The organism is Kocuria gwangalliensis, from assembly GCF_039544365.1.
Lineage (GTDB): Bacteria > Actinomycetota > Actinomycetes > Actinomycetales > Micrococcaceae > Kocuria > Kocuria gwangalliensis.
In genome coordinates, this window is record NZ_BAABLN010000029.1 from 1 (window position 1) to 57,671 (window position 57,671).

The window sequence follows — 57,671 nt, forward strand, 5'->3', positions numbered from 1 at the left end:
GTGGACTGGTCCGCACCGGCGCAGGCGATCGACAAGTACGACCTGCTCGACCCGAACGCCGGGACCTCCGGCAACGCCGGCGGGGATGCCTGATCCCACCCGGTTTCGCCGCGGCCCCCAAAGATCGGGGGCCGCGGCGGCGTCGTCAAAGCTGTCGTTGCCTCGGAAGGCGTCAGGAACCCGTCGGCACGAACTGACGGGACAATTCCTCGGCCGCGGTGCGCAGCAGCGGCACCGCGCGATCACCGAAGTCCCAGTCCACGCGCGTAGTGGGCCCGGAGACCGAGATCGCGGTGGGTGTGGGGGCGTTGGGCAGCGCCATGGAGAAACAGCGCACGCCGACCTCCTGCTCCTCGTCGTCAATGGCGTAACCGCGCTCGCGTATCTTCTCGAGATCGTCGAGCAGAGCGTCCACGGTCCCCAGGCTCTTGGGTGTAGGGGTGGGCATGCCCATCGAGTGCACAATGGAGACCACTTGCTCATCCGGGAGCGTGGCCAGGATGGCCTTGCCCACACCCGTGTTGTGCAGGGGCGCACGGCGGCCGACCTCGGTGAACATGCGCATCGCTTGCGAGGACTGCGCCTGGCCCACGTACACGACCATCCGGCCGTCGAGCACGGCCATGTTGGCCGATTCACCCAGCGCCTGGACCAGTTGCTGCAGCACCGGCTGAGCGTAGGTTCCCAATTGCAGGCTGGCGGTGTAGCCCAAACGGATCAGGCCAGGACCCAGCGCATAACTGCGGTTGGGCAACTGGCGCACGTACCCCAAAGGCACGAGGGTGCGCAGCAAGCGGTGGATGGTGGGCAGTGGGAGCTCGGCCTTGTGCGCCAGATCGCTCAGGGAGGACTCGCCCCCGGAAGCGGTGATGATGTTCAAGAGGTCGAACACTCGCTCGACCGACTGGACTCCTCCCCCGCTCTTGCCTTCTGCCATGGTGCCAACTCGCTTTCCGTCATGGACGGATAACCCTGTTCGGGCGGTCCATCCGATGTCACCATGTGAAATAACTCTCACACGGGTCTTGTCTTTCGTTCCAGACTACATCTACGATTCAATAAGTGGAAACTTTTTTCCACAATGCGGATACTAAAATGGAGCGAGGGTTCCGCTCGGTCTGAAAGGAACGTCATACAGATGTCTACACCCAGCCCCGGATACTCCATGGTTCTGCGCGTTGAAGCGCCCGCCACATTCACCTCGACCAGTGAAATCACCACCGCCGCCTCCGCTGCCGGCGCCCAGGTCACCGCGTTGGACATTGTCGAATCGCACCCCACCAGCGTAGTGATCGACATCAGCTGCAATGTCTCCAACGCCGAACACCGCGACGAAGTCCGGGATGCACTCAACGCCCTGGAGGGCGTGAACGTCCACAAGATCTCCGACCGCACCTTCCTGATCCACCTGGGCGGCAAGATCGAGGTCACCCCGCGGGTCTCCCTGCGTAACCGCGATGACCTCTCCCGCGCCTACACCCCCGGTGTGGCCCGCGTGTGCATGGCCATTGCCGAGAACCCGGAGGACGCTCGCCGTCTGACCATCAAGCGCAACACCGTGGCCGTGGTGACCGATGGCACCGCCGTGCTCGGCCTGGGTGACATCGGCCCCGCCGCAGCCCTTCCCGTCATGGAGGGCAAGGCCGCGCTCTTCAAGGCCTTTGCGGACGTTGACGCCTGGCCCGTGTGCCTGGACACCAAGGACACGGAAGAAATCATCAGCATCGTCAAGGCCATGGCCCCGGTGTACGGCGGTGTGAACCTCGAGGACATCGCGGCTCCGCGCTGCTTCGAGATCGAGGCCCGCCTGCGCGAAGAACTCGACATCCCCGTCTTCCACGACGACCAGCACGGCACCGCCATCGTGACCCTGGCCGCCCTCTACAACGCCCTGCGCGTGGTGGACAAGAAGATCGAGGACGTCAAGGTGGTCGTCTCCGGTGTGGGCGCCGCCGGCAACGCCATCATCCAGTTGCTGCTCGCCAACGGCGTGGCCAACGTGATCGCGTGCTCGCGCAAGGGCGCCATCCATTCCGGCGAGACCTACACCGATCCCCACCGCACATGGCTGGCCGAGAACACCAATAAGAACAACTTCTCCGGTTCGCTCAAGGAAGCCGTGGCCGGTGCGGACGTCTTCATCGGCGTGTCCGCCCCCAACGTTCTGGACGGTGCCGATATCGCCACCATGGCCGATGACGCCATTGTGTTCGCCATGGCCAACCCTGACCCCGAGGTGCACCCGGCCGAGGCGGCCGAGCACGCCGCCGTGGTCGCCACCGGCCGCAGCGACTTCCCGAACCAGATCAACAACGTGCTCGCCTTCCCCGGTCTGTTCCGCGGCCTGCTGGACGCCGGAGCCTCGGACATCACCTCCGAGATGCTCGTGGCCGCGGCCAAGGCCATTGCGGACTGTGTGGAACCGGACGAGCGCAACGCGAGCTTCATCGTCCCCAGCGTGTTCGACCCCAACGTGGCCCCGGCCGTGGCGGAAGCGGTCAAGAACACCGCGCTGGGCGAGGGCGGCCAGTAACGCGGCACCCTGACGGGCGGCGTCGTCGCCGTTCACAAGACGACGACGCCGCCCGCCCACCGTTTCGAGCAAGTCCACGCACCACCGGCACGACAGCACCACCCGCACTACCAGCACCACCCGAAATTTTCAGGAGGCAACCATGACCATCACCCACAACACCCCGCACAACGTGGCCGCGGCCAGCGAGATCCTCTCCGACGAGGCCCTGGCGTTCATCGAGGCACTGCACGAGAAGTTCAACGACCGCCGCGAAGAGCTGCTGGGCAAGCGCGAAACCGCACGCGAGCAGGCCGCTTCAACCGGCACCCTAGACTTCCCGGAGGAAACCCGCCAGGTGCGCGAGGGTGACTGGAAGGTTGCCCCGGCACCCCGGGCGCTACAGAACCGCCGCGTGGAAATGACCGGCCCCGCAACGCCGGCCAAGATGGCCATCAATGCGCTGAACTCCGGTGCCAAGGTGTGGCTGGCCGATCTCGAGGACGCCGCGAGCCCCAGCTGGGCCAACCAGATCGACGCGATCGCCAATCTGCGCGACGCCGCCCGCGGCACCCTGGCCTTCACCTCACCGGAGGGCAAGGAGTACACGCTGCGCGAGGATGTGCCGCTCGCCGTGGTCGTGACCCGCCCGCGCGGCTGGCATCTGCCCGAGCACAACATCACCGTGAACGGCACGGAAGGCTCCGGTTCGCTCACGGACTTCGGCCTGCACTTCTTCCACACCGCCAAGCAGCTGGTGGACAACGGCCACGGTCCGTACTACTACCTGCCCAAGATGGAGTCCTACCTCGAGGCGCGGCTGTGGAACGACGTGTTCACGTTCGCCGAGGAATACCTGGGCATCGAGCACGGCACCATTCGCGCCACGGTGCTCATCGAGACCATTCCCGCCGCGTTCCAAATGGACGAGATCCTCTACGAACTGCGTGACCACGCTTCCGGTCTGAACGCCGGCCGGTGGGATTACCTGTTCTCGATCATCAAGTACTTCCGTGACGCCGGTGAGAAGTTCATCCTGGCCGACCGTTCCGCGGTCACCATGACCGCGCCGCTGATGCGCGCCTACACCGAGCTGCTCGTGCAGACCTGCCACAAGCGCGGCGCATTCGCGATGGGCGGCATGGCCGCGTTCATCCCGTCCCGCAAGGACCAAGAGGTCAACCGCGCGGCCTTCGAGAAGGTCCGCAGCGACAAGACCCGCGAAGCCAACGACGGATTCGACGGCTCCTGGGTGGCCCACCCGGACCTCGTTCCCGTGTGCCTGGAAGTTTTCGACGGCGTGCTCGGCGACAACCCCAACCAGGTGGACCGCCAGCGCCCGGAGGTCTCCGTGACCCCCGAGCAGCTGCTGGACGTCCCCTCCGCCGGCGATCAGCGCACCGAGGCGGAGCTCAACGCCAATCTTTACGTGGCCATCCGCTACATCGCGGTCTGGTTGTCCGGTAACGGCGCCGTGGCCATTCACAACCTCATGGAGGACGCTGCCACCGCGGAAATCTCCCGCTCCCAGATCTGGCAGCAGATTAAGAACGGTGTGGTCTACACCGACACCGGAAACACCGCAACGCGCGAGCTGGTCGCCGACGCCCTGGAGAAGCAGTTGGACGCCCTCAAGGAAGAAATCGATGCGGAGAACTACGAGAAGTGGTTCGTCCCGGCGGGCAAGCTCATCTCCGACATGGTACTGAGCGACAACTACCCGGACTTCCTGACCCTGCCCGCGTATGACCTCATGGAAGGGGCCAAATGACACAATCCATTCTCGGGGTGCACGTCGCCTCCGCTGCCCCCGCCGACGCCGCGCTGGGCGGCTCGGCGGGGGTCCTCCCGGCCGGAGCGAGCCTGCCGACCGCGTTCTACCAGCGGGCGGATCTGGTGCTCGCCGGCACCGACGCTGACCTCGCCCGGTTCTTCCCGGGTGACTCCGGGGTCCGCCAGCCCGTACACACGTGCTACGTCCCGGCAGACCTCGTCACCGTGGACACCCCCGCCTCATGGGGTCGCGCTGCACAGGCCGCCGCCGATGAATCGGGCGGGCTCCGGATACTCGCCGAGCTGGCTGGTCTGACCGGGGACGGCGTGAGCGACGTCGTGGATCGTGTGGCCGCCAAGCTGCAGACCGAGCCGATCGAAGATCTGCGACTGGATCTCGAGGACGGTTTCGGCAATCGTTCCGACGGCGAAGAAGATGCCGCCGCGGCCCAGGCCGCGCGCACCGTGGCACAGTTCGCGATCAACCGGGCCAACGGCTCCGCGCCGGCCCCGGCCTTCGCGGGCATCCGTTTCAAATGCTTTGAAGGGGCAACCCGCGCCCGTGGCCTGCGGTCCCTGGATGTTTTCGTCAGCACCCTGGTGCGCGAGGGCGGTCTCATCGAGGCGGGCGTGAGCTCTGACGGTTTGCCGGACGGACTCGTGCTGACGCTGCCCAAGGTTTCCTCCGTGGAACAGGTGCAGGTCATGGTCGATGCGTGCCAGGCGCTGGAGGATGCGCTGGGCCTGCCCAACGACCGGCTGCGCTTCGAGATCCAAATGGAAACGGCCCCCATGATCCTGGGACTGGACGGCACGTGCCTGATCCCCGCGATGCTGCGCGCCGCCGAGGGCCGTGCAACGTCATTGCACTACGGCACCTACGACTACTCGGCGTCCCTGGGCATCTCCGCGCAGTTCCAGTCCATGGAGCACCCTGCCGCGGACTTTGCCAAGAACGTCATGCAGGTGGCGGTGGCCGGAACCGGTGTGCACCTCTCGGACGGTTCCACCAACCAGTTGCCCGTGGGCGACGCCGCCCAGCGCCGCGAGTCCTGGGCGCTGCACGCACGACTGGTCCACCGGTCCCTGGAGCGCGGGTACTACCAGGGCTGGGATCTGCACGCCCACCAGCTGCCCACGCGCTTTCTCACCAATTACGCGTTCTACCGCGATGGGTTCCGCGCCGCCGCCCACCGCCTGGAGGTCTACTCCCGTCGGTCGGTACCCGGCATCGAAGCCGCAGACGTTGCCGACGAACCCGCCACCGCTCGCGCCCTGGCCCGCTACATCCTGCGCGGCACGCTGTGCGGCGCGGTGACCGAGGACGAGCTGCGCGCCGCCGGCTTGACCCGGGAAACGGTGAGCTCGGTCGCGAAGACGGGCGTGGCGGCGTCGAACGCTGAACATTCTGAATTAGGAGGAACTCAATGAGCGAACGCACGTACTGGGCAACCCACGGCGGCCACCCGCCGCAGACCGATCTGCTGACCGACCGGGCCATGTTCAAGGAGGCCTACGCGGTGATTCCGCGGGGCACGCAGCGGGACATCGTGACCTCGTTCCTGCCGCATTGGGAAGGCACCCGGCTGTGGGTGCTCGCTCGGCCGCTGACCGGTTTCGCGGAGACATTCTCCCAGTACCTCATGGAGGTCTCTCCCGGCGGCGGCTCGGACAAGCCCGAGGACGATCCGGATGCGGAGGCGGTGCTGTTCGTCATGGAGGGCTCCCTCGAGCTGACCCTGGGTGACGAGCCCGGTGACGACGACGTTCACACCCTCGACCCCGGTGGCTACGCGTTCATTGCCCCCGGTGAGACGTGGACCGTGCACAACCGCGGCTCCGAGGAGACTCGGTTCATGTGGGTGCGTAAGCGCTATCAGAAGGTCGCGGGCATCGAGAAGCCGGAATCTTTCGTGACCAATGACCAGGATGTGGAGCCCACCCCCATGCCCGGCACCGAGGGCCGCTGGGCCACCTCGCGTTTTGTGGATCCGGCGGACGTGCGACACGACATGCACGTGACCATCGTGACGTTCCTGCCCGGCGGGATCATCCCGTTCGCGGAGACCCACGTGATGGAACACGGGCTCTACGTGCTCGAGGGTCAGGCGGTGTACCGCCTCAACGAGGACTGGGTCGAGGTGCAGGAGGGCGACTTCATGTGGCTGCGCGCCTTCTGCCCGCAGGCCTGCTACGCCGGGGGCCCCAAACCCTTCCGCTACCTGCTGTACAAGGACGTCAACCGCCACGCCCCGCTGACGCTGGGAGGCCATGCGGGGCGCTGACGCTTGAGAGCTCAGGACCTCAGAACGTCTTGGCGTCGACGACGAAGCGGTAGCGCACGTCCGAGCCCACCACGCGGTCGTAGGCGTCGTTGATGTCATCGGCCTTGATGAGTTCGATCTCCGCGCTCACGCCGTGCTCACCGCAGAAGTCGAGCATCTCCTGGGTCTCGCGGATGCCGCCGATGTTGGAACCGGTCAGGGACTTGCGGCCGCCGATGAGCGAGGGGGCGCTCACCTCGAGGGCTTCGGTGGGCAGACCCAGTAGCACCATGGCGCCGTGCGGGCGCAGGGTGGCCATGAACTCCTGCACGTCGATGTGCGCCGAGACGGTGTTGATGATGACGTCGAACGCGCCCTTGTGGTTCTTGAGCGCTTCGGGGTCCTCCTTGCGGGCGATCCAGTCGGTGGCGCCGAAGCGGCGGCCATCCTCTTCCTTGGAACGGGTCTGGCTGATCACGGTCACCTCCGCGCCCATGGCCTTCGCAAGCTTGACAGCCACGTGCCCCAGGCCGCCCATGCCCACCACGGCCACCTTGGAGCCCTCGGTGACGCCCCATGTGCGCAGCGGGGAGTACGTGGTGATGCCGGCGCACAGCAGCGGCGTGGTGGCAGCCGGATCGAGGTTCTCGGGGATGTGCAGCGCGAACGCCTCGGATACCACGATTTCCGTGGCGTAGCCGCCGTCCGTGGGCCGCCCGTCGAAGCGGTCCACACCGTTGTACGTGCCCACGGCGTTGGGGCAGTTGTTCTCCTCGCCCTTCAGGCACCACTCGCACTCGCGGCAGGAATCGACGAGGCATCCCACGCCCGCGCGCTCACCTTCGGCGAATTTCGAGACCTCGGATCCCACCTCGGTGACGCGGCCGATGATCTCGTGGCCCGGGACCATGGGGAAATCGATCGGTCCCCATTCCTCACGCACGGTGTGGATGTCCGAGTGGCAGATCCCCGCGAACTCGATCTCAATGCGGATGTCGTCCGGGCGCAGGTCCCGGCGCTCAATGGTGCCCTTCTCCAGAGGGGCCCCGGAAGCAACGGCCTGATAGGCAGCAACGTTAGTAGTCATGGGAGGTGACTGTAGACCCCCATTGAGGGGTACGTCATGCCGGGGGAAAGTGGTTCGCCGTGGGCGTCAGTGCTCCCCCGGGCTCGGGCGGCATGGGGACGGGTTACATTTCCCAGCCGGTCAGCGGGAGGCACCGCGAGAAACATCTCACACCAGAGGTTGACGTAGGTCACACTCGGATCTAGTATTTTCACTAGATAAAAGTTCGATTCCACAATCCGAAATCCAGGCACCCGCGAGGGCCGCCGCACAGGAGGAACACCGTGAGCTACACCGTCAACTCGTCGATCCTGCTGACCGATCTCCCGATCAACGACCGCCCGCAAGCCGTGGCCTCCGCCGGCTTCACCCGCGCCGAGTTCTGGTGGCCGTTCCCCACGCCCACCCCGTCGGAGGCCGAGATCCAAGAATTCGTGGCCGCGCTCAAGAACGCCGGCGTCCAATTGACCGGGTTGAACTTCTACGCCGGTGACATGCCCGGCGGCGAGCGCGGCGTGCTCTCCCAGCCGGCCCGCTCGGAAGAGTTTCGGGCCAATATCAACGCCGTGGTGAAGATTGCCCAAGCCACAGGCTGCACGGCGTTCAACGCGCTTTACGGCAACCGTTTGGATGGCGAGGACGCCGCGGAACAGGACCGGATCGGCGTCGAAAACCTGCAGCGCGCAGCGGATGCCGTGGCGCCCCTGGGCGGCGTGGTACTGCTCGAACCCGTCTCCGGAACCGAGGCCTACCCGCTCAAGACCGCCGCGGACGCCCTGGCCATCATCGAGAAGGTGGGCCGCGACAACGTCAAGCTGCTGGCCGACTTCTACCACTTGGCCGTCAACGGTGACGATGTGGAGCGCGTCATCGAGGATCACGCCGCCGACTTCGGGCACATCCAGATCGCCGACAACCCCGGCCGCAACGAACCCGGCACCGGTGAGCTACCGCTCGAGACGTGGATCGACCGCTCCCGCGAGCTCGGCTACGACGGCGTGATCGGCCTGGAGTACAAGGCTTCGCAGGAGGATCCCTTCGCGTGGCTGCCCTGCGAGAAGCGCGCCTGATCCGGCCGCGCCCGCGAACATCGCGCCACAAGCAGCGCACGGACCTAGCGCGGCGAGCAGCAGCGAGCGGCGCACCACGACCAAACACCAGCTACACCCGCGGATCACCGCAGAACGTCTAAGGAGAACATCATGGCCAAGGTTGCAGTTATCGGACTGGGCATCATGGGCCTTCCCATGGCCAAGAACCTCGTCACGGCCGGCCACCAGGTGACCGGGTACAACCGCTCCCCCGAAAAGGCTCAAGAACTTGCCCAGGCGGGCGGCACCGCTGCCGGCTCCGTGGCCGAGGCCGTCAAGGACGCCGAGGTCATCATCACCATGGTTCCGGACTCCCCGGACGTCCAGGACGTGGTGGAGGGTGCGGACGGCGTCTTCGCCAACGCCCCGAAGGGCGCCCTGTGGATCGACGCGTCCACCATTCGCCCGGACGTGGCCGTGAACCTGGCCGGCGCGGCTCGCGAGGCCGGCATCCGCCCGCTGGACGCCCCGGTCTCCGGTGGCGAACAGGGCGCGATCAACGCAGCACTGTCCATCATGGTGGGCGGCGAAGCCACCGATTTCGAAGCAGCCCAGGAAGTCCTCAATGGCGTGGGCAAGACCATCGTGCACGTGGGCCCCTCCGGCTCCGGTCAGACGGTCAAGGCCGCCAACCAGCTCATTGTGGCCGGCAACATCCAGTTGCTCGCCGAGTCGGTCGTGTTCCTCGAGGCCTACGGCGTGGACACCGATGCCGCTCTAAAGGTCCTCGGCGGTGGCCTGGCCGGCTCCAAGGTTCTTGATCAAAAGGGACAGAAGATGCTCGATCGCAACTTCGATCCCGGTTTCCGCCTGGCCCTGCACCACAAGGACATGGGCATCGTCACCGCCGCCGCACGCGAGGCCGGCGTCACCATCCCGTTGGGCGCGGTCGTCGCCCAGCTGGTCTCCGCCCTGGTCGCCCGCGGCGACGGCGGCCTGGACCACTCGGGGCTGTTCAAGCTCGCCCATGAACTCTCCGGCGGCGACGAGAAGTAAGTGCCCGGCCCACGCGGGCCCGGCGGTCCGACACAAGATTTCAAGGAGAACATCATGACCAAGATGCGTACGGTGGACGCCATTGTCGCCATCCTGAAGAAGGAAGGCGCAACCGAGGCGTTCGGTTTACCCGGTGCGGCCATCAACCCGTTCTACTCGGCCATGCGTAACGACGGGGGTATCCGGCACACGCTGGCCCGCCATGTCGAGGGCGCCTCGCACATGGCCGACGGATACACCCGCGCCGCTCCCGGCAACATCGGCATTTGCGTGGGCACCTCGGGCCCCGCCGGCACCGACATGATCACCGGCCTCTACGCCGCAATTGCGGACTCCGTGCCGATTCTGTGCATCACCGGTCAGGCACCGGTGGCCAAGTTGCACAAGGAAGATTTCCAGGCCGTGGATATCGCCTCGATCGCCAAACCGGTGACCAAGATGGCGGTGACCGTGCTGGAGCCGGGTCAGATCCCGGGCACGTTCCAGCGTGCGTTCCACGAGATGCGCACGGGCCGCCCGGGTCCGGTGCTGATCGACCTGCCCCTGGACGTGCAGTTGGCCGAGATCGAGTTCGACATCGATCTCTACGAACCCCTGCCCGTGTCCAAGCCCGCGGCCACGCGCGCCCAGGCCGAACGCGCCCTGGACATGCTGTTCGCCTCGGAGCGCCCGCTGATCGTGGCCGGTGGCGGCGTCATCAACGCCAACGCGTCCGAGAAGCTGGTCGAGCTCGCCGAGGTGCTGGATGTTCCCGTGATCCCCACCCTGATGGGCTGGGGCGCCATCCCCGACGATCACCCGTTGATGGCCGGCATGGTGGGCCTGCAGACCTCGCACCGTTACGGCAACGAGACGTTCCTGGCCTCGGACTTCGTCCTGGGCATCGGTAACCGCTGGGCCAACCGCCACACCGGGTCCATTGACAAGTACACCGAGGGCCGCACGTTCGTGCACGTGGACATCGAACCCACCCAGATCGGTCGCGTGTTCTCGCCGGACCTGGGCATCGTCTCCGACGCCGACGCCGCCCTGACCGTGCTCCTCGAGGTGGCCAAGGAACGTAAGGGCAGGTTCTCCGTTCCCGATTACGGCGTGTGGGCCAAGGAATGCATCCAGCGCAAGGGCCAGCTCCAGCGCAAGACGCACTTCACCGAGGTGCCCATCAAACCGCAGCGCGTGTACGAGGAGATGAACTCGGCCTTCGGTCAGGACGTCACCTTCGTGTCCACAATCGGTCTGTCACAGATCGCCGGTGGCCAGTTCCTGCACGTGTACGGTCCACGCCGGTGGATCAACGCGGGTCAGGCCGGGCCCCTGGGTTGGACCGGTCCGGCCGCCCTGGGTGTGGTGCGCGGTAAGCCCGGCGAGACCGTGGTGGCCCTGTCCGGTGACTACGATTTCCAGTTCATGATCGAGGAGTTGGCCGTGGGCGCGCAGTTCAATCTGCCCTACATCCACGTGGTCGTGAACAACTCCTACCTGGGCCTGATCCGTCAGTCCCAGCGCGGGTTCAAGATGGAACAGAACGTGTCGCTGGCCTTCGACAACATCAACTCCCCGGAAACCCAGGGATACGGTGTGGATCACCTCAAGGTGGTCGAGGGCCTGGGGTGCAAGGCCGTGCGCGTGACCGATCCGGACAAGCTGCAGGAAGCGTTCGCCCAGGCCGACTCGCTGGCCCAGGAGCATCAGGTTCCCGTGATGGTGGAAGTGATCCTGGAGAAGGTCACCAACATCTCCATGGGCACCGAGCTGGACAACGTGGTGGAGTTCGAGGAGCTGGCGGCACGCGGTGTGGACGCACCCACCGCCATCGCCCTGCTCGACTGACAACCTCCACTGCCAACGGAGTGTTCTACTCTGTCCGATACCTCGCGGGCCGCTCACGGAATCCGTGCGCGGCTCGCGGTTCATCTCTAGTTTTTCGGGAGGTTCTCGTGCGCATTGTGGTGGCACCAGACAAGTTCAAGGGCTCGGTCAGCGCCGAGGAGGCGGCCGCGCACATCGCAGCCGGGATCCGTGAGGCCCAGCCCCACGCCCAGGTCACGGTCCTGCCCGTGGCCGACGGCGGTGAGGGCACGTTGGACGCCGCGGTCACCGCCGGGTACACGCGCCACGACCTCACGGTCACCGGCCCGATCGGCGAACCCGTGGCGGCCGCGTGGGCCCGACTCGACGACACCGCCGTGGTCGAGATGTCCCTTGCCTCCGGCCTGGCCGCACTCCCCCACGATGAGAACGGCGATCCGATCCTCGCCGCTCGCGAGGCCACCAGCCGCGGCACCGGTGAATTGATTGCCGCAGCACTGGACACCGGCTGCACGCGGGTGATCCTGGGCGTGGGCGGCAGCGCCACCACGGACGGCGGCGCGGGCATGCTCGCGGGCCTGGGCGCCCGGCTCCTCGACGCAGCCGGCCACGAGATTCCCGACGGCGGCGCCACCCTCGCGCAGTTGGCCACCGTAGATCTCTCCGGACTGCATCCGCGCGTCCCCGAGGCCCAGTTCGTCCTCGCGGCGGACGTGGACAACCCGCTCACCGGCGAGCGCGGTGCCGCCGCGATCTTCGGCCCGCAGAAGGGCGCCTCCCAGCAGGACGTGTCCGAGCTCGACGCCGCCCTGGTCACTTTCCGCGATGTCCTTGCCGAGACCCTGGGAGACTCCGCACGCGATGCGGCTCAAGCTCCGGGCGCCGGTGCCGCCGGCGGCGTCGGCTACGCCGCGCTGGCCGTCTTGCATGCGACGCGAAGGCCGGGGATCGACGTCGTCCTCGACTTGGTGAACTTGGATCGAGCCGTGACCGGCGCTGACCTGTTGATCACCGGGGAAGGCAGCCTGGACGAGCAATCCCTGGGCGGCAAGACCCCGGTGGGTGTTTTGCGGGTCGGCCAGGCCCACGGCGTGCCCGTGATCGCCGTGTGCGGCCGCACCACGCTGGACCGCGAAACGCTGGAGGCCACCGGTTTCCGGGCAACGCATGCCCTCTCCGACCTGGCACCGGACGCCCACACCTCCATGCGTGAAGCACCCCGGCTACTGTGTGAGGTGGGACACGCGGTAGCTTCAGAACTAGCCTCGACCTCGAACGGCTGAACGGCCCGCGCCGTCACCGTTCCCGCCCCTTCCAAAAGGACCTCCCCGTCATGAACGCGACCCCTCACCAGGGCAATAAGAACACCGGCGACACCAAGAACAACCGGCCCGCTGAGGACACGAACCAGCGCACCACGGATCCGCAGGAGAACGCCAAGCGCGCCACGGAGAGCGTGCAGGCCAAGGTGGCCGAGGCGGCGTCGAACCCCGAGGTCAATGCGTCCCCGCAGGACGTGGCCCAGGAGAACTCCCAGCTGGCCGTGGCCGGGGAGCGCCGCGAGGAGGTCGAGTCCGCGCGCGCCGAGCAGATCAAGCTTGCCCACGAGGTCAACAGCGCCGAGCGCGTGCGCGAACTGATCCGCGCGTACAAGGCGGAGAACAAGCTCACGGAATCGGACGAGCCCACCGAGGCCCGCATCACCGGTCAGCAGGCCGGGACGTACGACCTGGTGGTGCGCGGCAAGCGGGTCTCGTGCGGCGATCACTTCTCCCCGCGCGAGGTGGGCGTCAAGGACGGCAAGATCGTGGCGATCGAACCGCTCGGCGCGAACCTCGAGGGCGCCCAGGTTGTGGAGCTCGCCGAGGACGAAACCCTGATTCCCGGCCTCGTGGACACCCACGTGCACGTCAATGAGCCCGGCCGCACCGAGTGGGAGGGTTTCGGCTCCGCAACCCGCGCCGCCGCGGCCGGCGGTGTGACCACCATCGTGGACATGCCCCTGAACTCCGTGCCCGCCACCGTGAACGTGGCCGCGTTGGAGTACAAGCGGCTGTTCGCGCAGCAGAACGCGTTCGTGGACGTCGGCTTCTGGGGCGGCGCGATCCCCGGTAACAAGGAGGATCTGCGACCCCTCCACGACCACGGCGTGTTCGGCTTCAAGTGCTTCCTGCTCCACTCCGGCGTGGACGAGTTCCCGCACCTGGAAGCGGATGAGATGGAGGAGGCGCTGGCCGAGGTCAAGACCTTCGACTCGCTGCTGATCGTGCACGCGGAGGATTCGCGCACCATCGACAAGGCCCCGCAGCCCAACGGTGACGTGTACGAGCACTTCCTCAAGTCCCGCCCGCGCGGTGCCGAGAACATTGCCATCGCCGAGGTCATCGAGCGCACCCGCTGGACCGAGGCGCGCTCGCACATCCTGCACCTGTCCTCCTCCGACGCGCTGCCCATGATCGCCTCCGCCAAGCGCGACGGTCTGGACATCACCGTGGAGACCTGCCCGCACTACCTGACCCTGCTCTCCGAGGAGATCCCCAACGGCGCCACCGCGTTCAAGTGCTGCCCGCCGGTGCGCGAAGTCTCCAACCGGGAGAAGCTGTGGGAGGGTCTGTTGGACGGCACCATCGACTTCATTGTCTCGGACCACTCGCCGTCGACCCTGGACCTCAAGGATCTGGGTAACGGCGACTTCGGCGTGGCATGGGGCGGCGTTTCGTCCCTGCAGCTGGGTCTGTCGCTGATCTGGACCGAAGCGCGACGCCGCGGCGTGGGCCTGGACAGGGTCCTCCAGTGGATGTCCACTCGCCCGGCCGAGCGAGTTGGCTTGCGTTCCAAGGGTCGCCTGTCCCTGGGCTACGACGCCGACATGGCCGTCTTCGCGCAGGACGAGAGCTTCGTGGTGGACGCTAAGTCCCTCAACCACAAGAACCCCATCACCCCGTACCAGGGAAAGGTGCTCTCCGGTAAGGTCCGCAAGACTTTTGTGGGCGGCAAGGAAGTCGACTACAAGAAGCCCTCGGGCCGTCTGCTCAATCGCGGACTCGTGTGATTTCCACTCCGTGGTGGCCTGCCCGGGTTTCACGGTTCATACTGTGAAGCCCGGGCAGAATCTTTGGGATTCTTCGTTGGAGAAGGACCGGTTCCACAGCTAGGAGCGCGCCATGACAGATTTGATCGATACCACCCAGATGTACCTGCGCACCGTGCTGGAGCTCGAGGAAGAGGGCATCCCCGCCCTGCGCGCCCGCATCGTGGAGCGCCTGGGCCACACCGGCCCCACAGTCTCCGAAACCGTGCAGCGGCTGTGCCGCAAGGGGCTCATGACCCTCTCCGAAGGAGACATCCGTACCCGCACGGTTTCCCTGACCGCTGAGGGCCGCGAGCAGGCCACGTCCGTGATGCGCAAGCACCGGCTGGCCGAGCGCATGTTGGCGGACGTGATCGGGTTGGAGCTGCCCTACGTGCACGAAGAAGCCTGCCGCTGGGAACACGTGATGAGCGACCGGGTAGAGGTGCTGCTCGAGAAACTGCTGGCCTCCCCCACGACCTCCCCGTACGGCACCCCGATCCACGGGGCGTTCACCCAGAACCCGGAGGGCGTCTCGCTGTTGGATGCTGTGGCGCAGACGAGTGCTGCTTCTGGTTCTGGCGAGGCGGATACTGCTGGTGCTGATTCGTTTCGGCCCGGTGGCGCTGGAACTGGCGCGGATGCTGCCGAAGCTGGTGCGCCCCACTCCGACGGCGAGCGCGAATACACGTTGGAGCTGATCTCGGAATCAGTGCAGACCCACACGGAGTTGCTCAGCTCCCTCTACGATGCCGGGCTCATGCCGGGTGCGACCGTAGTGATCAGCGGTTCCGCTCCCTCCGGCGATACGCACTCCTCCCACCCCGGCCCCGTCACACTGCGCCGGTCCGACCGCACCGAAACCGTGGAGATCCCCGGGGAACTGGCGGCGTCGATCTTGGTGTCCTAACCGACATAGGTGCAGGGACCGGCACACGCTCAAGCTTGTCCAACCGCCCGGGGTCCCGTCATGTGTCCGCGGCGCAGCCTGTTAGCGCGGCCTATCCAGTCTGATGTGAGGAACCTGCAGCACGGCAGTCTCATGTGATGAAGATGCAGAAAAGGTGTCCGCTATCTGCATTTCCCTCCCCTGAGACTTCGCTCCTGCTTTTCTGTGGCTTCGTTCGCTTGGTGGCGGGGTTATTGCAGCGCTCCGTGGCGGCCTTGTCGCCGCGCTCACGCAGGACTGGCTGCGGGTAGGTGTGGCGGTCTGAACCGAGAGGTGTGTGCCCAGTCGGGGTCGTTTGGCTCGCTGCCGCTACGTCAGAGTCCGAAGGCCCCGCCGCTGACGAGGATCACGACGCCGAGGCCGATGAGAACGATGGGGAAGAGGATGTGCTCCCAGCGTTCGAGCATCTCGGCGATCGGTGGGCGGGTGGCGACGAACTTTGCCAGGACGACCAGGACCGCGACGAGCGCGAGGAAGACGATGCAGTAAGCGACTACTGCGAGAGGTTCCACGCTGAGGAAGACGGGGGTGTAGACGCCGATGTTGTCGCCGCCGTTGGCAAGGGTAACGCCTGCGACTGTCCACACGCCGACCTTTTTGCCGGCAACCTTGGCGTCGTCATCGTCGTCATTGTCTCCGCGCCAGGCCTGCCATGCGGCCCACAGGCCGAGGCCCAGAGGGATGAGACCGAAGTACGGGATGACTGCCGATGGCAGGAATGCTCCGGCGCCGATGGTCACCAGGACCGCGGCACCGAGGATGCCGGCGAACCCGAGGTACTGGCCGGCCAGAATGCGGGCGGTGGTGCCGCGCTGGCCTGCCCCTCGAGCGAAGAAGAGGGAGAGCACGATGATGTCGTCGATGTTGGTTGCTGCGAACAGGCCCATCGCCTGTAAGACCGAGGTGAGGATCATGCGCCCTCCCCAGCTGCGTCGCATCCGGGAAGCGAGCAGGCGGGATCGATGCACGGAGCGTCTTCGTCCACTGCCAGGGTGGCATCGACCAGTGCCGTCAGTGCCTGCGCCAGGTGCGAATCGGCGATCTCATATCGTGTCCGGCGGCCCTCGGGCTCGGAGACGACGATCCCGCAATCGCGCAGGCATGCCAGGTGGTTGGACACGTTCGGGCGTGTCAGGTCCAGATCTCGGGCCAGTTCCGCCGGGTAGGCGGGATGGTCGAGCAGGGTCAGGATGATCCGGGATCGAGTGGGGTCGGCCAGTGCGCGACCCAGGCGGTTCATCACGTCGAGACGCGAAGCAATAGTCAGCATGCACTGAACTATACAGCACGCACTGAACACTCCGTCTCAGGTGTTAGGCCAGATCGCATGTCCGTAAGGGGAACCCTCACCGGACACCACCGCTACTGCTCGGGAGGAACGACGGCACGCCTGGCGGGCTGTCCCGTAAGACCCGTCCGGTGAACTGTCCGGTGAAGGGAGGCTATGTGACACACCGGGGAACATGTCCCCATTGAAGGTCGGCTATGCCCAAGTCTCCACCGACGAGCAGGACCTGACCGCGCAGCGGGAAGGGCTCGTGGCGTTCGGCGTCGATCCCAAGCGGATCTACGTCGATCACGGGCTCACGGTCCGCAATGCCGACCGTGAGGGCCTGCGGCAGGCGCTGGCTGCCTGTCGGGACGGCGATACGTTCGTGGTCACCAAGCTCGATCGGCCGGCGCGTTCGGTCCGTGATGCCCACCAGATCGCCGACGATCTCGCGGCGCGGGAAGTGAAACTGAGCATCGCCGGATCGGTGTATGACCCGACCGACCCGATGGGGAAGCTGTTGTTCAACGTGCTGGCGATGGTCGCCGAGTTCGAAGCCGACCTCATCCGTGCCCGCACCCGCGAGGGGATGAAGGTCGTCAAGGCCAAGGGTCGGCTGCGCGGGAAGTCACCAAAGCTGACTGCCCGGCAGGAGGCTCACCTCGTCCAGCTACATGCCGCCGACGAGCACACCGTGGGCGAGCTGGCCGAGCTATTCAGCGTGGGCCGCTCCACGGTCTACCGCGCCCTTCAGCACGCCGAGCGCGGGCGCGAGAACGTCGTGCAGTAGGTGCGTGATGGACGCTCGAGCGCGGTGGCGAATCCTCAGGCTCCACGTCGAGGACCAGGTGCCCCTCGCGCGCTTAGCTGGCGAGACCGATGTTGGGCTGCGGACCCTGGCGCGCTGGCACGCCCGCTACCGCGCCGACGGCTACGCCGGACTGGAGACAGCCTCACGAGCGCACGCCGGGACCCGCCGCCTCCAGCCCGACCTCGTCGACCTGATCGAGGGACTGGCACTGAGCAAGCCGCGGCCGGCCATCGCCACGATCCATCGCAAAGTCACCGGCATCTGTGCCGCCCGGAGGTGGCCGGTCCCCTCCTACTCGGTGGTCTGGGACATCGTGCGGACCCTGGATCCCGGCATGGTCACCCTCGCCCTGGAGGGCGCAGCGTCCTACCGCGACGCTGGTGCTACGCCGGCAAGCAGAGCTGCCCAACGCGATGTGGCAATCCGACCACACCATGCTCGACATCCTGGTGGTGGGCACCGACGGCAAGCCCGCACGGCCATGGCTGACAACGATCCTCGACGACTGCTCCCGGGCGGTCTGCGGCTACACAGTCTTCCTGGGCGCACCGTCGGCGATGAACACCACCCTGGCGCTGCGCCAAGCGATCTGGCACAAGACCGACCCGACCTGGCCGACGTGCGGCCTGCCCGACGTGCTCTACGTCGACCACGGCAGCGACTTCACCAGTGACCAGCTCGCCCACACCACCGTCGACCTCCATATCCGACTGATCCACTCCACCGTCGCCCGACCCCAGGGACGGGGCAAAATCGAGCGGTCCTTCGGCACCATCAACACAGAGCTACTCGCCACACTGCCCGGACACATCACCGAAGGACAGCCCTGGCCGACACCGAAACTGTCCCTGGCCGACCTTGATAGCGCTCTGGAGGCGTTCGTGGCCACCTACAACGACCGCACGCACAGCGAGCTCGGAACCTCCCCGCGCAGCGCGTGGATCGCCATTGGCTGGCTGCCCCGAATGCCCGAGAGCCTGGAAGACCTCGACGGACTGCTGTTGACCGTCGCCAAGACCCGCGTCGTGCGCCGCGATGGCATCCGCTTCCCGGGTCTGCGCTACGTCTCGCCGACTTTGGCCGGCTACGTCGGAGGCTCGGTCGTGATCCGCTACGACCCCCGCGACATCACCGAGATCCGCGTCTTCGATCACGACGAATTCGTCTGCAAGGCCGTCAACCAAGAGCACCACGATCAAAAGGTCAGCCTCAAGGAGATCCAGGCCGCGCGCAACGTCCGCCGCCGAGCGCTGCGAGCCGGCATCAACGAACGCATCGCCCTCGTGGCCGCACCTACCGAGACACCACGGATCACCGAAGTACCAACTCTGGCGCAGAGGTCGGCGTTGAAGATCTACAAGGAGGACCTCAGGTGAGCAAGCTCTTCATCGTCACCAAGGAGCACCGCCGCTTCACCGAGTTCGCCGACGCCGTGCGCCGCGGGCACACCATCGGTTTGTGCTTCGGATCAGCCTGCGTAGGAAAGACGCTCTCCGCGCGCCGCTACGCACACTACGAGAAGGCTCATGACCTGCTACCTACTGGGGGCCGCGCTCCGACAACGACGCCAAGATCTACGCCGCCTTGAACCGGAGCCGCACCGTGCTCTACACCCCCAGCGTGCTGACCACCCCGCGGACCCTGAAGGACGAGCTGACCCAAGCCATCACCCGCACCAACATGTGCATCGAGCAGCATCTCGTACCTCCCGGCACGGCCACTCCCGAGGCCTGGGGATGGCGAGACGGCAGGAACTACGTGGAGCTGATCATCGTCGACGAGGCCGAACGTCTGCGCCCCACCGCGCTGGAACTGCTGCGCGATCGCTACGACATCGTCCTGATCCTGATCGGCGTGCCCGGCCTGGAGAAGCAGTTCAGCCACTACCCCCAGTTCTACAGCCGAGTCGGTTTCGCCCACCAGTACCGGTCTCTGGGACAAGACGAACTGCTGTTCGTCCTCGAGAGACACTGGCGATCCCTCGGCAAGACCCTCGACCCCGACGACTTCACCGACGCCCAAGCCATGGCACGGATCACCCGCGGCAACTTCCGGCTCCTCGAACGCCTCTTCCCCCAGATCCAGCGGATCCTGAAGATCAACGAACTCGACACCATCACCAACGACGTCATCGAAGCCGCGCAGAGCACCCTGGTCATCGGTGTCACCTGACCCCGCCACGAAGCGACCGAAGAACCCCGCCATTCAGCAGACGAAGTCACGCTTTTCCCTCACATGAGGCTCCCCGTCCGACCATCCTGCCCCGCCTCATCCGGCCCGATGCGCCATGACCCACAACACCCCTTCTGCACGTCAATGCCGCACCCGCACTGATGATCGTGCGGCCACCCTGTCTTTCGCACGGCTCGCTTGATTGTTGACAATAGGCGGATTTCCTTCAATCATGAACCATGAGCACATGGGACGTGTCTGAGGGTTACCCCTCCCCTGATCCGGCCCCCGCAACGGAGGCCGTGCCCGACCCCGCGGATGTCCGCTCGCCGCTTTTCACGACCCTGGAATACGAGCAACGGTTGCGGTGTGTCCGCGAGAAGATGGCGCAGCAGGGGTTGTCCGCGCTGATCGTGACGGATCCGGCCAATCTCTTCTACCTGACCGGCTACGACGCCTGGTCGTTCTACGTTCCGCAGATGCTGTTCATCCCCGCCGAGGGAGACATCCTGCTGTTCCTCCGCGAAATGGATGCCCAGGGAGCGTTCCGCACTTCGTGGCTACCGCCGCACCAGATCATCGGCTACCCGGAACGCTACGTTCAGCGCCCGCACCTGCACCCCTTCGACTGGGTGGCGTTCGCCCTACGACGGCGCGGTCAGGTCGCCCCGGCTGCCCACGGGTGCGTGGGTTTGGAAATGGACGCGCACTTCTTCTCCCCCAAGGGCTATCGCTCCCTGATCAATGCCCTCCCCGAGTGGCTCCTGGTCGACTGCTTCGAGCTGGTCAACTGGGTGCGATCCGTGAAGTCGGAATCCGAGATCCACTACATGCGTCTCGCAGCGAGGGTGACCACCGCCGCGATGCAAGCGGCGATCGATGCCATCGAACCCGGTGTCCCCCAGAACAAAGTGGCCGCCCGAATCGCCGCGGCGCAGGCTGAGGGCGACGACGACGCCTGGGGTGACTTCCCGGCGATCGTCCCCATGATGCCCACCGGCGCCTCCGCAGACACACCTCACCTGACGTGGTCGGACAGGATCTTGAAATCCGGCGACGCCGTGGTGGTCGAGTTGAGCGGCGTCCATCGGCGCTACCACGTACCCCTGGCCCGCACCGTGACCCTGGGCGAACCCAGTGCTGAGATGCTGCGGCTGGAAGAGGCAGTGGCCGCAGGTTTGCAGGCCGTCTTGGACGCGATCGCCCCGGGGGCGCCCGTCCGCGAACTGGCCAGTGCCTGGAACTGGAAACTGGCCGCCTACGGGCTCGAGAAACACAGTCGTCTGGGCTACTCCGTGGGCATCGGTTACCCGCCCGACTGGGGCGAACGGACCATCAGCATTCGCTCCGAGGACGAGACCATCCTCGAGGAAAACATGACCTTCCACCTCATCTGCGGCATGTGGATGACGGGGTACGGCTACGAAGTTTCGGAGACCATCCGAGTGACCAGCACGGGGGTGGAAACGTTCACGTCCTTCCCCCGCCAGATCATCAGGAAGTGAGCTCATGACCAGCACCACGCCACACATCACCACCGTCCGTTCCTTGGACCCCAACCCCACCGCGGGCATCTCCGGCCCGGCCGACAAGGGCCTGTTCCCGCTCGCCTCCCGCGCCGACGGGTTGGTTGGCTCCGTGATCGATTCCTCCACCTCGCTGTTGGCGGCCCAGACCCACGACATCGTGCGTTTCGCGATGGGGGCGCCCGCCGCGGAAGTGATTCCCACGGAAGAGTTCCGGCAGATCGCTGGCGAGGTACTCACGGACGCGAGCTTCACCTACGGTGCCACCGAGGGAGAACCGGATCTGATCACCACGGTCACCGAGCAGTTCTCGAGTGGGTCCACCGACCCCGAACGCATCGTGATCACCTCCGGTGGCATGCAGGGACTGGACCTGGCGTTCAAACTGTTCACGGATCCCGGTGACCTGGTGGTCGTGGAGAGCCCCACTTACACCAACGGCTCCGGCACCGCGCTGAGCTACGGCGCGGACGTCCTGGAAGTCCCCGTGGATGACAACGGCATGGACATCGACGCCCTCGAGACCCTGGTCGCGGAGACCGGCCGCACGCCCCGCATGATCTACACGATCCCCAACTTCCAGAACCCGTCCGGCGCCACCCTGAGCGAAGATCGACGACGCCGCTTGCTGAACCTCGCGCACCAATGGGGCGCCATGATCCTCGACGACGATCCGTACGGCGCCCTGCGCTTCTCCGGCGATCCCGTCCCCGGTTTCCGAGAGATCAGCCCGGACGATCCCCTGATCTTCTCGGTGCGGACCTTCTCCAAGATCCTGGCCCCTGGCCTGCGCGTGGGCTGGATCAACGCGGATCCCCGCCTGCGCAGTTTGCTGATCGCCGGCAAGCAGGCCATGGACACGTGCGCCAATGTGCCGGCCCAGCACATCATCAACGCCTACATCGCGCGCGGCGGCTATGGCGAGCACCTTGCCGGCCTGCGCACGGAGTACAAGCGGCGCAAGGAAGCCATGGACGCATCCATCGCCAGGCACCTGGGCGATCGCGTGCGCACCACCGATCCCGATGGCGGCTTCTTCCTGTGGGTCACCCTCCAGGGCGACGACGCTCGGGTGTCTTCCTCACGCTTGTTCGAGATCGCGTTGGCCGAGGGCGTTGCGTTCATTCCCGGTCCCGCACTGTCGCCTTCGGGTCAGTTCGAGGACGCGTTCCGCTTGTGCTTCGCCTCGAGCACCCCAGAACGCACGGAGGAAGGCTTGCAACGACTCGCTCGAGCCCTCGAGATCGCCCGCAAAGAGGTCGACGGGTAAACCTGCCCCGATCGCTCACGGGCAAGCCGCCGCCGTGACCGGGGCCGAGCGCGCACGGAACCGGGAGTCAACGTGGCGGTCCTGAACAGGCACCACACATGAACGGAGATCCTCATGACCAGTGACGATGTTCAGTGCACCCCGGAGGAACGGGCCGTGCTCGATCTCATCGACCCCGATGAACTGGTCGAACTCACGTGCACCCTGGTGAACACCGCCGGTGAGAATCCCGGGGGCACCGAGGAACTCACCGCCCAAGCCTTGGAGCACGCAGCGAGCGAGCGGGGATTACTGGCCCGCCGCGACGTCGTCACCCCTGGGCGACCCAATGTGGACGTGGACGTGCCCGTGGGCGGCCCCGTGGCGAACGGGCCGGGGTTGTTGTTCCTGGGCCACTCCGATGTGGTGCCCGCCGGACCCGGGTGGACAAGGCAGCCTTACAACGCGGAGGTCGAGGGCGATCGGCTGTACGGCCGCGGTGCCACGGACATGAAGGGCGGGCTGGCGGCGGTACTCGTCGCGATGGATGCGCTGCGCCGTTCGGGTGCGGAGCTCTCCGGGCCCGTGCGGTTGTCGTCCACCGTGGATGAAGAGGACCTGGGCCTCGGGATCCGTCACCTGGCCGCGCGCGGGCTGGGGCATGAGTTCTGCGGCTGCATCGTGGCCGAGCCCACCGATCTGCAAACCGTGATCGCGTGCCGCGGGGATGCATACCTCGAGGTCGAGATCACCGGCGTCCCCGCACATTCCGGGCGGCCGGCGGACGGGCGCAACGCGATCGACGCCGCCGCGGCCCTCCTCACGCTCGTCAAACAGGACCACGAAAAGCACGCGCGTGAAACTGATCCATTACTGGGATCACCCACATGGAATGTGGGCAAGATCGAGGGTGGCCGGGCTACCTCCATGGTGGCGCCGTCGTGCCACGTGTGGCTGGACCGAAGACTCATGCCGGGCGAGGACCCGGAACAGATCCTTGGCGAGCTCCGCAAGGCCGTGGACGAGGCCGGGATCACCGGCGACGGGATCTCCATGGACATCGAGATCACCATGTCCATGCCGGGCTTCCGCACCGACCGCAATCATGTGCTGGTCAGCACCGTGCACACAGCAGTTGCGGACGTGGGCGGAACGGCGTCGATCGGCGGCTGGACGGCCGCGTGCGACGGCGGATTCATCGCCCGCGACCACGGAGTACCCACGGTGGTCTTGGGCCCGGGTGGCCTCAATGACCAGGCCCACCAGGTGGATGAGTCCGTGAGCGTTCGCGAGTTAACGCAAGCGGCCAGGGCGTACACCCTGGCCGCGTTGCGATTGCTGTCGCGCTGATTCTCCGCGAGAGCGCTTACCTGTTGACCACGGGCATCTTGCCCGTCTCCGGGATCTCCGTACCGCGCAGTGACGCGCCCACGGTCTCCTTCATGAACTTGGCGGCGATCAAACCGATGACACACGCACCCATCATGTAGAACGCGGGGATCAGCGGGTTGCCGGTGGACTCGATCAGCGCCTCGTTGACCAGTGGTGCCGTGCCGCCGAAGATCGCGGTGGACACGTTGTAGTTGATCGCGAAGCCGGCGTAACGGACCTGCGTGGGGAACATCGCCGGGAACGTGGCCGAGATGCAGGCCAGCTGCGGGATGTAGAGCAGACCCAGCACCGCGAAGCCCAGCAGCGCCCACCAGAACCCGTTGGCCATGAGCATGTACATGGGGATCGACATCACGATCAAGCCGATGAGCGAGAAGTACCACATGGGTTTACGCCCGAACTTGTCGGACAGCGTTCCGGCGAACGGAATGACCACCATCATGGCGAACTGCGCGATGAACATGATGGTCAGCACCGTCTGCGCGGACATCTCCGTCTGGCCCTCCAAATAGGTGGGCATGTAGCTGAGCAGGGTGTAGTTGACCACGTTCACGGAGACCACCAGGCCGGACATGATCAGCATGGGCTGCCAGTACGTGGTGATCAGTTCCTTGAGGGCCATGCCCGCGGATTCCTCCGAGTGGCCGGCCTCCTCGAGTTCCAGGAACACGGGCGAGTCGGCCAGCTTGGATCGCAGGTACAGGCCGATCAGGCCCATGGGACCGGCCAACAGGAACGGAATGCGCCAGCCCCACTCCATCATGGCCTCGTTGCCCAGGATGACCTCGCCCATCAGCACAATCAGCGAACCGAGGGCAAAGCCACCCAGGGTGCCGAACTCAAGAAAGCTGCCCAGGAAGCCTCGCTTCTTGTCCGGGGCGTACTCGGCCATGAACGTGGCCGCACCGCCGTACTCACCACCGGTCGAGAAGCCCTGAATCACGCGCAGTAGCACCAACAGGATGGGGGCCGCCAGGCCGATGGTCGCGTGGGTGGGCAGGATGCCAATACAGAACGTGGCACCGGCCATCAGGATGATGGTCAGCGCCAAGATCTTCTTGCGACCCAGCCGGTCACCGAGCGGGCCCCAGAACAAACCGCCCAGGGGCCGGACCAGGAAGGACAGGGCAAAAGTACTCAGCGCCAGCAGGGTGCCGGCTTCACCGGGGAAGAAGTTCTGGGTGATGTAGACGACCGAGACGGCATACACGCCGTAGTCGAACCACTCCGTGGCGTTACCAATAGCAGATGCGGCCACCGCACGGCGCACCGTCTGGGCGTCCGGTTCCGGAAGGTGAGCGGTGCCATCGTGAGTGTTTGCGCCACGTGGATCGTGCGGCGGATCGGCCTGGTGTTGCGAATTCATGGAAACCTCCATTGTGAATTCAACGGGCACCTGCTGGCGCACCGGGGTCTACGGCCGTGACGCATCCGACGCTCGAACCGTTTGATTGTCGACAATCCTACCCCTAGGCTTATCGGGACGTAAGACGTTGACCTGCAAACCCTTGTGTTTGCCCCGGACCGGAGGCCGCCATGCCCGGCAATCTGCTACGCCCCGTGGTGCAAGAAACCACACCGTCTCTGATCGCCAGGCAACTGCGGCGAGCCATCGGTGACGGCGAACTGGCACCCGGCCAGCAGCTCAATGAAATGGAATTGAGCCGCTCCCTGGGCGTGAGCCGCGGCCCACTGCGCGAAGCCATGCAGCGCCTCACGCAGGAGGGTCTCCTGCTCAGCGTGCGTAACCGCGGCGTGTTCGTCATCGAGGTCACCGACGACGACGTTCGCGACCTCTATCTCGCTCGGAACGCCGTCGAGCGCGCGGCCGCCGCACGGGTCATCGCGGGCGACCCCGAGGCCGGAGCCAACCGCCTGCTGGAAAAAGTCGATGAGATGTCCGCGGCCATCGATCGCGGAGACACTGCCGCCCTCACGGAAACCGACGTCGCATTCCACGCGTTGCTCGTGGAACTGTCCGAAAGTCCCCGCCTCATCCGTATGCACGACACCCTCATGGTGGAGACCCGCATGTGCATGACCGCGCTCGAGACTCGCTACGCGTCCCACAGCTTCCGATTGGAAGAGCACCGAGACATCACCAAGGCCATCCGTGACGCGGACCAAGCCCGCGTGGATCGACTGCTGCTCGAACACATGCGTGACGCAGTGATGCGCCTGACCACGGACGACGCGTAGCTGGCAAGCCTAGAGACGCTCACCACGCACGAGAGTTGCACCCCTAGTCCGTGCAAGGCCCGATGCCGCGCCGCGGTTCCGGGATCCAGTGCCCCGGAACCGCATCGCACCAGCCTCAGGTGCGCGGCACCGCCACGTACTTGTACTCCAGGAACTCCTCGATCCCCACGCGACCACCCTCGCGGCCGAGCCCGGAGGCCTTCACACCGCCGAACGGTGCGGCGGGGTTGGAGACGATGCCCGTGTTGAGACCGACCATGCCGACCTCCAGAGCATCGCTCACCCGGAAGCTGCGGTCCACATCCTGGGTGAACAGATAGCCCACGAGTCCCCACGGGGTGTTGTTGGCCATCTCGACCACTTCATCCTCCGAATCGAAGGGAATCACGGGTGCCACGGGTCCGAAGATCTCCTCGGTCATCAGCTGCGATCCCGGATCCACGCCGGAGAGCACGGTGGGGCTGTAGAAGAAGCCGGGGCGGTCAGGCCGGGAACCGCCGCATTCCACGGTGGCGCCCTTGGCCACGGCGTCGTCCACGAGCTCCTGGACCTTGTCGAGTGCCTTGGCTTCGACCAGGGGCCCGACGTCGGTCCCGTCCTGGGCGCCGTCGCCCACCGAAAGCCCACCCAGCCGCTCGGCGAGCTTGCGGGAGAACTCGTCCAGGACCGAGCGGTGGACGAACAACCGGTTGGCCGCGGTGCAGGCCTCCCCCATGTTGCGCATCTTGGCGGCCACAGCGCCGTCGACCGCGCGATCCAGGTCCGCGTCCTCGAAGACGATGAACGGCGCGTTGCCGCCCAGCTCCATGGAGGAGCGCATGACGTGCTGAGCTGCTTGCTCCAGGAGTCGCACGCCCACCTCCGTGGATCCGGTGAAGCTGACCTTGCGGGCGATACCGCTGGCCATCCACGGGCCGACCACGGAGGACGCCTTCTTGGTGCACACCACGTTAAGCACGCCGGCGGGCAATCCGGCCTCGATCAGGATGTCGACCAGCGCCAGAGAGGACAGGGGCGTGAGGTTCGCGGGTTTGAACACCATGGTGCAGCCAGCGGCGATGGCCGGTCCGATCTTGCGGGTGCCCATGGCCAGCGGGAAGTTCCACGGCGTGACCAGCACGCACGGGCCCACGGGTTGTTTGGACACCATGATGCGGTTCTTGCCGTCACCGGTCATGGTCTGATCGCCGCCGATCCGCACGGCTTCTTCGGAGAACCAGCGGAAGAACTCGGCCGCGTAGGCCACCTCGCCCTTGGCTTCGGCCAGCGGTTTGCCCATTTCCGTGGTCATGATGAGGGCCAGTTCGTCCTGGCGGTCCATGATCAGGTCGTAGGCGCGGCGCAGGATCTCGCTGCGTTCGCGCGGGGGCGTGGCGGCCCATTCCTTCTGGACGCGCCCTGCGGTTTCGATGGCGCGCTGGGCGTCCTCGGGTCCGCCGTCGGCCACGGTAGCGATGACCTCTTCTGTCGCGGGGTTGAGTACGTCGAAGCGGGCTCCGGAGGCGGCCTCACCCCACTGCCCGTCGATGAACGTGCCCGTGTTGACCGTGGCCACCGCGTCCAGCGCGGCCTGCGAGGTGCGGTGTTCGGTGGTGTGAGTGCTCATCAGAGTTCCTTCGTTCGACGTTGGCGAGCCCGGTTACGCAGAGCCCGATGCCTGAAGTTCACGTGGTTGAGATTCATGTGGTTGGGTTTCCGGTGGTCCGGTTTCCAGCGGTCGGGGTTTCAGTAATCGGAGGTCCGGGGTCCAGGATTTCGGCGATGTGGGTACCGCGCGCGGTGGGATCGAGCTGGTTCACCTGCATCGAGCACGAGAACCCGTCCGTGAGCACCGCGGTGTCCGGCGCGGCCTCACGCAGGGCCGGGGCCAGAGAGGTCTCCGCGACCTTCATGCTGACCTCGTAGTGTTCGGCCTCGAAACCGAAGTTGCCGGCCACCCCGCAGCACCCGTTCGCCTCCCTGACCTCAGCCACTCCCGCGGCGGCCAGCGCCTTGCGTTGGGTCGCGGGGCCGAACACCGAGTACTCGTGGCAGTGGGTCTGAACGACGGCGCGCTGCGGCACCGGCCGCGCCGGTTCCGCCAACCGATCCTCGCCGGCCAGTGATGTCACGTAGGCGGCAAAACTCGTCACCCGGCGGGACACCCGCTGCGCCTGCTCGGTGTGCACGAGTTCGGGCAGGTCCTTGCGCAGTGCCGCGGCACAGCTGGGTTCGATCACCACGATGGGGCGGTCGGTGCCGTCATCCAATTCCGACGCCGCCCTGGTCAGCATTTTCTTGGCAGTCCCCAACTGTCCCGTGGAGATCCAGGTGAGGCCGCAGCACACATCCGCCGAGCACTCGACCGTCTCCCCCGCCCCGGCCAGAACACGGGCAGCAGCACCGGCCACCTCGGGTCGGAAACCGCGAGTGAAGGTGTCCACGAACAACACGGCGCCGTGGGAAGGGTCGCCGCCGGTCGAGGAACTGCTCGACGTGGCGCTGCTGGAAGGGGTGGGAACGGAAGCGGCGCCATCGAACATGGACGCCGACAGGCCTCGGGAACCACCGCGTGGAAGGGTTCGAGCGGCGGCGGTGACCTTACGGCGCCGCCCGGTGCGAGCGGCGTCGTCGACCTCGGTACGCCACTGCCCGGCGGAAGCGAATTTCGGCAGCGCGCGGCGCGTGGTGAGACCGCCGAGCCACGCGGCGACCCTGCCCAGGGGCGTGGCCAGGACCGTGTTGATGAGCGGCGCGATTCTGCCCGCGATTACGAGCCAGCGCGGCAGCCAGCCCAGCGAGTAGTGGGAGCGCGGGCGGATCCGACGCGCGTAGTAGTGGTCGAAGAATTCGGACTTGTAGGTGGCCATGTCCACGCCGGCGGGGCAGTCCGTGGCGCACGCCTTGCAGGAGAGGCACAGATCGAGGGCCTCGCGCACGTCGTTGGATTTCCACCCTTCGGACACGGTCTCGGCACCGCGCACCATGTCCTGGAGCACCCGAGCGCGGCCGCGTGTGGAGTCCTTCTCGTCGTGGGTCGCCCGAAAACTGGGGCACATCACGCCGCCGCTGTCCGCGCGGCACCGCCCCACGCCAATGCAACCCTGAACGGCGTGCACCCAGGGATCAGGCTGCGCGGCCTGCCCGGACTCGCGGGCAGTTTCCGCCGCCCCCACGGGTTGCAGGTCGAAGCTCGTGCGCCATTCCCGATCGGGGACGCCCTCCAGCGCGAGGTGCGCGTCAATGGATTCAGGTTCCACGATCGACCCCGGGTTCAGCAGCCCCGTGGGATCCCACGCGCGCCGGAACGCGGCGAAGGCGTCGAGCACTTCGGGCGAGTACATGATGGGCAGCAGCGCGGAACGGGCGCGACCGTCGCCGTGTTCGCCGGACAGCGAGCCGCCGTGCCGGACCACCAGATGGGCGGCGTCGCGGGTGAAGTTCCGGTACACCTCCCGCCCGGCTTCGGTGCGCAGGTCGAAGGTGATGCGAATGTGCATGCACCCAGCCCCGAAGTGCCCGTACATCACGCCGTCCAGGTCGTAGTCGCTCAGCAGCTCGCGCAGATCGGCCAGGTAATCGGCGAGCTTTTCCGGGGCCACCGCTGAGTCTTCCCAGCCCGGCCAGGATTCCCCGCCCGTGGCCAGCCGGGATGAGAGCCCTGCGCCGTCCTCGCGGACCCGCCACAGGTTCGCGCGTTCCTCGGGATCGGGAACCGCGATGCCCTCCACGAGCCGGCGGTTCTTGGCAAGCCGCTCCAGTAGTTCATCCGCCTGTGCGCTCACGGCCTCTTTTGTGTCGCCGTCCAGATCCACGAACAGCCAGGCTTTGCCCTCCGGCAGACCGGTCACGGAATCAGGCCCGCGCCGCCAGCGCATGGTCTCCACGATGGCCTTGTCGGTCCCCTCGACCGCAGCGGGCGAGAACTCGAGGATCGTGGTCACGTCGCGAGCGGCGTCGACGACCGTGTCGTAGCCCAGGCAGATCAACAGGGCGCTGGCGGGTTTGGCCACCAATCGCATGCGAGCGCCCACGACCAGCGCGCACGTCCCTTCCGAGCCCACGAGCGCGCGGGCCACATTGAAACCCTTCTCGGGGAGCAGATTCTGCAGGTGGTATCCCGAGACCTGGCGCGGAATCTGGCCGAGCTCCAGCCGGAAGGCGGCCAAGTGCTTGTGGGCAAGCGCGCGCAGTTCGCGGCTCAGTTCCTCGGCTCGCCGCACCGACGCCCGGTCGGACGGATCCGTGGCACGCAGTTCGCTCGCGGTGGCGGTCAGCCGTGCCCCGTCCGATGTGACGACGTCGATCTCGACCGTGTGATCGCTCGTCCGCCCGTACCGCACGGAGTGATTGCCGCACGCGTCGTTGCCGGTAGCCCCGCCCACCGTGGCTCGGTTCTTCGAGGACGGATCGGGCGCGAACGTGAGCTTGCCGTCCGTCGCGGCCTCGACCTCGCGGGTCAGGGTCGCCAGCACCACGCCGGGTTCCACGTTGACGGTGCCGGCCTCCCGGTCCACCTCCAGGATCCGGTCCATGTGGCGCGAAAAATCGACGACGACGCCGCGCCCCACCGCATTGCCCGCCATGGACGTTCCGCCGCCCCGGCTGACAACGGGGGTGCGAGTTGCCGCGCAGGCGCGCACGGTAGCGACCACGTCATCCACGGCGCGCGGAAAGACGACGGCGAGGGGTCGCACACGGTAGTTGGAGGCATCGTAGGCGTACTCGGAGGTGCGGCGCTCGGAGGGGTCGACCTCAATTCCCACTTCGCGAAGTCGGGTGACCACCGGAATTGCTGCGGGCGTCATGGGCGCCCTCAGTTCCCGGCAGCCGAGCCAGCAGACGCCGTGACGGCGGCCAGAGCGGCGTCGAACCGTTCGAGGCCCTGCTCGATCTCGCGTTCGGTGACCACGAGCGCGGGGATCAACCGAACCACGTTGCCCGCGGGCCCACAGGTGAGCGTGAGGAGGTCCTGGTCGGTTGTGGCCTGCTGCACCGCAGCGGCGGTGGCGGCATCCGGTGAGCCGTCCGGGGCGGTGAACTCGATGCCCTGCATCAGGCCAAGCCCGCGCACGTTACCAATCACCGGATAGCGGGACTGGATGTCCAGAAGTCCGGCTTGGAGTTGGTCGCCGCGGACCCGGGAGTTCTCGACAAGACCTTCGTCCTCCACAACCTGAAGGGTGGCCACGCCCGCCGCCGCGGAGACCGCGTTGCCGCCGTAGGTGCCACCCTGCGAACCGGGCCAGCCCTTGGACATGAGCTCGGTCGAGGCTGCGATGGCGGAGATCGGGAAGCCCGAGGCTATGCCCTTGGCCATGATCTGGATATCCGGCAGCGCGGTGGAGTGTTGGTGTCCCCAGTACTTGCCGGTGCGCCCGACCCCGGCTTGCACCTCGTCGAAGATCAGGAGGATGTCGTGGCGGTCGGCTCGTTCGCGCAGTCCCTCGAGGAATCGCGGGGGCGTGGGGATGTAGCCGCCGTCCCCCAGCGCCGGTTCGATCAGGAACGCCGCGGTGTCATTGGGGGCCGTGCGCGTGGTCAGCAGGTAGTCGAGCTCCTGCAACGCAAAGCCCACGGCGGTCTCCTGATCCCAGCCGTAGCGGTAGGCGTAGGGGAACGCGGACATGTGCACGCCCGACATGAGCGGCGAGAAACCGGCCGAGAATTTGGTACCGGCGGTGGTCAGGGACGCCGCGGCGACCGTGCGACCGTGGAACCCACCCTGGAAAACGACAATGTTGGGACGACCCGTGGCCATGCGAGCCAACCGGACCGCCGCCTCCACCGCCTCCGAACCCGAGTTGGCGAAGAACAACGAATCCAACCCCGTAGGCAGCACCTCCCCGAGCTTCTCCGTGAACTCCAACAACGGCTTGTGCATCACGGTGGTGTACTGCGCGTGGATCACCTTGCCCACTTGCTCCCGCGCTGCTTCAACCACCTTGGGGTGACAGTGACCGGTGCTGGTCACGCCAATGCCCGTGGTGAAGTCCAGGTACTCCCTACCGGCCGTGCCGTAGATCCAACTGCCCAACGCGTGATCGACCACAACCGGAGTTGCCTGCTTCAGGAGGGGGCTCAGAGATGTCATGGGTCACATTGTCCCGGCGCAATCGAATGATTGTCAACAATCAGAGGATTGCCCTAGGGTGCAAGTGTGGAGCCGAAACAAACACCCGAAAACCACCCGGACAACACATCAAGCACCGCTGGGCCGCCAGCTCGCGCACCTCAGGGCACCGGCAATACGAAGCGGGCAACCCTGGCAAGCGACGCCGCCGCCGGGAGCGAGCGACGTCGGCGCCCAAAACTCGTAGTGCTCACCTCCCCCGGCGTCCCCGACCTACCCAATGCGCGGGAGATCGAGACACTGGCCGAGGTCGTCTACGCGGACGCGGACCGACTACCGGAAGCCCTACCCGGCGCGCAGGTATTACTGGTCTGGGATTTCTTCTCCACAGCCCTGCGGGACGCGTGGCAGTCCGCAACGGACCTCGAGTGGATCCACGTGGCGGCGGCCGGCGTGGATTCGTTGCTGTTCGACGAACTCCGCGTCTCGGACATCACGGTGACCAATGCCCACGGCGCCTTTGACGTGCCCATTGCCGAGTTCGTGCTCGCCTCGATCCTGGCCCACGACAAGCAACTGCACCGCAGCAAGGAACTGCAACGCGAGGCGGAATGGCAGCATCGCGAACTCCAGCAGACCGCGAGGCAGCGGGCACTAGTGGTTGGCACCGGCGGCATCGGCCGCGCCACCGCCCGACTGTTGAGTGCGGCAGGATTGAAGGTCACGGGTGCGGGACGCACCGGTCGCGAGCGCGACGAGGATTTCGGGACGGTCATCGCCAGCTCGGACCTCGCGGACCACGTGGGCGAGGTCGACCACCTGGTGCTGATCGCGCCCCTGACCAACGCCACGCGGGGACTACTGAACAGTGAAGTCCTCCATCGCATGAAACCGTCAGCGCACGTGGTCAATGTGGGACGCGGAGCGCTCGTGGACGAACCGGCGCTGGTCAATGCGTTGCGAGAAGAACGCATAGCGGCGGTGTCGTTGGATGTCTTCGAGCACGAACCTCTCCCCCGCGACCACCCGTTCTGGGCCATGCCCAACGTGCACATGTCTGCGCACATGAGCGGGGATGTGGTCGGCTGGCGAACCACCCTGGCGGAACAGTTCGAGGACAACCTGGGCCGCTGGTTGCACGGCAAGACCCTGAAGAAACAGGTCGACAAGCACCTGGGGTACGTGCGCAGCCACTAGAGGGGCTCGTGTATGGCCAGGACTATTCATAGCCAGACCGTGGCTGCAATGCGCGGCATCCCTCGCGCTACCGCACCCCCCAGCAGTGTGGAGTGAGGAACCTACAGCCCCGCAGTCTTAGGTGATGAACATGCAGAAAAAGTGCGCTCAAGCTGCACTTCCTTCCCCTGGCGCTTCGCAGCCGCCTTTTCCTCACACGAGGCTTCCCCGCATCGAAATCTCACGCCACACTGCCCACGCCATGGCGCATCGACCCCTCAGGCGCCGATGCCGGATGCCGTCGCCCCGCCGCCCGATGTGCACATAGCAGCTAGTCAGAGCCTCAACACCATCTTTCGGGCAGCCGACCCACGGGGTCTTTCCTGCGCACCCGCGCAATACCACGAAATTTTTCAGCAAACCTCTTGACCTGTGACCCAGATTACAGTATATTTCGTATTACGGAAAATAGCTTCCGGATGATGAAAGGAATGAGAAATGTCGAACGCACCTGCCACTGCAGCCCACGTGTCCTACTTCAAGTACACCGGCGATACGCTGGACCCGGATTTCTCCGCCGGTAGCAGCAAGATCGAGAACCGTTCCGCTGAAATGTGGACTCTGGCCTTCTCCGCTGCTTGCATCGGAGCAGCACTGTCCCGGATCCTGACCCGCTGATCGCGGATCCCGCCGGAACCACCAAACACCTAGGAGCAACCATGTCCCGCGAACTCGCTACGGGCGACACCGCCCCCGCCCTCAACCTCACCGCACACGACGGCAACACCGTGAACCTCGGTGAACAGAACGAGCGCAGCGCAGTGGTGTACTTCTACCCCAAGGCGTTCACGCCGGGGTGCACCACCGAGGCATGCGACTTCCGCGACAACCTGGCCGCCATCAAGGGCCTGGGTTACGACGTGTACGGAGTCTCCGGGGACAGCCCGGAAGAACTCCATCGTTTCGTGACGGAATACCACCTCCCCTACACACTCCTGTCGGACCCCGAGCACACCGCCGCCAAGGAATGGGGCGCGTGGGGTGAGCGCACCATCAACGGTGAAACCTCCGAGGGCCCGTTGCGCTCCACGTTCGTGGTGAACGCTGACGGCACTCTCGCGAACGCCGAATACCGCGTTGACGCGAAGGGACACGTGGGACGCCTCGTGTCCGAACTCTCCAACGGTTCCTGAGAACCGTCCTTAGACTCCGCCCGGACGGTGGCCTCCTGGCCGGGCGGAAACAGCGGCAGCCGCCTTCGGGCGGCTGCCGCCCCTTTTAACCGTTCATCTGTCTTACGACGACGCCGCGCCCTTGGCATTCAGACTCCGTCCTCAGACCCGGGCTGACCCCGGAAAGGTGATGGGAGCTCGGACCCGCGCCGATCAGTCCTCGGCAGTAATGAGGCCTTCGGAAACCATCCAGTCGTAGGCCACGTCCACGGGTTCCTGACCTTCCACATCCACCTTGAGGTTCAACTGGCGCATGGTCTCATCGGTCAACAGCGGTGAGACCTGGTCAAAGACTTCCTGCAGTTGCGGGTACTCCTCCAGAGTCTCCCAGTTGAACACCGGTGCCGCGTTGTACGCCGGGAAGAAGTTGCGATCGTCCTCCAGGACGGTCAGCTCCAGGGCGTCGATGCGACCATCGGTTGTGAAAACTTCACCGAAGTTGCAGTCGCCATCATCGGTCGCAGTGTACACAGCGCCCGTGTCGTACACGCCGATGTTGCCGTCCGGAATGCCGTTGGAGGATCCCCGCGGAATGTCGTAGGTCTCCAGCATGGGATCCAAGCCGTCCTGCCGGGAGTTGAACTCCGCCTCCACGCACAGCGTCCGCTCGGCCACGGGCAGGCTCCCGATCTGTGAGAGCTTGGAAATGTTGCCCAGTTCGGGCACCGCCTCGCTACGCACCGCGAATGCGTACGTGTTGTTCAGCGGCGCGGGCCTGCCCCATGTGAGTCCGTTCTCCAGGTCCGCATCATGCACAGCCTGCCACTGTTCTTCCTTGCCCGGGATGCCGGTGGGATTGCCCATGTAGGTGATCCACGCGGTGCCCGTGTACTCGTAGGTGAAGTCGCCCTCCCCTGAGACCATCAACTCGCGCACCGGCTGACTGCCCGGCACGTTGGTGAAATCCTCCACCTCGAATCCGGCCGCCTCAGCGGTCATCACCGCGATCTTGCCCAGGATGAGCTGCTCGGTGAAGTTCTTGCTCACCACCGTGATCTGTGCGTCCTCGGGCAGTCCGTCCACCGGTTGGATCGCGCCCGGCTGCACCTCCGGCACGAACGACGTGGCCGGCTGCAGACCGCACCCCGCCAGCAACATCACGGCGAGTCCAGCGCCCACGCCTGCGACGGTGCGCGTGCGCTTTCGGTTCGACGACGCCGCCCCGGCCACTGGCCGTGGCGATCCTTGCGTTCGATTCGACGTTGCCATCACAGTCCCTTCGGGCGCGCGACGTATTCCACGAAGCGCCCCAACCAATCCACGAGTAGAGCCAACAGCGCGACCAGCAGTGAGCCTGCAATCAGCACCTTGATCAGGTTCAGGTTCACGCCGGTGGTGATCAGAATGCCCAGGCCACCGCCGTTGATGAACGTGGCCAGTGTCGCGGTTCCAACCAGCAACACCAGGGCCGTGCGGATACCGGACAGCATCACCGGCACCGCGAGTGGGAGTTCCACCCTGAAGAGCACCGCCGCCGCGCTCATGCCCATGCCGCGGCCGGCTTCGACAAGTCGCTGATCAACCTGCTGCAGACCCACCATGGTGTTCCGCAGTACCGGCAGGATCGCGTAGGCCACCAGGGCAACGACAGCCGCCTTGAACCCGAAACCTAGCCAGAAGGACAACAACACCACCAGGCCGATGGCCGGTGCCGCCTGTCCGATATTGGCCACGACCAGGACCGGTCCGGTGAACTTGCGCAGCGGGCCGCGGGTCAGCAGGATACCCAGCGGGATCGCGATGAGCAGCACCAACAAGGCCGCCACGGCGGTCAGTTTCAAGTGCTCCCACGTGTAGCCCCACAGGGCGTCGGGTGCCAGGGTCGCGCGTTCCGTGTCGGTCAGGTCGCCGAAAGCCAACCATGCGAACAACGCCGCAATGGCCACGAGGATGACGGCCAGCTGAATCCATAGACCCTTGGTCGATCTCCCGGCCACCGCGGCGGTGGTCGAGACGGCATCCGGGTTCGCAATCCCGGTGGTGGCGCTCACGGGCGACCCTCAGCGGTGCCCTCGGTGGCCGCCGCCGTGGAACCGGCTGCGGCGGCGTCGTTGTGGTTGCCGTTGTCGGAGATCTGGGGGATGGCACCGGTGTTGAGGCCGACCGGCGCGTCGCCGTCGCCCTGGGCGGCAGCCTGGCCGGCCGAGATCGCGTCCATCACGGTATTGACCGTGATCAGGCCGGTGAATACGTCTCGTCGCCCGGCGACCAGTGCCGCGCCGGTGCTCGCGACCAGCATTGCGTCCAGGGCATCGTTGAGCGTGGATTGTTCATTGACGAGGGGCAGGTCGGGGTCCGCGGCGTCCGAAATCACCTGCAAGCGCGAAAGTTGGCGCTGCGACAACCACTGGATCGCGCGGCCACGCGAATCCAGGATCACCACATTCTGCTGGCCGGCCTCCTCGAGCCGGGCAATGATCTCCTCCGGCGGCTCACCCGGTGTGGCGGTGACGGCTTGCTGCTGCTCGACCTCGTGCACCCGGTTGAGCGTGAGCTGCTTGAGCCCGGCGCCGGAGCCTATGAAGTTCTCCACGAACTCGCTGGCCGGATTGGCGAGGATACGTTCGGGAGAGTCGTACTGCTCGATTTGGGCGCCCTCGTTGAAGATGGCGATCCAGTCACCGAGCTTCACGGCCTCGTCGAAGTCGTGAGTCACACAGACAATGGTTTTCTGCAGCTCGGCCTGGATGTTGAGCAACTCGTTCTGCAGGCGTTGCCGCGTGATGGGATCCACCGCGCCGAACGGCTCGTCCATGAGCAGGATGGGCGGGTCCGCCGCGAGCGCACGGGCCACGCCGATGCGCTGTTGCTGACCACCGGAGAGTTCCTTGGGGTACCGGTTGCGGTAGGTCTTGGGGTCCAGGGACACCAGCTCGAGCAGTTCATCCACGCGAGCAGCAATGCGGTCCTTGTCCCAGCCGAGCATCTTGGGCACCAAACCGATGTTGGCGGCAACGCTCATGTGGGGGAACAGTCCGCCGGCCTGAATCACGTAGCCGATCTGACGGCGCAGTTTGTCACCGTTCATGCCCGTGACGTTGTCCCCGTTGATCACGATCGACCCGTCCGATGGCTCGATCAGACGATTGATCATTTTGAGCGTGGTGGTCTTGCCGCAGCCGGAGGGACCCACGAACATCACAATGCTGCCCGCGGGGATCTCCATGGTGAGCCCGCCCACCGCCGGCTTGGCCTGACCGGGGTACTGCTTGGTCACCTGATCGAGAAGGATGGATGCGCCGCTGACCTTCTCGGCGGAGTTCTGGATGGTTTGTGTTTCAGACACGGATACCTCGCGAGGTTGTCAGTCGGCTCAGAACCACCAGAAGGAGGTCCAAAATAATGGCCAGCAGGATCACTCCAACGACTCCCACCACCACGGATTCGAATGCATTGGCCCCGCCCAGCCGGGAGAGGCCCGAAAAGATGAAACCACCCAGGCCGGGGCCCAGCGTGTAGGCGGCCACCGCCGCAATACCCATGACCATTTGTGCGGACACTCGAATGCCCGCCAGGATGATCGGCCACGCCATGGGCAGTTCCACGGTGGCCAGGGTGCGCAAACGGCTCATGCCGATCCCGCGCGCGGACTCGACCACGGAGGCGGGAATGCTGTTCAGCCCCACCACCGCGTTACGCAGGATGGGCAGGGTCGCGAAGAACGTGACCACAATGACGGCCGGGGCCACGCCGAAACCGAACGGCGCGATCAACAAGCCAATGAGCGCGAAAGACGGAATGGTCAGCCCCATGGCCGAGACGCCGTTGGCGAGCGCGCTGGCTGTCCTACTGCGGTACACCAGCGCGGAGAGCGCCACGGCAAGAACCGTGGCAAGCACCAAGCATTGGACCACCAGGCTGAAGTGTTGCCACGAGGCGAACAAGATTTGTTGATAACTATCTCTGACAAAATCCCACACGCGCGCGCCGTCTCCACCCTCGTCGCAGGCAGAGAGCTACCTAGTCCATAGTGATCAAATTTCTGCTTATTTCCGTCCAGGGTATGACCAGCTCACGCATTTGCGTGCATTACGACACATCTTCTTCCCATCGTGACCTGTTCGTGACATTAGCCGGCCCTCCGTCGCTCGTACGTCGGCGGGGTCGTGTTGCTCATAGCGGACAGCCCCGGAATCTTCTTGCCAAGAGTGGGCAGCGGTGGAAGCGTGGGGACATAACCAATCAGAAAGGAGCCTTACCAATGGCTGACTTGACCGGTAAGAAGATTCTCTCGTTGCAGACCAACCGCGGTGTGGAGCAGGATGAGCTGAAGGTTCCCCTGGAGAAGCTGCGTGAGGCGGGTGCCACCGTGACCGTCGCCTCCCAGGAGAACGGTGAGATCCAGAGCCTCGTGGGCGACTGGGACCTGGGTGAGACCTTCCCCGTGGACCAGAAAATCTCCGACGTCAACGACTCCGAGTACGACCTGCTGCTGATCCCCGGGGGCACGCTCAACGCGGACACCCTGCGCCTGGATCAGGATGCCCAGAAGATCGCCCAGGCCTTCGCATCCTCGGGCCGCCCCATTGCCTCCATCTGCCACGGCCCGTGGTTACTCGTGGAAACCGGTCTGGTGGACGGCAAGACCTTGACCTCCTACGAGTCCCTCAAGGTCGATATCAGAAACGCCGGCGGCACGTGGGTGGACCAGCCCGTCAAGCGGTGCACCGCCAAGGATTGGGTGCTCATCACCTCTCGTAACCCCGGTGACCTGGAACCGTTCGTCCAGGCGATTGAGGACGAGCTGACCGCCTGAGATCACTGAGCGAGATCACCACCCAGGGAGGTCTCGACCAGAGCCAGAACTGCCCCGGCCGCGTGATGCGGCCGGGGCAGTTCCGTCACCGGGTAGCGTGCCGGACGTGATCCGGCGTCGCTCCTCGAGGTCTACTTCCCCAGCACGTCCTGCAACGCACCCAGGATGAGCGCCACGGAATCCGGGGAGGCGTTGGGGCCCATCAGGCCGATGCGCCACACGGTGTTGGCGAACTCCTTGACCCCCGGGCCGATCTCCAGGTTGTACTTCTCGAGCAGTTCCTTGCGGACGGCGGCGGAATCGACTCCGTCCGGGACCTTGACGGTGGTCAGCTCGGGCAGGCGGTGGCCCTCCGCGGCGAAGAGTTCCAGGCCCATGGCCTCCAGCCCGTTCTGCAGTGCATGGCCGGCCGCGTAATGGCGGTCGCGAACGGCGTCGAGCCCTTCATCGAGAATGCGCTGCAACCCGGCATCCAGGGACGCGATCATGGCCACCGGGGCGGTGTGGTGGTAGGTGCGGGTCGCACTGCCGGAGGTCTCCCCCACGTAACCGCCCAGCATGCCCAGGTCCAGGTACCACGAGCGTGGGTTCTCCACCCGGCGCTCCCATGCGCGATCCGAGACCGTGAAGGGCGCCAGACCCGGGGCCACGCCCAGGCACTTCTGTGTGCCCGCGTAGCCGATGTCGATGCCCCACTCGTCGGCCAGCAGTTCAATACCGCCGATCGAGGTCACGGCATCCACGAGAAGCAGGGCGTCGCCCTTGATGGCCCCGAGGGCGGCAATGTCCGAGCGGACACCCGTGGAGGTTTCCGCGTGAACGGCCGCAATGATCGTGGGGTTCGGGTGCGCCTGCGCCACTTTCTGGGCATCCACGGGCTGGCCGAAGGGGAAGTCCACCCGGACCACCTCGGCACCGCAGCGCGCGGCAACATCGCACATGCGCTCGCCGAACAATCCGTTGACGGCGATCACCACCGCGTCACCGGGGTTCACGAAGTTCACGAACGCCGCTTCCATACCCGCCGAACCGGTGGCCGAGATCGGTAATGTCCGGCGGTTGGCGGTGCCCCACACCTGACGCAGTCCCTCACAGGCACGGTCCATGATCGCCAGGAACTGCGGGTCCAAATGCCCGATGAGCGGTCGGGCGAGTGCCTCGGTGGCTTCCGGGTACGGATTGGTCGGTCCGGGGCCGAACAAGTGGCGGACGGTCAACGTGCTGGTCATGCGGGGGCCTCCTCAGGCGGTCCACGTGCGGGTTGCGTCTCCTTCCACCCTAGCCCTCGCGGGACCACACCGTGCCCGGCGTGACCGGCCGGCGCAGGAAGAGCACGGTCAATGCAATTGCCACCGCAATCAGGGCCCCGATGAACGCCACCGCGCCGTTCCAACCGAAACTTGTGAGAAACAACCCCGCCACGTGGCCGAACACGGATGAACCGCCATAGTAGAAGAGCGTGTACAAGGAGGATGCCTGGGCCCGCCCCACGGTGGCCCGCGCCGGCACCCACCCATTGGCCACCGAGTGCGCCCCGAAAAATCCCGCGGTGAAAACCAGCAGTCCCGCGACCATGGCCGGCAGCCACGGGATGAGCATGACGAGGAGCCCTCCCAGCATGATCATCGAGGACATGATCAACACTGCGCGGCGGCCGAACCGGGCCGCGAGCCGCCCCGCCTGAGCGGAGGACCATGTGCCCGAGAGGTAGGACAGGAACAGCACGGACACGATCGACTGCGGCACGTTGAACGGTTCGTCGCCCAGGTGGAATCCGATGAAGTTGTAGACCGCCACGAATCCGCCCATGAGCAGGAAGCCCTGCATGTACAGCGAGACCAGTCCGGGGTCCTTGAGGTTGACCCGCAGCCGCTCGACGAGGCCTTCCGGTCCCCCGACCCGCACCGCTTGCGGTGTGAAGCCTTGTTGCTTGGGGGCCAGCAGGATGAACGCGACCGCGGCGAGGCCCGCATAGACGGCCACCACGAGAGTACCGGCGCGCCAACCGAAGAAGTCGGCCACGGGCGCCGCCACGATGCGCCCCGAGAGCCCACCCAGCGTGGTGCCGGAAATGTAACTACCCGCGGCAATGGCCGAGTGCAGCGGGTTCACTTCTTCCGCGAGGTAGGCCATGGCCACGGACGGAATGCCCCCCAACGCCATTCCCTCCAGGAAACGCATGCCCACGAGCAGTTCGAAGGATGGCATGAGACTCATGGCCACGCCCAGGATGGTGGCGGCAATCACCGCGGTCACCATGGTCCGGCGGCGGCCGAACCGGTCCGACACCAATGACCACGGGATCACCGCGACCGTCAGGCCGAGGGTTGCGGCCGACACGGCCAGCGAGGCCTGAGCGGCGTCTATCCCCAAGGTGCGCGCCATGATCGGGAGAACGCCCTGGACCGAATACAACTGCGCGAAGGTTGCGATGCCCGCGCACAACAGCGCGATCAGGATCTTCTTGTAACCGGAGCTGCCCCGCTCGTAGCCTTCCCATGTCCCTCCGGACTGCATGCCCAGGCGCTCCCTTTCACAACGTTCATGTCGGTGATGTCCTGGACCAGGCTACGCCGCGCCCACACCATCCCGACCCGCACCGTCCCAGCCCCCACCGTCTCGACCCGCACCGTCCCAGCCCCCACCGTCCCGGACGCGACGACGCCGCCCGGTGACCCGCACAATGCGGGCGCCCGGGCGGCGTCGTCGGGTGATAACTGCGGGAGTGAACCCTTACTTGTCGCTCACCGCTGCGGCGAGGTTCTCCAGGGACTCCTCGAGGACGGACTCCGAAAACACCGGGAAACTCATCTTCTTGAGCAGCGCCGGGTTGGCGTCGCCCCACGAGTAGGTCAGGGTGACCTCTGTGGAATCGGAGCCCTGGGACTGGAGTTCGTACATCCATTCCCAGCCGTTCTTCTCCACGGGAGTGCCCTCCTGGCACGGCTTCCACGCGATCAACTTCTTGGGGTCGAAACCGGTGACGTGATTTTCCATCTTGTAGTCACCGCCCATGACATCCGAGTTCATGTTCATCACGAACACGTCCCCGACCTGCTGAATCCGCTGGTCGGTGCCGGACACCACGGTGCCCGATCCGTCCACCTGCGGGTGCTTGGCGGGCAGGGAGAGAACCTCGAAGATGTCCTCCGCCGGGGCGTCGATGACCCGGTTGGCGCTGATGCTGGTCTCACTCATGAAAACCTCTTTCTGCGATGGGTATTGCAACTAACTGCTGTCAACCTTAAGCAGTGCCGGGCCCGCTGCCGCAAGGGCTTCAGCGATCGGCGAAGCCCTGAACCGCTCCTCGCTGGGCCGCCAGGCTGCGCAAATGGTAGGCGAACCCGAGGGCTGCCCGACCGCGCAACCGCCCGGAGGTGATGGCGCGAATCCGGTCCGTGGACTCCACTCGGGCGCCGAGCGCGCGCAGCGCCCCGACCACGGCCTCGTCCTCACTGCATTCCACGTTCGGGAATCCGCCGGCTGCAGCGAAGGCACCGGCCCGCACGCCCATGTTGGCCGCGTGGATATAGGGATGACCCTCCGCCAGGTCGTGCTCCAGATGCCACAGCCGGTACACGCGTTCGGGGCACTCGGCCGGGTCCGGTTCCACGGTGCCGAGTACGGCGTCCACACCGGTGTGCGCTCGCTCGACCTGGTAGCTGAGCCACTGGGCGGGCACGGCGGTGTCCGCGTCCGTGGAGGCGAGCCAGTCCGGGTTCGCGATCAACGCGCGGTTCGCGGCCGCTTGCCTAGCTCCCCCGGCGCTGGCCCAGCGGCCCTCCAGGACCGTCAGCTGCGCACGCTCGTCCGGACCCCACGACGCCGCCCACGTCTCGCGCACCACGGGTACCGTGCGGTCGGTGCAGCTGTCGGCGGCCAGGACCACGGACACGGCAGCCCCCGGCTCGGCGCTCACAAGGTCCCTGACGGCCGCGCTCACCGACTCGATGCACCGGGCCACCCGATCTTGTTCGTTGCACGCGGGAATCACCACCGCCACCCGGGAGTTCATGAACGGCCGCGCTGGGTCCGAGCGTAGATATCGATCTCGAAATCCGCTTCGCGGTGCGCCACCAACCTGGTGAGATTGCGACGGCGTCGAGCCTCACGATGCACGTCGTCACCGTCCAGGGGCCAATCCTTGATGGGGTGACGCCAGTGGCACAGCACCAGGTGACCCTCCGGGGACAGCGCCCTGGTGCACAGGGACAGCAGCTCGTTCCATTGCTCGGCCGAGCAGAAGTAGCCCACCTCGCTCACCACAATGAGGTCCAGCTCGGTCCAGGCGGGGTCCCATTGCCCCGGGAGCACGGCGTGGCGCAGGTGCACATTCTTGAGTCCCTGCTTGGTGAGGCGCGCGCGGGCCTTGCCCAGGGCGACGTCGCTCGCGTCCACCGCCGTCAGCATGCCCACGTGGGCTGCCAGCTGCGCCGTGAGGGCGCCCGTGGAACAGCCGATGTCCAGGGCGCGGGGGTACAGCTCGCGCGGGAGGCTGGCGATGAGCACGTCGCGTTTGCGGTGTTCGTAGCGGGAACTGTCCACGTTCCAGGGGTCCTCGGACTCGCTGTGCACCCTGTTGAACACCGGTGTCTGGTGCGGTGCCGACAGGATGAAGTGTTCGCGGTCCCGTTCGAAGTGCTCCAGGATGTGCGGGCCGAGCAGCACCTCGTCCCCCGGTTGCTCCGACAGCGGGCGCACCTGGGACGCGTGGTGCTCCAGGGCCTGCTGTTTGGCGTCCCGGTCCTCGTTCGACAGCGGCACGTGCACCAGCCCACGGGGCAATTTGTGCGGAGCGCCCCAGTGCCACCACCAAATGGGGTACTGGACACAGCGCACCGCCGCGGCTCCGGCGGCCTGCTGCACCTGGGCCGCGAGGATCTCGTGGTCCGGGTGGCCGTCCTCGACCCACGTGACCACCGCCAGGGGCTGCCGGCCCTGCGCAACCCAGGCCACGGCCTCCGAGACGGGGTCCGTGAGCGCCTGCGCGGTGAGCCCTCCGTCGGGCAGGGCCAGGTACTCGGGCGCGCTGGAACCCGCGGTGATGACGTCCACCGCGTCCGCCATTTCCTGATGACGCACTCGTGAGAGTGACTGCCGCGTGTGAGTGGGCGAGTTCGGGTGCGAGTTCTCCCCCAGCGTGGCCACGATGACACGCACCGAGGTGCCCGCCCGAATCAGGCGATGAACGGTGCCGCCGGCGCCCAACGTTTCGTCGTCCGGGTGCGCCGCGAAGACGACAGCGCGGTCCACACCCGCCAGATCCAGCTCCGGCACCGCACGCAGTTGTTTGCTGTTGGCCCACGTCAGTTCGGGGGTTCCGGGCTGCCGGTGGTCGAAGCTCACCACGGCGATCCCTCCGCCCCCGCCGGAGCGGCCGCCAACAGCAACTCACCCAGTACCCGGTTGTCCCGCTCCGCATGGTCCTGACGGACGTACACCTGCAATGAGTTCACGCGGCGGATGTGCGCAGGGTCCCCGGTCAGCGGGCCCGGCCCGGTGGCCCGGGACACCTCGCGCAGCACCGTGTCCGCCGCTTCGGCCGCGGTGCGGCGAACCCGCAATGCCCACAGGGCGCCCCGCTCGCCCGTGGCCTCCCCGTGGTCCACGGCGCTCGCCGCTCGATCCAGTACGGCCGACGCCGCGGACAGCGCCAGGTCCACACGGCCCAGGTGGGCGTGAGCGGTGTCGTCGAGGGGTGTGCGCGGGTGTTGGCAGCGTTGCCACAGGAGGTCCGCGACGGACTGCGCGCCGCCCCGCCAGATCGCGGCCACCCCCATGCCGCCCCACGCGAACCCGGGGCGGGTGAGGTACCACTCGTCCCCGCCGAGCGGTTCGGCCGGCACCCCGCGGAAGTCCGCGGCTGCGGTGGGGACGTCCGAGAGCCCCTGGGCCACCCACGCATTACTGGACTCGGGCAGGAAACCGGGATGGTCGGTGGAGATCGTGAACGCGCGGCGGTGACCGGTGAGCTCACCCGTCTCATCCGCCACGTGCGCTGTGATCACGGCGCGGCTCACGAATTCCGCGAGCGAGCACCACGGTTTGGTGCCGGTGAGCGTCCACCCGTCCGCGGACGGCGTTGCGGTCAAGGGCGTGCCGGGTCCTTCCGCGGCCCACACGGCCCAGGTGTCCGAGCCGGTGAGAAGGTCGCTGCGGCCGGCCTGATCAATGATCGCCGTGGCATCCAAATGGGGTTCGATGATGCGTGCGAAGGCGAGATCCCGCCGCGCCAGAGCGCTCAGCGCCGCCCACAACTCGCGGGTCCTGCCCTGTCCCGGCAACGGCAGGCCGGAGGACAGGTCGCGGGCCGCATTCAGGCCGTGGCGGACGAACTCCTCGACCTCCCGCTGCTCGGGTCGAGGAGTTCGAGGGATCGGCAACGTCGACTGGTCAAACACATTCATAAGCCTACGTGCTTTGGGCGCCCGGCCCAGTCCCCCTTTCGGGCTGGAATCGAATTTGTATCATAGTTAGTAACACGCTGCGCGATTCACTGTCCGAAGGGGCCCGCCATGTCCACCACCGCAACCATCTTCACCGTGGACACTGCGTCCCCGGTGCCGGCGTACGAACAGCTCATCGTGTGCGTCACGAACGGGATCGCCTCCGGTGCGCTGGAAACCGACGACCGGATTCCCCCGGTACGCTCACTCGCAGCCGAACTGGGGTTGGCCGCCGGAACCGTGGCCAAGGCCTACCGCACCATGGAAGCCAGCGGTGTGATCGAGACCCGCGGACGCAAGGGCACGTTCATCGCCCAGTCCTCCGACGATCGCCACGCGGCGGCCTGCAGTGCCGCCGCCGAATACCTGGACCGCGCCGCGGGACAGTTGCACTACTCGCCCGAGGAATGCCTGCAGATCGTGCAGCGGATGCTGGATCAGCGCGCCACCGGTTGACGGGGCGGCCCGAACCTCAACCGGCGTGCGCCGTCGTGCCTTGCGCGTCGGTTACCTGGCCAAGGCCTGCTCGACCGGCTTCTCGTTCTCATTGGTCTTGCCGCCGTTGCGGACCATGAGGGCGAGCAGGAACGCCAGGGCTGCAAACACGGCCAACAGTGTGAGTCCCACGAAGTACGAACGGTTGTCCGGGTTGTAGGTGGCGCCCATGACCAGCGGCGGGAAGTACCCACCCAGTCCACCGGCCGCGGCAATGATGCCGCCAATGGTGCCCACGTCCTTGGCGGGCGCGGCACGGCCGACCCAACCGAAGACACCGCCGGTGCCCACGCCCAGGAAAACGGCCATGGTCAGGAACAGCGGGCCGTACACGGTCTCGGCGGTCGGTTGGAAGGCCACGAGCATGGCCAGCACGATGGTGCCGCCAAAGGAGGTGAGGGTGACGATCTTGGGGCCGAATTTGTCCGCGAGCGTGCCGCCGATGGGACGGGCGATCACGGCCGCCAGGGCGAATCCTGCAGTGCGGGTTCCGGCTCCGGTGGGATCGTACTCGTACACGTTGGCCAGGTAGGTCGGCAGGTAGTTGGAGAACGCCACGAACGCGCCGAACACCACCGCGTACAGGAAGCACAACTGCCAGGTGACCTTGAGACTGAACGCCTGCTTGAGTTTGGGCATCATCGGCTCGACCTTGCGCCCGGTGCGCGCCGGGGAGTCACGCAGCAGCAGCCAGCACAGCACGGCACTGACGGCCACGATCGCGGCAATAATGATGTGGGTGGCCATGTACCCGGTGGCCGCGACCAACCGCGGGGTGAAGAACGCGGAAACGGCCGTGCCCACCATGCCCGCGCCGAACACGCCGGTGGCAAAACCCTTGCGGTTGGACTCGTACCAGGCGGAGCAGAACGGAATACCGATTGCGAACACGGTGCCCGCAATGCCCAGGAAGAACGCGACGGCGACCAGCAGCGGGAAGTTGTTGAGTTGGCCCACCAAGCCCGTGAGCAACACCAGCGGCGCGGTGATGCCCAGGATCACGGTGAACATGACCCGCCCACCGTATTTGTCGGTGAGCGCGCCCACCGGAACTCGGGCAATGGAACCCACGAAAATGGGCATGGCCACCAGGATGGCGGTCTGGCCGGGGGTCAGTGACATTTCCCCGGCGTAACGCTTGGACAGCGGACCCACAATGGTCCACGCCCAGAAACCCACGGTGGACGCCAGGGTGGCCAGGATGAGGTTCCTGAGTTGACCCTGTTTCAAGTTCGGTGCCGCTGAGGCGGCTTCAACGGAGGACATGACGCTCCTTCTGGGAGGTGGTGGGCCTGAGTCGGGAGGCGCTCCGGTGGGAACGCCTCCCGGTCCGAGGGGTGCTTACTTGACGCTCGTGGAACCGGAACGCTCACGAGGCGGCCGGGTGCGGCGTCGTCCGCTGTCCCGGTCGTGGGTGCCAATGGGTTCCCACCCGCGGCGCACCGGGGCGGAGCCGGCGCGGGGGCTGGAACCGCGCGTGCGGTAAACGATGTACGGGCGGAACAGGTAATGCAGCGGTGCGGTGAAGGCGTGCACCAGTCGGGTGAACGGCCAAATCGCGAACAACGCCATGCCCCACAGCACGTGGACGTGGAACGAGGTGGACGCCGCTGCCATGGCTCCGACGTCCGGCTGCAGGATCCACAGCGAACGGAACCACGGGGACACGGTTTCCCTGTAGTCCACGGTGTTCGGGTCGAACACGGCCAGCACGGTGGTGGCCAGGCCGGCCAGGATTGCGCCCAACAGCATGACGTACATGAACTTGTCGTTGCCGGTGGTGGCCATGAAGACGGGGCCGGTGCGGCGGCGCCGAACGATCAACATCACGATGCCCACCAGGGTGCCCACACCGGCCACGGTGCCGATGGACAGCGCCAGGAAGTGGTACGCGTGCTGGGACAAGCCCACGGCCTCGGTCCATGACTTGGGAATCACCAGGCCCATGATGTGCCCCGCGAGCACCGCCAGGATGCCGAAGTGGAACAGCGGGGAGGCAATCCGCAGCAGCCTGGATTCATAAAGCTGGGACGAGCGGGTGGTCCACCCGAACTGGTCGTACTTGTAACGCCAGATCAGCCCACCGACGAGAACGGCCATCACCACGTACGGCAATACTCCCCACAGCAGGGTGTCGAGAATGTTCACTGGTTTCCTCCGGTCATGGGCAGGAGACGGGGGTCGTAGGCGTCCAGGCCCACGGATTCGGTGGGCGGACCGTAACCGGCCATGCGCGCCACGGCGGATTCGTCTGCCGGGGACGGTCCCGGCAGCGTGGAGCACACCAGTTCCACCACGCACGCGTGGGGCAGGTTGTCGCGCACCAGCGCGAGCCGCAACAGCTCCAGTGACGGCCGGTACCGCTGCAACAGGTCGAACCCGTCCTCCGGCGAGACGCGGGCGGCGAATTCGAGCACCACGGGCAGGTGGTCCGGCAGTTCCTCGTCCCCGAACACACACCCGTGGGCGCGGTACACCTGCTTGAACGCGGAGAGCGCTTCGCCGCGGCGGCGCGTGTCACCGTCCGTCCAGTACGTCAGGTGCAGGCTGTGGCGGCGCGAAAGATCGTATTCCTGGACGTAGTCGCCCTGGATTTCCCGCAGGTCACCCTCGCGCAGCCAGCGGGTCAGGGGTTCGACGGCGCTCGGGGCCACCCCGACCTCGGTCAGGGCGTCCTCGAGCACGGGCAGCTCGTCGATCAGCTCCCGGTCCGGATAGCCCAGAAGCACCGCCGCAGCCTGGCGGATGACCGCCGAGCGTTGCGGATGACGGTCCCGGTACTCGGGAACATCCACGGTGCCTTTGGTGGCCTTACCCAGCAGGGTGGAGAGCAGCCCCATCATCGACCCCCACTGGCACCGGCGGTGCCCTGATCAGGACGAGAACCCGAGTTCTCCGCGGTGGTCGACATACTTGCCGCGTCCTCCTGATTCCGGGCGGGGAACAACCCGTCCGGGCTGCCGTTGCCGTCCCAGTTGAGCAGGTTCACGCGACCGGCCAGTTGCTCGTTACCCGTGGGGTCATCCCCCATTTGACGCGAGCGCAGCGCCTGGAAGTTCTCCACGGCCACCGGCATCGGACGGCCCGAGGCCTCACCGAACACACCGGTCTGACCCATGCCGGGTCCGCCGTCCACATCCAGCGAACAGCCGATCTCTTCCAGGTTGTGGGCGTCCTCCACGTGGGCCGCGGGAATTACGTAGCGCTCGTCGTACTTGGCAATCGCCATGAGACGGTACATCTGCTGGATTTCAGAACCGGTCATGCCCACGGCCTCCGCAATGGACTCGTCAGGTTCGTCACCCAGGGTGATGTTGCGCATGTAGGCGCGCATCGCGGCTAGCTTGCGCAGCACATTGGTCACGAGCTCTGTGTCACCGGCGGTGAACAGCTCGGCGAGGTACTCCACCGGGATGCGCAGACTCTCGATGGCACCGAACAAGTTCTCCGGGTCCTCGCCGTCGTGGCCCTGTTCCTTGAGCAGATCCACGATGGGAGACAGCGGCGGCACGTACCAGACCATGGGCATGGTGCGGTACTCGGGGTGCAGCGGCAGCGCCACGCGCAGTGTCTTGGCCAGCGCGTACACCGGTGACTTGCGAGCGGCGTCGAGCCAGTCCTCCGGGATGCCCTCCTGACGAGCGGCGGCAACGACCTCGGGGTCGTTGGGATCGAGCATGAGGTCCAACTGGGCCTCGTACAGATCCTGCTCGTTGGGGGTCGCGGCGGCCTGGGTGACCTTATCGGCGTCGTACAGGAAGATGCCGATGTAACGCATGCGGCCCACGCACGTCTCCGCGCACACGGTGGGGATACCCACTTCGATACGGGGGTAGCAGAACGTGCATTTCTCGGCTTTGCCGGACTTGTGGTTGTAGTAGATCTTCTTGTACGGGCAGCCCGTCACGCACTGACGCCAGCCGCGGCACTGGTCCTGGTCCACCAGCACAATGCCGTCCTCGGCGCGCTTGTAAATGGCGCCGGATGGGCAGGCCGCCATGCAGGACGGGTTCAAGCAGTGCTCGCACAACCGCGGCAGGTAGAACATGAAGGTCTGTTCGAACTCGAACTTGATCCGGTCGTTGGCTTCCTTGTGAAGCTTCTGGATGATCGGATCCAGGTGACCCATTTCCGTGGCGCCGCCGAGATCGTCGTCCCAGTTGGCCGACCACTCGACCTTGGTGTCCTCGCCCGTGATCAAGGACTTGGGCCGGGCCACCGGGAAGTCGTCACCGGCCGGGGCGCTGACCAGATTCTCGTAGTCGTAGGTCCAGGGCTCGTAGTAGTCCTTCAACTCCGGCTGCACCGGAGAAGCGAACAATTGGGCGAGCTTCTTGAGCTTGCCACCGGACTTCAACTTGAGGTTGCCCCGCTTGTTGAGTTCCCAACCACCCTTCCAGGTTTCCTGGTCCTCATAACGGCGCGGATATCCCTGACCCGGACGGGTCTCCACGTTGTTGAACCACACGTACTCGGTACCGGCACGGTTGGTCCATGCTTGTTTACACGTCACCGAACAGGTGTGACACCCGATGCACTTGTCGAGAGTCATCACCATGGCGACCTGAGCCATGACACGCATCAGTACTGAACCTCCTGCGAGCGTTTGCGGACAACGGACACGATGTCTCGCTGATTTCCGGTGGGGCCCATGTAGTTGAAGGCCCAGGACAGATGGGCGTAGCCGCCGATCATGTGGGTGGGTTTCACCAGGATGCGCGTGACGGAGTTGTGGATACCGCCGCGTTTGCCCGTGATCTCGGACTTGGGAACGTCAATGGTGCGCTCCTGGGCGTGGTGTACGTACACCACGCCCTCGGGCATGCGGTGGGAGACCACCGCGCGTCCGACGAATACACCGTTGGTGTTCACGCACTCGACCCAGTCGTTGTCGGAGACCTCGATGGCCGTGGCGTCCTGGGGGGACATCCACACCGAGGTGCCACCGCGGGACAGCGACAACATGAACAAGTTGTCCTGGTACTCCGAGTGGATCGACCACTTGTTGTGCGGGGTCAGGTAGCGCACCGCAATGGACAGCTCACCCTTGTCGCCGAGCTTGGGTTCACCGAACAAGCGGTGCATGTCCAGCGGCGGACGGTAGGTGGGCAACATTTCGCCCATGTCCTTGAGCCAATCGTGGTCCAGGAAGAAGTGCATGCGCCCGCTCAGCGTGTGGAACGGTTTGAGCCGTTCGATGTTCACCGTGAACGGTGCGTAGCGGCGGCCGCCGGTCTCCGACCCCGACCACTCCGGTGAGGTGATCACCGGAACCGGTGCCTGCTGGGTGTCCTTGAACGTGATGCGCTTTTCCTCCGAGCCGCGCGCCAGATCCGACAGTTCCTTACCCACACGCTTCTCAAGCGTCTCGAAGCCCTGCGTGGCCAGCTCACCGTTGGTCGTACCGGAGAGCATCAGGATGGCCTCCGCCATGCGCTGATCGGTGTCCAGCGCGGGGCGACCCTCGGCGGCACCGGAATCGAAGACCCCGTGCAAGCGACCCAACTGGTCCACCTGGTGCTTGACGTCGAACGTCACGTTCTTGGTGGTCAGCCCCAGTTCGTCCGCCAGGGGCCCGAGCGCCACGAACTTGTCGCCGATGGCCGTATAGTCCCGTTCCACGATCTTCAGGTTGGGCAGGTTCTTGCCCGGAATCGCGGGAAGGTCCGTACCCTTCCACTCCGGTGCGTGACCGCCCGGCTGGGCGATTTCTCCCGGGGTGTCGTGGGTGAGCGCGGTGGCCACCACGTCCTTGCGCACGCCCAGGTGATCGCGGGACTGCCGTGCGACCTCGTCGGCCAACAACTGAAACAGTTTCCAGTCGGTCTTGGCCTCCCACGGCGGGGCGATCGCCGGGGTGAATGCATGCACGAACGGATGCATGTCCGTGGACGAGAGGTCGTACTTCTCGTACCAGGTGGCCGCGGGGAAGACCACATCGGAGAGCAGCGTGGACGAGGTCATGCGGAAGTCCGCCGAGATCAGCAGGTCCAGCTTTCCTTCCGGTGCTTTCTCGTGCCAGCGCACATCACGTGGTTTGGCGGAGCGGTGGTCCTCGCCCTGCACACTGTTGTGGGTGCCCAGCAAGTGTTTGAGGAAGTACTCCTCGCCCTTGGCCGAGGACCCGAACAAATTGGAGCGCCACAGCACCAGCGTGCGCGGCCAGTTCTCGGGAGCGTCCGGGTCCTCCACCGCAAAGTTGAGATCGCCGTTCTTGAGCTTGCTCGCGATCCACTCGGGTTCACTGCCGGCCTCTCCGCGTTCGACGGCGCTCACCGCGGCGTCCGCCACGTCCAATGAGTTCTCGTGGAACTGCGGGTAGAAAGGCATCCAGCCCAGACGAGTCGATTGCGCCACGACGTCCGCGGTGTGCATGCCCTTGAGGTGGCCGTCAGCGAGCGGGGACTGCAGCGAATCCGAGGAGTACCCGTCGGAACGGAATTGGTCGGTGTGCATGTACCAGAACGCAGTGCCGATCATGAAGCGCGGCGGACGCACCCAGTCGCTGCCGGAGGCCATGGTGGCCCACCCCGTGATGGGGCGTGCTTTCTCCTGGCCCACGTAGTGCGCCCAGCCGCCGCCGTTGCGGCCCTGACAACCGCACAGCATGAGCATGGCCAGGATGGCACGGTAGGTGGCATCACCGTGGTACCACTGACAGATACCGGCGCCCAGGATGATCATGGACCGGCCCTCGGACTTCTCGGCATTGGCGGAGAATTCCCGGGCGGTGCGTATCACGGCCTCCGCGGGAACGGAGGTGACTTCTTCCTGCCACGCCGGGGTGTAGGGCGTGTCGACGTCGTCGTACCCGGTGGACCACTGCCCCGGCAGACCCTCGCGGCCCACACCGTACTGAGCGAGCATGATGTCGAAAACGGTGGTCACGGTCCGCCCGGCCACCTCGGTGACGGGCACACCGCGGTGGATCACCGAACCCACACCGGTGGGGTCGGTGAACGCCGGCAGCGCCAGCTCGCTCACCTCTCCCCGGTAGCCGGAGGCGTCCGCGATCGACAGCGCCGGCGTGACGCCCTGCAGATCGAGGTTCCATTTGCCCTCGTCGTGTTCGTTGTAGCGGAAGCCCATGGAACCGTTGGGAACCACCGGCCTGTTGGTGTCCCGATCCAGAAGCACGGTCTTGAACGCGGGATCGGCCTGCGAAGCGGCGTCGTCATCCCCGGCCTTGCCCAGGTCCTCGGCGGTGAGGAACTTGTCCGCGACCACCATGCCGTCCTCGCGGCGGGACAGCGAGACAAGGAACGGAAGGTCCGTGTACTGGGAGACGTAGTTCTCGAAGAACGGGACGCGGCGGTCCACAAAGTTTTCCTTGAGAATCACGTGCCCCATGCCCATGGCCAGCGCGGCGTCCGTGCCGGCCTGAGCGGGCAACCATTCGTCCGCGAACTTGGTGTTGTCCGCGTAATCCGGGCTGACCGAGACCACCTTGGTACCGCGGTAACGCACCTCGGCCAGCCAGTGGGCGTCGGGCGTGCGGGTCACGGGGATGTTGGAGCCCCACATCATCAGGTAGGTGGCATCCCACCAGTCACCGGATTCGGGCACGTCCGTCTGGTCGCCGAACACCTGCGGCGATGCCACCGGAAGGTCCGCGTACCAGTCGTAGAAACTGTTCATGACCCCACCGATGAGGTTGATGAACCGGGCTCCGGCTGCGTGCGAGACCATGGACATCGCCGGGATGGGCGAGAACCCGATGCAGCGGTCCGGGCCGTAGGCCTTGATGGTGTGCACGTGGGCGGCCGCCGACATCTCCACGGCTTCCTGCCAGCTGGAGCGCACCAGCCCACCCTTACCGCGGGCCTTCTGGAACGTCTCACGCTTGACCGGGTCATTGACGATGGACTCCCACGCCAGCACCGGATCCGAGTGGATCTGCTTGGCTTCGCGGTACATCTCCAACAACACGCCCCGGACGTACGGGTAGCGCACCCGGGTGGGTGAATAGGTGTACCAGGAGAACGCGGCACCGCGGGGGCAGCCGCGCGGTTCGTACTCGGGCCGATCCGGGCCCACCGACGGGTAGTCCGTCTCCTGGGCTTCCCACGTGATGATGCCGTCCTTGACGTACACCTTCCACGAGCAGGATCCTGTGCAGTTCACGCCGTGGGTGGAGCGGACCACTTTGTCGTGGCTCCAACGGTTGCGGTAGAAGGCGTCGCCGGCGCGGCCGCCCTCCCGGAACACGGCGCGACCGTCCTCCGTCTCGTCCCAGCGGGAGAAGAATTTCCCGAGTTTCAACAACGCATTCGATGCCGGGCCGTCGACCCCGGCGGGGGTTTCGGTGGTAGCCATGGAGTCACTGTACCCCTAATTCACATTCAAAATGCCGATTTGGGTCACCGGCCACCCGAAATTTATCATTCCCGCGCTGACCTGGGAATATAGTCATATACTCGTGCGCTAATCGATCGTTTGGTCGGCCCGGGGTTCGTGACCTGGGGTGGCGCGCCATTTCATTCGGCCGTACTGCAGAGTAGGGGGCCTTACCGTGCAGTAAGGCCTCATCAGATGGCGCTCCGTCGGGTTCCACCACCGGTTCGGAGACACGCCGTGCCACCCCTAGACTGGTGCCTCATGAAGTCCATGATTGCGCCGATCCTGCTGGTTGCCACCGCCCTGCTTCAGTCCATGGGCTTGTTCCCCTATCACGGTGACGGCATCACGCTGGCGGGGCAGTTGCTGTTCCCCATCCTGTTCGCGCTCCTGGCCATGTACCTCTCCACCAAGGGCACACCGGGCGCGTTCGCCACGGTGCACCTGGTGATTTTGATGGCCGCGGCCATCCTGCTGATCCTGTCCCTGGTGGGCATGAACCTGACCATCCCCCAGCTCTACCCGACCATGATCCTGTACTACATCGCCTTCGTCCTGGCGGCAGTGGAGTGCGGCCTGCGGATCGCGGGGATGCCCAAGAAGCGCCGGCCCAAGGACCGTGAGGAACTCAGCGATTCGGGAACCACGGTCTAGGCGTTGCGCTTCGACAGCGTGATCGTTGCCGGGGGGCGCTCCTCTCGGTTGGGAGGCACTCCCAAGGCCGCACTGCGCAGGGGTACGGAAAGTCTGGTCGAGATCACGGTGCGTGCCGTGGGCGCGGCCGGCAGCGCCGTCGTGGTGGGCCCCGATGACCTGAACGTGCCGGCAGGCACCCTGCGGACCCGCGAGGACCCCCCGTTCTCGGGGCCTGCGGCGGCCATTGCGGCGGGCCTCGATCTGCTGGGGCGGCAACCATCCCGCGCGGCATGGACCGCCGTCCTGGCCTGCGACATGCCGGACGTCTCCGGGGCCGTCCACGCGCTCGCCGACGCCGCTCGGGGCCTTCCGGAGGACGCCGACGGGGTGATCGCCACGGCCACCGACGGGCACCGCGAGAACCTGGCGGTCCTGATCCGCACCGAACCGCTCACCGCGGTTTTCTCCCAACACCCCGCACGTGACCGGTCCGTGCGGTCGTTCTGGAAACATCTGCGCTTGTTCGAGGTACGCGCCCCGGAGGGCAGCACGCAAGACGTGGATACATGGGAAGATGTGTCCAGGTTCGATCTGCACTGAATCCACACGTCAAGGAGATGGCATGCCCGGACTTCCCGCCCCGCACGAGCACTTCAACCAGGACGACGACCACACGCCCCCGCAGACCGAGGGGCTGGAGCCCACGCACCGCTGGGCCACCTGGGACGAGGCTCGAGAGATCGCCCACCGGATTCCCGATGCGCTTCCCAGCAGATTGCTGCCCCTAACGGAATCCCTGGGTGAGACGCTTGCCGAACCCATCACCGCCATCATGCCGGTGCCGCATTACGCCTCCGCCGCTATTGACGGGTGGGCCGTGGCGGGTGAGGGTCCGTGGCGGATCCGCACCCCTCAGCCGGCGGAAACCGACGAGCGGCTCCTGCTGACCCTTCCGCCGGATGAGCGCATCCTGCCCGTGGTGGAACTGCGCCCCGGCGAGGCCACGCAGGTGAGCGTGGGGTCGGCCGTGCCCGTGTACACCAAGGCCGTGCTGTCCAACCACCGCGGCCACGTGGTTCCCGCGCAGGCACCGGTGGAACACATGGAGGAATACGTCCCGCAGGAGGGTGACACCCTGGAGGACGCCACACCCGCGGCGTCACTGATCAAGAACCAGGACGTTCGCGCTCTGGGCCAGGAAATTTCCGAAGGTGACGTGCTGTTGCGTACGGGCTGTCACCTCAATCCCGCGCACATCGGGCTGGCCGCCAGCGCCGGGCACGACATGCTCCCGGTGCTGCGCCGCCCGCGCGTGACCGTGCTGTTGGGCTTCACGCACGTCGTGGAGGACGGTATTCCCGGCCCGGGCGAGGTCCGCGACGTTCTGGGGCCACAGATTCCCGCGATCCTGCATCAGCTGGGTGCCAATGTGGACCAGGTGCGCCGTGTGCCGGACGGCGCCCAGGGGGTTCTCACGGCTCTCACCGAGGCGCCTTCCGGCGCGGGATCGTTGCTGGATGCCCGAGCGGAGATCGTGGTGACCACCGGCGGCACCGGTCATGGCGAGGACGATCATGTGCGTGCGGCCCTCACCGAGTTGGACGCCCACCTGATCATTGACGGCCTGGCCCAGGAACCCGCCCACGGCGTGATTGTCGCCCAGCTCCCGGATGACGGCCCCCTTGTGCTGGCACTACCCGGTAGCCCGTTGTCGGCCGTCACGGGCTTGTTGACCGTGGGTCACGCCCTGATCGCCGGCGCCACGGGTGAGCCACTACCCGAGGTTCGTTCTGCCACCTCCGGTGCCACCATGGAAAAAACGGGCCGAGTTCTCGTGATTCCCGCGTACTTCCAAGAGGGTCGCGTGCTGCCCGAGCCCGCAGTGGGTCCCGCCATGCTGTCCGGCATGGCCCACGCGGACGTTCTCATGGTGGTCCCCGCCGAGGGCCTGCGGCCCGGTCAGGACGTCAAGGTACTGGGGCTCCCCTGGCGCCGATAACCACGCCTTAATCGCCCACGGCGCCCCTCCGATCCGGAGGGGCGCCGTGGTGCTTTGAGGGTGTGGGGTCGGCCGAGATGCCCGCGTCGATCGACAGGGTGCTCCGGTTCGAATGATCGGTCCGACCGGTCAGGCGGCCGTGACGAAGAAGGTGATGGCCCCGATAATGAACACGCTCGAGGCCAGCAGCGCGCAGGACAACTCAATGATGATGCCGAGGCCGGCGGCCTTGAGGGCCACCCACGAGGTGTCCAGAGCGGTCCGGAAATTGCGGTTGCGCACCGTTTCGGATGCCAGCAGCCCCACGATGAAACCGATCACCAGGCCCACCACGGGAATCACGAACATGCCGATCACGGCACCTATCACGCCGAACAGGAGCGTGCGGTTGGG

At 66.1% G+C, this 57,671-nt stretch carries 47 protein-coding genes and 3 pseudogenes (1 of these 50 running past the window's edge); 26 read left to right on the forward strand and 24 right to left on the reverse strand.

The window, feature by feature from the left end:
• Nucleotides 1-172: 172 nt before the first annotated feature.
• The gene (locus ABEA06_RS08815) at nt 173-937 is read right to left on the reverse strand and encodes an IclR family transcriptional regulator (RefSeq protein ID WP_303381795.1); all 765 of its coding nucleotides are present in this window, start codon (nt 935-937) and stop codon (nt 173-175) included.
• Between the two features lie 201 nt (nt 938-1,138).
• On the opposite strand from ABEA06_RS08815, the gene ABEA06_RS08820 reads away from it, so the two are divergent.
• From ABEA06_RS08820 to ABEA06_RS08835, 4 genes are all read left to right on the forward strand, one after another.
• The gene (locus ABEA06_RS08820; protein ID WP_303381796.1) at nt 1,139-2,533 is read left to right on the forward strand and encodes an NAD-dependent malic enzyme; all 1,395 of its coding nucleotides are present in this window, start codon (nt 1,139-1,141) and stop codon (nt 2,531-2,533) included.
• Nucleotides 2,534-2,675: 142 nt separating this feature from the next.
• Nucleotides 2,676-4,283, forward strand: coding sequence for a malate synthase A (gene aceB, locus ABEA06_RS08825; protein WP_303381797.1), 1,608 nt, complete (start codon nt 2,676-2,678; stop codon nt 4,281-4,283).
• Nucleotides 4,280-5,716: a DUF6986 family protein gene (locus ABEA06_RS08830; protein WP_303381798.1), complete on the forward strand. Its 1,437-nt coding sequence runs from the start codon at nt 4,280-4,282 to the stop codon at nt 5,714-5,716. Before aceB ends, ABEA06_RS08830 begins: the two co-directional genes overlap by 4 nt.
• A complete protein-coding gene (locus ABEA06_RS08835; protein WP_312396751.1) occupies nt 5,713-6,570 on the forward strand; it encodes a bifunctional allantoicase/(S)-ureidoglycine aminohydrolase in 858 nt (285 codons plus the stop codon). Before ABEA06_RS08830 ends, ABEA06_RS08835 begins: the two co-directional genes overlap by 4 nt.
• A gap of 19 nt (nt 6,571-6,589) precedes the next feature.
• Here ABEA06_RS08835 and ABEA06_RS08840 read toward each other — a convergent pair whose 3' ends face one another.
• Entirely contained in the window at nt 6,590-7,636 is a 1,047-nt protein-coding gene (locus tag ABEA06_RS08840; protein WP_303381800.1) for an NAD(P)-dependent alcohol dehydrogenase, read from the reverse strand.
• Nucleotides 7,637-7,899: 263 nt separating this feature from the next.
• Between ABEA06_RS08840 and ABEA06_RS08845 the strand changes: the two genes are divergently transcribed.
• From ABEA06_RS08845 to ABEA06_RS08870, 6 genes and pseudogenes are all read left to right on the forward strand, one after another.
• Nucleotides 7,900-8,685, forward strand: coding sequence for a hydroxypyruvate isomerase family protein (locus ABEA06_RS08845; protein ID WP_345311236.1), 786 nt, complete (start codon nt 7,900-7,902; stop codon nt 8,683-8,685).
• Nucleotides 8,686-8,796: 111 nt separating this feature from the next.
• Nucleotides 8,797-9,702 (forward strand): annotated as a pseudogene (locus ABEA06_RS08850) (2-hydroxy-3-oxopropionate reductase); the annotation flags it as partial.
• Between the two features lie 54 nt (nt 9,703-9,756).
• Nucleotides 9,757-11,532: a glyoxylate carboligase gene (gcl, locus tag ABEA06_RS08855; RefSeq protein ID WP_345311237.1), complete on the forward strand. Its 1,776-nt coding sequence runs from the start codon at nt 9,757-9,759 to the stop codon at nt 11,530-11,532.
• Nucleotides 11,533-11,639: 107 nt separating this feature from the next.
• Nucleotides 11,640-12,794, forward strand: a complete 1,155-nt coding sequence (locus ABEA06_RS08860) for a glycerate kinase (RefSeq protein ID WP_345311238.1) — start codon at nt 11,640-11,642, stop codon at nt 12,792-12,794.
• A gap of 416 nt (nt 12,795-13,210) precedes the next feature.
• Nucleotides 13,211-14,563 carry an allantoinase AllB gene (allB, locus tag ABEA06_RS08865; protein WP_345311337.1) on the forward strand — a complete coding sequence of 451 codons (1,353 nt, stop codon included), beginning with the start codon at nt 13,211-13,213 and terminating at the stop codon, nt 14,561-14,563.
• 112 nt (nt 14,564-14,675) lie between these two features.
• On the forward strand, nt 14,676-15,491 hold the full coding sequence (locus ABEA06_RS08870) for a metal-dependent transcriptional regulator (RefSeq protein WP_345311239.1): 816 nt from the start codon (nt 14,676-14,678) through the stop codon (nt 15,489-15,491).
• 353 nt (nt 15,492-15,844) lie between these two features.
• On the opposite strand, the gene ABEA06_RS08875 is transcribed toward ABEA06_RS08870, so the two are convergent.
• Entirely contained in the window at nt 15,845-16,444 is a 600-nt protein-coding gene (locus tag ABEA06_RS08875) for a cadmium resistance transporter (protein ID WP_303381805.1), read from the reverse strand.
• Nucleotides 16,441-16,800, reverse strand: a complete 360-nt coding sequence (gene cmtR, locus ABEA06_RS08880; protein ID WP_006590980.1) for a Cd(II)/Pb(II)-sensing metalloregulatory transcriptional regulator CmtR — start codon at nt 16,798-16,800, stop codon at nt 16,441-16,443. The genes ABEA06_RS08875 and cmtR overlap by 4 nt, the downstream gene beginning before the upstream one ends.
• Nucleotides 16,801-16,993: 193 nt before the next feature.
• Between cmtR and ABEA06_RS08885 the strand changes: the two genes are divergently transcribed.
• The 7 genes and pseudogenes from ABEA06_RS08885 (at nt 16,994) to ABEA06_RS08915 (ending at nt 23,908) form a co-directional block, all read left to right on the forward strand.
• Nucleotides 16,994-17,590 (forward strand): recombinase family protein, encoded by a 597-nt coding sequence (locus tag ABEA06_RS08885; protein ID WP_345311240.1) that lies wholly within the window; start codon nt 16,994-16,996, stop codon nt 17,588-17,590.
• A 7-nt stretch (nt 17,591-17,597) separates the two neighbouring features.
• Nucleotides 17,598-17,684, forward strand: a pseudogene (locus tag ABEA06_RS14565) (hypothetical protein); the annotation flags it as partial.
• Nucleotides 17,685-18,045: 361 nt separating this feature from the next.
• Entirely contained in the window at nt 18,046-18,987 is a 942-nt protein-coding gene (locus tag ABEA06_RS08895; protein ID WP_345311241.1) for a Mu transposase C-terminal domain-containing protein, read from the forward strand.
• Nucleotides 18,984-19,783: pseudogene (locus tag ABEA06_RS08900) on the forward strand (AAA family ATPase). The gene ABEA06_RS08895 and the pseudogene ABEA06_RS08900 overlap by 4 nt, the downstream one beginning before the upstream one ends.
• Nucleotides 19,784-20,022: 239 nt before the next feature.
• Complete coding sequence (locus ABEA06_RS08905; RefSeq protein ID WP_259912819.1) at nt 20,023-21,288, forward strand: M24 family metallopeptidase; 1,266 nt, start codon at nt 20,023-20,025, stop codon at nt 21,286-21,288.
• 4 nt (nt 21,289-21,292) lie between these two features.
• Nucleotides 21,293-22,579, forward strand: a complete 1,287-nt coding sequence (locus tag ABEA06_RS08910; RefSeq protein ID WP_345311242.1) for an aminotransferase-like domain-containing protein — start codon at nt 21,293-21,295, stop codon at nt 22,577-22,579.
• A gap of 114 nt (nt 22,580-22,693) precedes the next feature.
• The gene (locus ABEA06_RS08915; protein ID WP_303381808.1) at nt 22,694-23,908 is read left to right on the forward strand and encodes a M20 family metallopeptidase; all 1,215 of its coding nucleotides are present in this window, start codon (nt 22,694-22,696) and stop codon (nt 23,906-23,908) included.
• A 16-nt stretch (nt 23,909-23,924) separates the two neighbouring features.
• Here ABEA06_RS08915 and ABEA06_RS08920 read toward each other — a convergent pair whose 3' ends face one another.
• Nucleotides 23,925-25,316 (reverse strand): MFS transporter, encoded by a 1,392-nt coding sequence (locus tag ABEA06_RS08920; protein ID WP_345311243.1) that lies wholly within the window; start codon nt 25,314-25,316, stop codon nt 23,925-23,927.
• Nucleotides 25,317-25,486: 170 nt separating this feature from the next.
• Between ABEA06_RS08920 and ABEA06_RS08925 the strand changes: the two genes are divergently transcribed.
• A complete protein-coding gene (locus ABEA06_RS08925; RefSeq protein WP_345311244.1) occupies nt 25,487-26,149 on the forward strand; it encodes a GntR family transcriptional regulator in 663 nt (220 codons plus the stop codon).
• A 115-nt stretch (nt 26,150-26,264) separates the two neighbouring features.
• On the opposite strand, the gene ABEA06_RS08930 is transcribed toward ABEA06_RS08925, so the two are convergent.
• From ABEA06_RS08930 to ABEA06_RS08940, 3 genes are all read right to left on the reverse strand, one after another.
• The gene (locus tag ABEA06_RS08930) at nt 26,265-27,755 is read right to left on the reverse strand and encodes an NAD-dependent succinate-semialdehyde dehydrogenase (RefSeq protein ID WP_345311245.1); all 1,491 of its coding nucleotides are present in this window, start codon (nt 27,753-27,755) and stop codon (nt 26,265-26,267) included.
• 73 nt (nt 27,756-27,828) lie between these two features.
• The gene (locus ABEA06_RS08935) at nt 27,829-30,936 is read right to left on the reverse strand and encodes an FAD-binding and (Fe-S)-binding domain-containing protein (protein ID WP_345311246.1); all 3,108 of its coding nucleotides are present in this window, start codon (nt 30,934-30,936) and stop codon (nt 27,829-27,831) included.
• Nucleotides 30,937-30,944: 8 nt separating this feature from the next.
• Nucleotides 30,945-32,222, reverse strand: coding sequence for an aspartate aminotransferase family protein (locus ABEA06_RS08940; RefSeq protein ID WP_345311247.1), 1,278 nt, complete (start codon nt 32,220-32,222; stop codon nt 30,945-30,947).
• A gap of 225 nt (nt 32,223-32,447) precedes the next feature.
• Between ABEA06_RS08940 and ABEA06_RS08945 the strand changes: the two genes are divergently transcribed.
• From ABEA06_RS08945 to ABEA06_RS08955, 3 genes are all read left to right on the forward strand, one after another.
• Nucleotides 32,448-33,398: a D-2-hydroxyacid dehydrogenase gene (locus tag ABEA06_RS08945; protein ID WP_303381814.1), complete on the forward strand. Its 951-nt coding sequence runs from the start codon at nt 32,448-32,450 to the stop codon at nt 33,396-33,398.
• A gap of 477 nt (nt 33,399-33,875) precedes the next feature.
• A complete protein-coding gene (locus ABEA06_RS08950; protein ID WP_345311248.1) occupies nt 33,876-34,055 on the forward strand; it encodes a hypothetical protein in 180 nt (59 codons plus the stop codon).
• Nucleotides 34,056-34,096: 41 nt separating this feature from the next.
• Nucleotides 34,097-34,570 (forward strand): peroxiredoxin, encoded by a 474-nt coding sequence (locus ABEA06_RS08955; protein ID WP_345311249.1) that lies wholly within the window; start codon nt 34,097-34,099, stop codon nt 34,568-34,570.
• Between the two features lie 192 nt (nt 34,571-34,762).
• Here ABEA06_RS08955 and ABEA06_RS08960 read toward each other — a convergent pair whose 3' ends face one another.
• From ABEA06_RS08960 to ABEA06_RS08975, 4 genes are all read right to left on the reverse strand, one after another.
• A complete protein-coding gene (locus ABEA06_RS08960; RefSeq protein ID WP_345311338.1) occupies nt 34,763-35,707 on the reverse strand; it encodes a glycine betaine ABC transporter substrate-binding protein in 945 nt (314 codons plus the stop codon).
• Nucleotides 35,708-35,817: 110 nt separating this feature from the next.
• Nucleotides 35,818-36,582 (reverse strand): ABC transporter permease, encoded by a 765-nt coding sequence (locus ABEA06_RS08965; protein ID WP_425559515.1) that lies wholly within the window; start codon nt 36,580-36,582, stop codon nt 35,818-35,820.
• Between the two features lie 14 nt (nt 36,583-36,596).
• The gene (locus ABEA06_RS08970) at nt 36,597-37,895 is read right to left on the reverse strand and encodes an ABC transporter ATP-binding protein (protein WP_303383669.1); all 1,299 of its coding nucleotides are present in this window, start codon (nt 37,893-37,895) and stop codon (nt 36,597-36,599) included.
• Nucleotides 37,888-38,529, reverse strand: a complete 642-nt coding sequence (locus tag ABEA06_RS08975; protein WP_345311250.1) for an ABC transporter permease — start codon at nt 38,527-38,529, stop codon at nt 37,888-37,890. Before ABEA06_RS08975 ends, ABEA06_RS08970 begins: the two co-directional genes overlap by 8 nt.
• Before the next feature lie 281 nt (nt 38,530-38,810).
• Here ABEA06_RS08975 and ABEA06_RS08980 point away from each other — a divergent pair, with 281 nt between their 5' ends.
• Nucleotides 38,811-39,365 carry a type 1 glutamine amidotransferase domain-containing protein gene (locus tag ABEA06_RS08980; protein WP_345311251.1) on the forward strand — a complete coding sequence of 185 codons (555 nt, stop codon included), beginning with the start codon at nt 38,811-38,813 and terminating at the stop codon, nt 39,363-39,365.
• A gap of 131 nt (nt 39,366-39,496) precedes the next feature.
• On the opposite strand, the gene ABEA06_RS08985 is transcribed toward ABEA06_RS08980, so the two are convergent.
• The 6 genes from ABEA06_RS08985 to ABEA06_RS09010 form a co-directional block, all read right to left on the reverse strand.
• Complete coding sequence (locus ABEA06_RS08985) at nt 39,497-40,594, reverse strand: pyridoxal-phosphate-dependent aminotransferase family protein (protein ID WP_345311252.1); 1,098 nt, start codon at nt 40,592-40,594, stop codon at nt 39,497-39,499.
• A 49-nt stretch (nt 40,595-40,643) separates the two neighbouring features.
• Nucleotides 40,644-41,882 (reverse strand): MFS transporter, encoded by a 1,239-nt coding sequence (locus ABEA06_RS08990; protein ID WP_345311253.1) that lies wholly within the window; start codon nt 41,880-41,882, stop codon nt 40,644-40,646.
• A gap of 216 nt (nt 41,883-42,098) precedes the next feature.
• Nucleotides 42,099-42,563, reverse strand: a complete 465-nt coding sequence (locus ABEA06_RS08995) for an SRPBCC domain-containing protein (protein ID WP_303383333.1) — start codon at nt 42,561-42,563, stop codon at nt 42,099-42,101.
• A gap of 79 nt (nt 42,564-42,642) precedes the next feature.
• Nucleotides 42,643-43,380 carry a glycosyltransferase family 2 protein gene (locus ABEA06_RS09000; protein WP_303383332.1) on the reverse strand — a complete coding sequence of 246 codons (738 nt, stop codon included), beginning with the start codon at nt 43,378-43,380 and terminating at the stop codon, nt 42,643-42,645.
• Complete coding sequence (locus ABEA06_RS09005; RefSeq protein ID WP_345311254.1) at nt 43,377-44,711, reverse strand: PIG-L family deacetylase; 1,335 nt, start codon at nt 44,709-44,711, stop codon at nt 43,377-43,379. The genes ABEA06_RS09000 and ABEA06_RS09005 overlap by 4 nt, the downstream gene beginning before the upstream one ends.
• Entirely contained in the window at nt 44,708-45,772 is a 1,065-nt protein-coding gene (locus ABEA06_RS09010; protein WP_345311255.1) for an acyl-CoA dehydrogenase family protein, read from the reverse strand. Before ABEA06_RS09010 ends, ABEA06_RS09005 begins: the two co-directional genes overlap by 4 nt.
• Nucleotides 45,773-45,880: 108 nt before the next feature.
• Between ABEA06_RS09010 and ABEA06_RS09015 the strand changes: the two genes are divergently transcribed.
• The gene (locus tag ABEA06_RS09015; RefSeq protein WP_345311256.1) at nt 45,881-46,267 is read left to right on the forward strand and encodes a GntR family transcriptional regulator; all 387 of its coding nucleotides are present in this window, start codon (nt 45,881-45,883) and stop codon (nt 46,265-46,267) included.
• 51 nt (nt 46,268-46,318) lie between these two features.
• Here ABEA06_RS09015 and ABEA06_RS09020 read toward each other — a convergent pair whose 3' ends face one another.
• From ABEA06_RS09020 to ABEA06_RS09040, 5 genes are all read right to left on the reverse strand, one after another.
• Complete coding sequence (locus tag ABEA06_RS09020; RefSeq protein WP_345311257.1) at nt 46,319-47,572, reverse strand: MFS transporter; 1,254 nt, start codon at nt 47,570-47,572, stop codon at nt 46,319-46,321.
• A gap of 75 nt (nt 47,573-47,647) precedes the next feature.
• Complete coding sequence (gene narI / locus ABEA06_RS09025) at nt 47,648-48,454, reverse strand: respiratory nitrate reductase subunit gamma (protein WP_345311258.1); 807 nt, start codon at nt 48,452-48,454, stop codon at nt 47,648-47,650.
• Nucleotides 48,451-49,146: a nitrate reductase molybdenum cofactor assembly chaperone gene (narJ, locus tag ABEA06_RS09030; protein WP_345311259.1), complete on the reverse strand. Its 696-nt coding sequence runs from the start codon at nt 49,144-49,146 to the stop codon at nt 48,451-48,453. Before narJ ends, narI begins: the two co-directional genes overlap by 4 nt.
• Nucleotides 49,146-50,888: a nitrate reductase subunit beta gene (narH, locus tag ABEA06_RS09035; protein ID WP_345311260.1), complete on the reverse strand. Its 1,743-nt coding sequence runs from the start codon at nt 50,886-50,888 to the stop codon at nt 49,146-49,148. The genes narJ and narH overlap by 1 nt, the downstream gene beginning before the upstream one ends.
• Nucleotides 50,888-54,622 (reverse strand): nitrate reductase subunit alpha, encoded by a 3,735-nt coding sequence (locus tag ABEA06_RS09040; RefSeq protein WP_345311261.1) that lies wholly within the window; start codon nt 54,620-54,622, stop codon nt 50,888-50,890. Before ABEA06_RS09040 ends, narH begins: the two co-directional genes overlap by 1 nt.
• Before the next feature lie 282 nt (nt 54,623-54,904).
• Here ABEA06_RS09040 and ABEA06_RS09045 point away from each other — a divergent pair, with 282 nt between their 5' ends.
• The 3 genes from ABEA06_RS09045 to ABEA06_RS09055 are packed head-to-tail and all read left to right on the forward strand — an operon-like array spanning nt 54,905 to nt 57,278.
• The gene (locus ABEA06_RS09045) at nt 54,905-55,297 is read left to right on the forward strand and encodes a hypothetical protein (protein ID WP_303382597.1); all 393 of its coding nucleotides are present in this window, start codon (nt 54,905-54,907) and stop codon (nt 55,295-55,297) included.
• Nucleotides 55,298-55,300: 3 nt separating this feature from the next.
• Nucleotides 55,301-55,879, forward strand: coding sequence for a molybdenum cofactor guanylyltransferase (gene mobA / locus ABEA06_RS09050; RefSeq protein ID WP_345311262.1), 579 nt, complete (start codon nt 55,301-55,303; stop codon nt 55,877-55,879).
• 22 nt (nt 55,880-55,901) lie between these two features.
• Nucleotides 55,902-57,278 carry a molybdopterin molybdotransferase MoeA gene (locus ABEA06_RS09055; protein WP_345311263.1) on the forward strand — a complete coding sequence of 459 codons (1,377 nt, stop codon included), beginning with the start codon at nt 55,902-55,904 and terminating at the stop codon, nt 57,276-57,278.
• A gap of 129 nt (nt 57,279-57,407) precedes the next feature.
• Here the strand turns inward: ABEA06_RS09055 and ABEA06_RS09060 are convergent, their stop codons facing one another.
• Nucleotides 57,408-57,671, reverse strand: the 3' portion of a protein-coding gene (locus ABEA06_RS09060; protein WP_303382594.1) for a DUF456 domain-containing protein. 240 nt of this gene lie beyond the right edge of the window; the window shows 264 of its 504 coding nt (coding positions 241-504); the start codon falls outside the window, past its right edge — the gene reads right to left on this strand; its stop codon occupies nt 57,408-57,410.

Excerpts from the sequence above, each read along its gene's own strand:
- ABEA06_RS08815 (WP_303381795.1), bottom strand. The coding sequence starts at position 937 with ATGGCAGAAGGCAAGAGCGGGGGAGGAGTCCAGTCGGTCGAGCGAGTG.
- ABEA06_RS08820 (WP_303381796.1), top strand. The coding sequence starts at position 1,139 with ATGTCTACACCCAGCCCCGGATACTCCATGGTTCTGCGCGTTGAAGCG.
- aceB (WP_303381797.1), top strand. The coding sequence starts at position 2,676 with ATGACCATCACCCACAACACCCCGCACAACGTGGCCGCGGCCAGCGAG.
- ABEA06_RS08830 (WP_303381798.1), top strand. The coding sequence starts at position 4,280 with ATGACACAATCCATTCTCGGGGTGCACGTCGCCTCCGCTGCCCCCGCC.
- ABEA06_RS08835 (WP_312396751.1), top strand. The coding sequence starts at position 5,713 with ATGAGCGAACGCACGTACTGGGCAACCCACGGCGGCCACCCGCCGCAG.
- ABEA06_RS08840 (WP_303381800.1), bottom strand. The coding sequence starts at position 7,636 with ATGACTACTAACGTTGCTGCCTATCAGGCCGTTGCTTCCGGGGCCCCT.
- gcl (WP_345311237.1), top strand. The coding sequence starts at position 9,757 with ATGACCAAGATGCGTACGGTGGACGCCATTGTCGCCATCCTGAAGAAG.
- ABEA06_RS08870 (WP_345311239.1), top strand. The coding sequence starts at position 14,676 with ATGACAGATTTGATCGATACCACCCAGATGTACCTGCGCACCGTGCTG.
- ABEA06_RS08875 (WP_303381805.1), bottom strand. The coding sequence starts at position 16,444 with ATGATCCTCACCTCGGTCTTACAGGCGATGGGCCTGTTCGCAGCAACC.
- cmtR (WP_006590980.1), bottom strand. The coding sequence starts at position 16,800 with ATGCTGACTATTGCTTCGCGTCTCGACGTGATGAACCGCCTGGGTCGC.
- ABEA06_RS08885 (WP_345311240.1), top strand. The coding sequence starts at position 16,994 with ATGTCCCCATTGAAGGTCGGCTATGCCCAAGTCTCCACCGACGAGCAG.
- ABEA06_RS08895 (WP_345311241.1), top strand. The coding sequence starts at position 18,046 with ATGCTCGACATCCTGGTGGTGGGCACCGACGGCAAGCCCGCACGGCCA.
- ABEA06_RS08905 (WP_259912819.1), top strand. The coding sequence starts at position 20,023 with ATGAGCACATGGGACGTGTCTGAGGGTTACCCCTCCCCTGATCCGGCC.
- ABEA06_RS08910 (WP_345311242.1), top strand. The coding sequence starts at position 21,293 with ATGACCAGCACCACGCCACACATCACCACCGTCCGTTCCTTGGACCCC.
- ABEA06_RS08915 (WP_303381808.1), top strand. The coding sequence starts at position 22,694 with ATGACCAGTGACGATGTTCAGTGCACCCCGGAGGAACGGGCCGTGCTC.
- ABEA06_RS08920 (WP_345311243.1), bottom strand. The coding sequence starts at position 25,316 with ATGAATTCGCAACACCAGGCCGATCCGCCGCACGATCCACGTGGCGCA.
- ABEA06_RS08925 (WP_345311244.1), top strand. The coding sequence starts at position 25,487 with ATGCCCGGCAATCTGCTACGCCCCGTGGTGCAAGAAACCACACCGTCT.
- ABEA06_RS08930 (WP_345311245.1), bottom strand. The coding sequence starts at position 27,755 with ATGAGCACTCACACCACCGAACACCGCACCTCGCAGGCCGCGCTGGAC.
- ABEA06_RS08935 (WP_345311246.1), bottom strand. The coding sequence starts at position 30,936 with ATGACGCCCGCAGCAATTCCGGTGGTCACCCGACTTCGCGAAGTGGGA.
- ABEA06_RS08940 (WP_345311247.1), bottom strand. The coding sequence starts at position 32,222 with ATGACATCTCTGAGCCCCCTCCTGAAGCAGGCAACTCCGGTTGTGGTC.
- ABEA06_RS08950 (WP_345311248.1), top strand. The coding sequence starts at position 33,876 with ATGTCGAACGCACCTGCCACTGCAGCCCACGTGTCCTACTTCAAGTAC.
- ABEA06_RS08955 (WP_345311249.1), top strand. The coding sequence starts at position 34,097 with ATGTCCCGCGAACTCGCTACGGGCGACACCGCCCCCGCCCTCAACCTC.
- ABEA06_RS08960 (WP_345311338.1), bottom strand. The coding sequence starts at position 35,707 with ATGTTGCTGGCGGGGTGCGGTCTGCAGCCGGCCACGTCGTTCGTGCCG.
- ABEA06_RS08980 (WP_345311251.1), top strand. The coding sequence starts at position 38,811 with ATGGCTGACTTGACCGGTAAGAAGATTCTCTCGTTGCAGACCAACCGC.
- ABEA06_RS08985 (WP_345311252.1), bottom strand. The coding sequence starts at position 40,594 with ATGACCAGCACGTTGACCGTCCGCCACTTGTTCGGCCCCGGACCGACC.
- ABEA06_RS08990 (WP_345311253.1), bottom strand. The coding sequence starts at position 41,882 with ATGCAGTCCGGAGGGACATGGGAAGGCTACGAGCGGGGCAGCTCCGGT.
- ABEA06_RS08995 (WP_303383333.1), bottom strand. The coding sequence starts at position 42,563 with ATGAGTGAGACCAGCATCAGCGCCAACCGGGTCATCGACGCCCCGGCG.
- ABEA06_RS09000 (WP_303383332.1), bottom strand. The coding sequence starts at position 43,380 with ATGAACTCCCGGGTGGCGGTGGTGATTCCCGCGTGCAACGAACAAGAT.
- ABEA06_RS09010 (WP_345311255.1), bottom strand. The coding sequence starts at position 45,772 with ATGAATGTGTTTGACCAGTCGACGTTGCCGATCCCTCGAACTCCTCGA.
- ABEA06_RS09015 (WP_345311256.1), top strand. The coding sequence starts at position 45,881 with ATGTCCACCACCGCAACCATCTTCACCGTGGACACTGCGTCCCCGGTG.
- ABEA06_RS09020 (WP_345311257.1), bottom strand. The coding sequence starts at position 47,572 with ATGTCCTCCGTTGAAGCCGCCTCAGCGGCACCGAACTTGAAACAGGGT.
- narJ (WP_345311259.1), bottom strand. The coding sequence starts at position 49,146 with ATGGGGCTGCTCTCCACCCTGCTGGGTAAGGCCACCAAAGGCACCGTG.
- narH (WP_345311260.1), bottom strand. The coding sequence starts at position 50,888 with ATGCGTGTCATGGCTCAGGTCGCCATGGTGATGACTCTCGACAAGTGC.
- ABEA06_RS09040 (WP_345311261.1), bottom strand. The coding sequence starts at position 54,622 with ATGGCTACCACCGAAACCCCCGCCGGGGTCGACGGCCCGGCATCGAAT.
- ABEA06_RS09045 (WP_303382597.1), top strand. The coding sequence starts at position 54,905 with ATGAAGTCCATGATTGCGCCGATCCTGCTGGTTGCCACCGCCCTGCTT.
- ABEA06_RS09055 (WP_345311263.1), top strand. The coding sequence starts at position 55,902 with ATGCCCGGACTTCCCGCCCCGCACGAGCACTTCAACCAGGACGACGAC.